The 56878-nt window shown below is 56.0% G+C and carries 53 protein-coding genes and 1 tRNA gene (2 of these 54 running past the window's edge); 28 read left to right on the top strand and 26 right to left on the bottom strand.

Features of this window, described 5'->3' with window-relative positions; translation table 11 throughout:
• Positions 1-26 carry the 5' portion of a lipopolysaccharide biosynthesis protein gene (locus BLU05_RS18825; RefSeq protein WP_091883374.1) on the bottom strand. It extends 1228 nt beyond the left edge of the window, so the window shows 26 of its 1254 coding nt (coding positions 1-26); the start codon lies at positions 24-26; its stop codon lies off the left edge, out of view.
• Positions 27-262: 236 nt separating this feature from the next.
• On the opposite strand from BLU05_RS18825, the gene BLU05_RS18830 reads away from it, so the two are divergent.
• A complete protein-coding gene (locus BLU05_RS18830) occupies positions 263-2446 on the top strand; it encodes a GumC family protein (RefSeq protein WP_091883376.1) in 2184 nt (727 codons plus the stop codon).
• Between the two features lie 2 nt (positions 2447-2448).
• On the opposite strand, the gene BLU05_RS18835 is transcribed toward BLU05_RS18830, so the two are convergent.
• On the bottom strand, positions 2449-3702 hold the full coding sequence (locus BLU05_RS18835; RefSeq protein WP_091883379.1) for a sarcosine oxidase subunit beta family protein: 1254 nt from the start codon (positions 3700-3702) through the stop codon (positions 2449-2451).
• A gap of 211 nt (positions 3703-3913) precedes the next feature.
• On the opposite strand from BLU05_RS18835, the gene folD reads away from it, so the two are divergent.
• Both folD and BLU05_RS18845 read left to right on the top strand, forming a co-directional pair.
• Positions 3914-4813 (top strand): bifunctional methylenetetrahydrofolate dehydrogenase/methenyltetrahydrofolate cyclohydrolase FolD, encoded by a 900-nt coding sequence (gene folD / locus BLU05_RS18840; RefSeq protein ID WP_091883381.1) that lies wholly within the window; start codon positions 3914-3916, stop codon positions 4811-4813.
• Between the two features lie 38 nt (positions 4814-4851).
• On the top strand, positions 4852-5814 hold the full coding sequence (locus tag BLU05_RS18845) for a GlxA family transcriptional regulator (protein WP_091883384.1): 963 nt from the start codon (positions 4852-4854) through the stop codon (positions 5812-5814).
• Here BLU05_RS18845 and edd read toward each other — a convergent pair whose 3' ends face one another.
• Genes edd through zwf form a run of 3 tightly spaced genes read right to left on the bottom strand, consistent with a single transcriptional unit; the run spans position 5815 to position 9814 of the window.
• Complete coding sequence (edd, locus tag BLU05_RS18850) at positions 5815-7632, bottom strand: phosphogluconate dehydratase (protein WP_091883387.1); 1818 nt, start codon at positions 7630-7632, stop codon at positions 5815-5817. It lies immediately after the preceding gene.
• Between the two features lie 11 nt (positions 7633-7643).
• Positions 7644-8342, bottom strand: a complete 699-nt coding sequence (pgl, locus tag BLU05_RS18855; protein ID WP_091883716.1) for a 6-phosphogluconolactonase — start codon at positions 8340-8342, stop codon at positions 7644-7646.
• A 2-nt stretch (positions 8343-8344) separates the two neighbouring features.
• Entirely contained in the window at positions 8345-9814 is a 1470-nt protein-coding gene (zwf, locus tag BLU05_RS18860; RefSeq protein ID WP_091883390.1) for a glucose-6-phosphate dehydrogenase, read from the bottom strand.
• Positions 9815-9972: 158 nt separating this feature from the next.
• Here zwf and BLU05_RS18865 point away from each other — a divergent pair, with 158 nt between their 5' ends.
• From BLU05_RS18865 to BLU05_RS18875, 3 genes are all read left to right on the top strand, one after another.
• Entirely contained in the window at positions 9973-11448 is a 1476-nt protein-coding gene (locus BLU05_RS18865; protein WP_091883392.1) for an aldehyde dehydrogenase family protein, read from the top strand.
• A 52-nt stretch (positions 11449-11500) separates the two neighbouring features.
• Positions 11501-12250, top strand: coding sequence for an SDR family oxidoreductase (locus BLU05_RS18870; RefSeq protein WP_091883395.1), 750 nt, complete (start codon positions 11501-11503; stop codon positions 12248-12250).
• Between the two features lie 380 nt (positions 12251-12630).
• Positions 12631-13473 carry an oxidoreductase gene (locus BLU05_RS18875; protein ID WP_091883397.1) on the top strand — a complete coding sequence of 281 codons (843 nt, stop codon included), beginning with the start codon at positions 12631-12633 and terminating at the stop codon, positions 13471-13473.
• A gap of 43 nt (positions 13474-13516) precedes the next feature.
• Here the strand turns inward: BLU05_RS18875 and BLU05_RS18880 are convergent, their stop codons facing one another.
• Entirely contained in the window at positions 13517-15121 is a 1605-nt protein-coding gene (locus tag BLU05_RS18880) for an inorganic phosphate transporter (RefSeq protein ID WP_091883400.1), read from the bottom strand.
• 139 nt (positions 15122-15260) lie between these two features.
• Here BLU05_RS18880 and BLU05_RS18885 point away from each other — a divergent pair, with 139 nt between their 5' ends.
• Positions 15261-16385: a beta-ketoacyl-ACP synthase III gene (locus BLU05_RS18885; protein WP_091883403.1), complete on the top strand. Its 1125-nt coding sequence runs from the start codon at positions 15261-15263 to the stop codon at positions 16383-16385.
• Position 16386: 1 nt separating this feature from the next.
• Complete coding sequence (locus BLU05_RS18890) at positions 16387-17166, top strand: YiiX/YebB-like N1pC/P60 family cysteine hydrolase (RefSeq protein ID WP_091883404.1); 780 nt, start codon at positions 16387-16389, stop codon at positions 17164-17166.
• 12 nt (positions 17167-17178) lie between these two features.
• On the opposite strand, the gene BLU05_RS18895 is transcribed toward BLU05_RS18890, so the two are convergent.
• The 5 genes from BLU05_RS18895 to aceA form a co-directional block, all read right to left on the bottom strand.
• Positions 17179-18465, bottom strand: coding sequence for an NAD(P)/FAD-dependent oxidoreductase (locus BLU05_RS18895; protein ID WP_091883407.1), 1287 nt, complete (start codon positions 18463-18465; stop codon positions 17179-17181).
• Positions 18466-18703: 238 nt separating this feature from the next.
• On the bottom strand, positions 18704-20137 hold the full coding sequence (locus BLU05_RS18900; protein ID WP_091883409.1) for a glutamine synthetase family protein: 1434 nt from the start codon (positions 20135-20137) through the stop codon (positions 18704-18706).
• Positions 20138-20325: 188 nt separating this feature from the next.
• The gene (locus BLU05_RS18905) at positions 20326-20529 is read right to left on the bottom strand and encodes a helix-turn-helix domain-containing transcriptional regulator (RefSeq protein ID WP_091883412.1); all 204 of its coding nucleotides are present in this window, start codon (positions 20527-20529) and stop codon (positions 20326-20328) included.
• 162 nt (positions 20530-20691) lie between these two features.
• Positions 20692-20925 (bottom strand): SMc00767 family acetate metabolism repressor, encoded by a 234-nt coding sequence (locus BLU05_RS18910; RefSeq protein WP_027230260.1) that lies wholly within the window; start codon positions 20923-20925, stop codon positions 20692-20694.
• Positions 20926-21052: 127 nt separating this feature from the next.
• Positions 21053-22342 carry an isocitrate lyase gene (aceA, locus tag BLU05_RS18915; RefSeq protein ID WP_091883415.1) on the bottom strand — a complete coding sequence of 430 codons (1290 nt, stop codon included), beginning with the start codon at positions 22340-22342 and terminating at the stop codon, positions 21053-21055.
• 250 nt (positions 22343-22592) lie between these two features.
• On the opposite strand from aceA, the gene BLU05_RS18920 reads away from it, so the two are divergent.
• The 6 genes from BLU05_RS18920 to BLU05_RS18945 all read left to right on the top strand — a co-directional run bounded on the left by BLU05_RS18920 (position 22593) and on the right by BLU05_RS18945 (position 29280).
• On the top strand, positions 22593-24014 hold the full coding sequence (locus tag BLU05_RS18920; RefSeq protein ID WP_091883418.1) for a helix-turn-helix domain-containing protein: 1422 nt from the start codon (positions 22593-22595) through the stop codon (positions 24012-24014).
• A 96-nt stretch (positions 24015-24110) separates the two neighbouring features.
• Positions 24111-25058, top strand: a complete 948-nt coding sequence (locus BLU05_RS18925; RefSeq protein ID WP_091883421.1) for a DMT family transporter — start codon at positions 24111-24113, stop codon at positions 25056-25058.
• 169 nt (positions 25059-25227) lie between these two features.
• Entirely contained in the window at positions 25228-26319 is a 1092-nt protein-coding gene (locus BLU05_RS18930) for a polyamine ABC transporter substrate-binding protein (RefSeq protein WP_091883718.1), read from the top strand.
• Between the two features lie 72 nt (positions 26320-26391).
• Entirely contained in the window at positions 26392-27537 is a 1146-nt protein-coding gene (locus BLU05_RS18935; RefSeq protein WP_091883423.1) for an ABC transporter ATP-binding protein, read from the top strand.
• Positions 27538-27548: 11 nt separating this feature from the next.
• Entirely contained in the window at positions 27549-28460 is a 912-nt protein-coding gene (locus BLU05_RS18940; RefSeq protein ID WP_091883426.1) for an ABC transporter permease subunit, read from the top strand.
• Between the two features lies 1 nt (position 28461).
• Positions 28462-29280, top strand: coding sequence for an ABC transporter permease (locus BLU05_RS18945; RefSeq protein ID WP_091883429.1), 819 nt, complete (start codon positions 28462-28464; stop codon positions 29278-29280).
• A gap of 10 nt (positions 29281-29290) precedes the next feature.
• On the opposite strand, the gene BLU05_RS18950 is transcribed toward BLU05_RS18945, so the two are convergent.
• From BLU05_RS18950 to BLU05_RS18960, 3 genes are all read right to left on the bottom strand, one after another.
• The gene (locus BLU05_RS18950; RefSeq protein WP_091883432.1) at positions 29291-31252 is read right to left on the bottom strand and encodes an AsmA family protein; all 1962 of its coding nucleotides are present in this window, start codon (positions 31250-31252) and stop codon (positions 29291-29293) included.
• 199 nt (positions 31253-31451) lie between these two features.
• A complete protein-coding gene (locus BLU05_RS18955; protein WP_175540667.1) occupies positions 31452-32012 on the bottom strand; it encodes an NAD(P)H-dependent oxidoreductase in 561 nt (186 codons plus the stop codon).
• A gap of 91 nt (positions 32013-32103) precedes the next feature.
• Positions 32104-35271: a PAS domain-containing sensor histidine kinase gene (locus tag BLU05_RS18960; RefSeq protein ID WP_091883435.1), complete on the bottom strand. Its 3168-nt coding sequence runs from the start codon at positions 35269-35271 to the stop codon at positions 32104-32106.
• A gap of 290 nt (positions 35272-35561) precedes the next feature.
• On the opposite strand from BLU05_RS18960, the gene BLU05_RS18965 reads away from it, so the two are divergent.
• From BLU05_RS18965 to BLU05_RS18995, 7 genes are all read left to right on the top strand, one after another.
• Complete coding sequence (locus tag BLU05_RS18965; protein WP_091883437.1) at positions 35562-36017, top strand: phasin; 456 nt, start codon at positions 35562-35564, stop codon at positions 36015-36017.
• Between the two features lie 223 nt (positions 36018-36240).
• Positions 36241-36317: transfer RNA gene (locus tag BLU05_RS18970), tRNA-His, on the top strand.
• 327 nt (positions 36318-36644) lie between these two features.
• Positions 36645-36827, top strand: a complete 183-nt coding sequence (locus BLU05_RS18975) for a type II toxin-antitoxin system HicA family toxin (RefSeq protein WP_091883721.1) — start codon at positions 36645-36647, stop codon at positions 36825-36827.
• Positions 36828-36867: 40 nt separating this feature from the next.
• On the top strand, positions 36868-37260 hold the full coding sequence (locus BLU05_RS18980; RefSeq protein ID WP_091883440.1) for a type II toxin-antitoxin system HicB family antitoxin: 393 nt from the start codon (positions 36868-36870) through the stop codon (positions 37258-37260).
• Positions 37261-37377: 117 nt separating this feature from the next.
• Entirely contained in the window at positions 37378-38058 is a 681-nt protein-coding gene (locus tag BLU05_RS18985; protein WP_091883441.1) for a response regulator transcription factor, read from the top strand.
• Complete coding sequence (locus tag BLU05_RS18990) at positions 38048-39433, top strand: sensor histidine kinase (RefSeq protein ID WP_175540668.1); 1386 nt, start codon at positions 38048-38050, stop codon at positions 39431-39433. Before BLU05_RS18985 ends, BLU05_RS18990 begins: the two co-directional genes overlap by 11 nt.
• Positions 39430-40527 carry an ABC transporter substrate-binding protein gene (locus BLU05_RS18995; RefSeq protein WP_244518426.1) on the top strand — a complete coding sequence of 366 codons (1098 nt, stop codon included), beginning with the start codon at positions 39430-39432 and terminating at the stop codon, positions 40525-40527. The genes BLU05_RS18990 and BLU05_RS18995 overlap by 4 nt, the downstream gene beginning before the upstream one ends.
• A gap of 17 nt (positions 40528-40544) precedes the next feature.
• Here BLU05_RS18995 and BLU05_RS19000 read toward each other — a convergent pair whose 3' ends face one another.
• Both BLU05_RS19000 and xseA read right to left on the bottom strand, forming a co-directional pair.
• The gene (locus tag BLU05_RS19000) at positions 40545-41633 is read right to left on the bottom strand and encodes an esterase-like activity of phytase family protein (protein WP_091883446.1); all 1089 of its coding nucleotides are present in this window, start codon (positions 41631-41633) and stop codon (positions 40545-40547) included.
• A 94-nt stretch (positions 41634-41727) separates the two neighbouring features.
• Positions 41728-43311 carry an exodeoxyribonuclease VII large subunit gene (gene xseA / locus BLU05_RS19005; protein ID WP_091883449.1) on the bottom strand — a complete coding sequence of 528 codons (1584 nt, stop codon included), beginning with the start codon at positions 43309-43311 and terminating at the stop codon, positions 41728-41730.
• 76 nt (positions 43312-43387) lie between these two features.
• Between xseA and BLU05_RS19010 the strand changes: the two genes are divergently transcribed.
• Positions 43388-43957: a DUF2585 domain-containing protein gene (locus tag BLU05_RS19010; RefSeq protein WP_091883725.1), complete on the top strand. Its 570-nt coding sequence runs from the start codon at positions 43388-43390 to the stop codon at positions 43955-43957.
• A gap of 3 nt (positions 43958-43960) precedes the next feature.
• Here the strand turns inward: BLU05_RS19010 and BLU05_RS19015 are convergent, their stop codons facing one another.
• Entirely contained in the window at positions 43961-44917 is a 957-nt protein-coding gene (locus BLU05_RS19015) for a LysR substrate-binding domain-containing protein (protein WP_091883451.1), read from the bottom strand.
• Positions 44918-45123: 206 nt separating this feature from the next.
• Here BLU05_RS19015 and BLU05_RS19020 point away from each other — a divergent pair, with 206 nt between their 5' ends.
• Positions 45124-45411 carry a DUF1127 domain-containing protein gene (locus BLU05_RS19020; RefSeq protein ID WP_091883454.1) on the top strand — a complete coding sequence of 96 codons (288 nt, stop codon included), beginning with the start codon at positions 45124-45126 and terminating at the stop codon, positions 45409-45411.
• A 115-nt stretch (positions 45412-45526) separates the two neighbouring features.
• Here BLU05_RS19020 and BLU05_RS19025 read toward each other — a convergent pair whose 3' ends face one another.
• The 6 genes from BLU05_RS19025 to BLU05_RS19050 all read right to left on the bottom strand — a co-directional run bounded on the left by BLU05_RS19025 (position 45527) and on the right by BLU05_RS19050 (position 51123).
• A complete protein-coding gene (locus tag BLU05_RS19025) occupies positions 45527-46519 on the bottom strand; it encodes a DUF937 domain-containing protein (protein ID WP_091883455.1) in 993 nt (330 codons plus the stop codon).
• Between the two features lie 134 nt (positions 46520-46653).
• On the bottom strand, positions 46654-47592 hold the full coding sequence (locus BLU05_RS19030; RefSeq protein WP_091883458.1) for a phosphoribosylaminoimidazolesuccinocarboxamide synthase: 939 nt from the start codon (positions 47590-47592) through the stop codon (positions 46654-46656).
• Between the two features lie 75 nt (positions 47593-47667).
• Positions 47668-48411, bottom strand: coding sequence for an SDR family oxidoreductase (locus BLU05_RS19035; RefSeq protein ID WP_091883460.1), 744 nt, complete (start codon positions 48409-48411; stop codon positions 47668-47670).
• Between the two features lie 12 nt (positions 48412-48423).
• A complete protein-coding gene (locus BLU05_RS19040) occupies positions 48424-49797 on the bottom strand; it encodes a glutamate--cysteine ligase (protein WP_091883463.1) in 1374 nt (457 codons plus the stop codon).
• Between the two features lie 107 nt (positions 49798-49904).
• Positions 49905-50639 (bottom strand): 16S rRNA (uracil(1498)-N(3))-methyltransferase, encoded by a 735-nt coding sequence (locus tag BLU05_RS19045; protein WP_091883465.1) that lies wholly within the window; start codon positions 50637-50639, stop codon positions 49905-49907.
• 46 nt (positions 50640-50685) lie between these two features.
• Positions 50686-51123 (bottom strand): Lrp/AsnC family transcriptional regulator, encoded by a 438-nt coding sequence (locus BLU05_RS19050; protein WP_091883468.1) that lies wholly within the window; start codon positions 51121-51123, stop codon positions 50686-50688.
• A gap of 133 nt (positions 51124-51256) precedes the next feature.
• Here BLU05_RS19050 and BLU05_RS19055 point away from each other — a divergent pair, with 133 nt between their 5' ends.
• Complete coding sequence (locus tag BLU05_RS19055; protein ID WP_091883470.1) at positions 51257-52159, top strand: DMT family transporter; 903 nt, start codon at positions 51257-51259, stop codon at positions 52157-52159.
• An 88-nt stretch (positions 52160-52247) separates the two neighbouring features.
• Positions 52248-52787, top strand: coding sequence for a GNAT family N-acetyltransferase (locus BLU05_RS19060; protein ID WP_091883473.1), 540 nt, complete (start codon positions 52248-52250; stop codon positions 52785-52787).
• Between the two features lie 4 nt (positions 52788-52791).
• On the opposite strand, the gene BLU05_RS19065 is transcribed toward BLU05_RS19060, so the two are convergent.
• Positions 52792-53394, bottom strand: coding sequence for a hypothetical protein (locus BLU05_RS19065; RefSeq protein ID WP_091883475.1), 603 nt, complete (start codon positions 53392-53394; stop codon positions 52792-52794).
• 72 nt (positions 53395-53466) lie between these two features.
• Here BLU05_RS19065 and BLU05_RS19070 point away from each other — a divergent pair, with 72 nt between their 5' ends.
• Both BLU05_RS19070 and BLU05_RS26285 read left to right on the top strand, forming a co-directional pair.
• Positions 53467-54165, top strand: a complete 699-nt coding sequence (locus BLU05_RS19070) for a type 1 glutamine amidotransferase (protein ID WP_091883478.1) — start codon at positions 53467-53469, stop codon at positions 54163-54165.
• A 173-nt stretch (positions 54166-54338) separates the two neighbouring features.
• A complete protein-coding gene (locus BLU05_RS26285; protein ID WP_175540669.1) occupies positions 54339-54479 on the top strand; it encodes a hypothetical protein in 141 nt (46 codons plus the stop codon).
• An 8-nt stretch (positions 54480-54487) separates the two neighbouring features.
• Here the strand turns inward: BLU05_RS26285 and BLU05_RS19075 are convergent, their stop codons facing one another.
• Together BLU05_RS19075 and BLU05_RS19080 are read right to left on the bottom strand one after the other, a co-directional pair.
• Positions 54488-55225: a metallophosphoesterase family protein gene (locus BLU05_RS19075; protein WP_091883481.1), complete on the bottom strand. Its 738-nt coding sequence runs from the start codon at positions 55223-55225 to the stop codon at positions 54488-54490.
• Positions 55222-56004, bottom strand: a complete 783-nt coding sequence (locus tag BLU05_RS19080) for an FCD domain-containing protein (protein ID WP_091883727.1) — start codon at positions 56002-56004, stop codon at positions 55222-55224. Before BLU05_RS19080 ends, BLU05_RS19075 begins: the two co-directional genes overlap by 4 nt.
• Before the next feature lie 189 nt (positions 56005-56193).
• On the opposite strand from BLU05_RS19080, the gene BLU05_RS19085 reads away from it, so the two are divergent.
• On the top strand, positions 56194-56878 hold the 5' portion of the coding sequence (locus BLU05_RS19085; protein ID WP_244518428.1) for a DUF3422 family protein. 623 nt of this gene lie beyond the right edge of the window; the window shows 685 of its 1308 coding nt (coding positions 1-685); the start codon lies at positions 56194-56196; its stop codon lies off the right edge, out of view.

Raw genomic sequence — 56878 nt, forward strand, 5'->3', positions numbered from 1 at the left:
TTGGCCTTCACATGACGCGCTATCAAATCTTTTCCCCTGCGGGATGTTAAACGTCCCGCACAATCATCAGCCGTTCTATACTGAAAAGCCTTAATGGCTCGTGTTGGAACGGGAAATCGTGGTCTGATTAAAATGGGTGATAGCAGAGTGTTTCATGGATGATTAACGATTTATTTTCCATAGAACTTTAGGTTGGGTTAACCGTGGGCCGTTCGCTCGGGGTTGAGCTGTATTGAACGGTTGTTTTGGAGTGCGGATAAACATGGGTGATCGGGACAACGAGACAGGAAAGCGGCCTCGACGCTCGCTTCTCTCGTTCGCCAGCCAGCCGGAGACGGCGGGTGAGGCCTCGCCGCGTGCCGATTTTATCGAGCCGGACCAGACACCAAGGCGGGTCGAGGATCTGGAGCACTATCAGCGCATGCGTGCCCTGCGATTGGCGGCAAGCAGTGAAATCACACAGCCACCTGCGATTGAACCTGAACACACGTTGAGAGATGAGGAAGCCGAACAGGACGCGGTAAACCGCATGCGTGCCGATATGGCTGCTATCAAGGCCGAACTCAATCGGCGCATTGACGACAACCCATCAACCGAGCCTGTTGCACCCGCTGCGCCAGCGGAAACAGCTATCTTGCGGAATGAGGCACCGGTAAAGCCTGCATCCACAGTCGTTTCCGTCGCAAAGCCTGTTCGCCGGGTTGAAAATGACAGCGACGAATGGAAACCGCTGGTTGATCCGCGTATTGTTCTTACTCGCATCGTCAACTCCAAAAAGCTGATCATTGCGACGACGCTTATCGGCGCGCTGCTGGGCGCCGGTTATGCCATGACCGTGCCAAAACTCTATTATTCCAATGTTGAATTGCTCGTTGATCCGCGCGATCTCAAATTGACGGACAAGGAAATCGCGCCGGGCCAATTGCCTATTGATGCGTCGCTCGCCATTGCCGAAAGCCAATTGCGGATTATTCAGTCGAGCAGCGTTCTTTCCAAGGTGATTGATCGTGCAGGTCTGGCCAAAGATCCTGAGTTTAATGGTGACCTCAAGGATAAGGGCATATTTGCCGCTCTCCGCGAGCTTTTCTCGACCGATAGCACGCCCGACGCTACAGCCCGCGAGACGCTGCTTCTACGCAATCTGAACGAACATATGGATGTTGCGCGGAGTTCAAAGAACTTCATTTTCAACATCACCGTCAATTCGCGTGATCCGGAAAAATCTGCATTCATCGCCAACACGGTTTCGGATGTTTTCAGGGAAGAGCAGGGCAATATCCAGTCCGACTCGGCCAGACAGGCGACGGATTCGCTGACTGCCCGGCTCAACGATATGCGCCTCGGTGTGGAATCGGCTGAAAACGCCGTTCAGAAGTACAAGGCGGAGAATGATCTTGTCGACGTACAGGGTCGTCTGATCAGTGATGATGAGGTTTCAAGAACCAGCGACGAACTGACGGCGGCGCGCAACCAGACCATAAAGCTCAATGCACAGGCGGCTTCCATTCGTGGCACATCGGTTGAAGGTGTTCTTGGCAACAATACGCTGCCCGAGGAATTCCGCTCCGGGGTCATCGTTGCGCTTCGCTCGCAATATGGCGCGTTGAAACAACAGGCCGACGGTCTGGCCACCAAGCTTGGCCCGCGCCATCCGCAATTGATTCAGGCGCAGACGCAGGTTGACGGTATCCGTAAGGAAATCCGCAACGAACTTGATCGCATTGCCTCCTCGGTGCAGGTCGAGCTCAAGCGTTCGGTGCAGCAGGAGCAGGACCTCGCGAGCAGGCTGGCACAGTTGAAGTCGCGCATGGCTGGTACGAATGAAGATATGATCAAACTGCGCGAGCTTGAGCGGGAAGTCACCGCCAAACGTGCAGTTTACGAGGCTTTCATGCTGCGCGCCAAGGAAACCGGCGAGCTTGAAGGGATCAACAGCACCAATATTCGCGTCATTTCGCCAGCGCGTCCGGCTCTCGAATCCACGGGTGGTTCGCGCAAGATCATCGTCATTGGCGGTATTCTGGCGGGGCTTCTTGCCGGACTTGGCATCGCAATGCTGCGCGGTATGATTGATAGTTTCCGTGGCAATGGGGAATTGAAGACAGCCCGCACCGAGAACGACGCGCCTTTCGATCCGGATTCGCCCTCAGGTGGAAAGCGACCATTGCGCAGTGAAGCCGATACGCCAGCACCCACATCGGAGTCGCGGCTGGGCGCTGCAATCAAGCAGGCGCAAACACGGAGTTACGCTTCGGATTTCGACGAGACATCAGATGGGGACGAAACAACGCCGGATGAAGATCAGGTGGCGGTTGCACAGTTCCTCTATGAATATGCCGATCTTCAGGTTGCCAAACGCCAGCATGCCAATTCCAATATTGAGGATATGCTCGCGGACATCGCTGAAATTCGCAATGTCCTGCGGCAACGCTCCGGCGGAGAATGATGCTAGTGCAGGCGGGGCGTCGGTCCCATGCCTTTGTCGTCGATGACATAGCCCCGATAAAACCGGTCGAGTGTAAACGGCGCTGATAGGGGATGCGGCTCGTCCTTGGCGATGGTCCATGCAAAGCATTTGCCCGAAATGGGTGTCGCCTTGAAGCCGCCATAACACCAACCGGTGTTCAGATACATGCCCGGCAGCGGTCCCGTCGTGATGATGGGCGAGCCATCCATCGACATATCCATAATCCCGCCCCATGAGCGCAGCAACTTGACGCGCGCCAGCGCTGGCATGAGCGCGACGAACTCACTCATCACATCTTCCACCACAGGCAGGTTGCCGCGCTGCGCATAGGAATTGTAGCCGTCAATATCGCCGCCAAAGACGAGGCCACCCTTATCCGATTGGCTAAAATAGAGGTGTCCGCCGCCGAAGGTCGCAACCGTATCAACCACCGGCTTAAGCGCTTCAGAAACAAAAGCCTGCAGGACATGGGATTCAAGCGGTAGCCGGTCAACACCCGCCCGGCGCATCAGTTCGCTGGTATGGCCAGCCACGGCGCAGGCGGTCTTCTTGGCATTGATCGGGCCACGCGTCGTCATGACGCCTGTAACCTTGTCGCCGTCTTTTATAAAGCCGGTGACTTCGCAATTCTCGATTATATCAACGCCGAGCTGGTCTGCCGCACGGGCATATGCCCAGACGACGGCATCATGCCGCGCTGTACCAGCACTGCGCTGCATCAAACCGCCAATGATGGGAAACCGCGCCGATCCGCTGATATCGAGGCCGGGAATAAGTTTTTCCAGTTGCTTGGGGTTCATCAACTCGCAATCAATGCCATTGAGCCGCATCTGGTTGCCGCGCCTGACATACACATCAAGCTGCGGCAGATTATGCGCAAGATTGACCACGCCGCGCTGCGAGAACATCACATTGTAGTTGAGGTCGTGGGACATTGTTTCCCACAGCTTCATCGACGCTTCATAAAAATGCTGGTTCTCGGTCAGCAGATAATTGGAGCGGACGGCTGTGGTGTTGCGCCCAATATTACCCGAGCCGAGCCAACCTTTTTCCACAACTGCAATATTGCGAATGCCGTGTTCCTTGGCGAGGTAATAGGCCGTTGCAAGCCCGTGTCCGCCGCCGATGATAACCACATCATAGGCTGGTTTCGGATCGGGTTTACGCCAAGCAGGCTTCCAGTCCTTGTTGCCGTTGAGGGCGTTCTTCAGAAGGGAGAAAGCGGAATAGCGCATCGACGAATCCAGTTTGCAGGCGGAATAGTGTGATCATGCGTGGATTTGGCACATTCGCAAGCCCCAGCGTGCTCCTTGGGTCACATCATCGCATTGCCCTTATCGGCTGCTTTCGTTATTGCGTCAGTGAACGCCGTTCTGGCGGTATTGTATTGCCAAAGAATCCTCAGAATGACGTCCATTCCCGAAGCGAGATGCCCAGGAGCAGCACATGGCAGTGACGATTGATGGCAAGCAGATTGCCGAGGACGTGGTTTCCAAGGTCAAACTATCAGCCGCCGAGCTGATTGAGGCCACCGGCGTTACGCCCGGTATTGCTGTAGTGATCGTGGGCGAAGACCCGGCCAGTCAGGTCTATGTCGCCAATAAGGGGCGCAAGGCGAGGGAATGCGGCTTCCATTCCGTCCAGCATACCTTGCCTGAACAGACAGGCGAGGAGGAACTGGTCAAGCTGGTGGAAACGTTGAATGCCGACCCGGCGATTCACGGCATTCTCGTTCAGCTGCCTTTGCCCAAGCACATCGATTCCGGCCGCATCATCCAGACCATCTCGCCTGACAAGGATGTCGATGGCTTTCACTTCATCAATGTCGGCAAACTCGGCACTGGCGAACTCGAAACCGCATTCGTTCCCTGCACGCCTGAGGGTTCGATGCTGCTGATCGACCGTATTCTTGGCCGTGACCTCTCGGGTCTGAATGCCGTGGTCGTTGGCCGCTCCAATATTGTCGGCAAGCCGATGTTCAATCTGCTGCTGGCGCACAATGCGACTGTTACTATCGCCCATAGCAAGACAAAGGACCTTCCCGGCCTTTGCCGTAATGCCGATATTCTGGTGGCCGCCGTTGGCCGCCCGCAGATGATCAAGGCCGATTGGGTGAAGCCCGGTGCGACGGTTATCGACGTGGGCATCAACCGCATTCCTGCCCCCGAGCGCGGTGAAGGCAAGACGCGCCTCGTTGGCGATGTTGATTTTGCCGATGTGGCTTCAGTGGCGGGTGCATTGACCCCGGTTCCCGGTGGTGTTGGACCCATGACAATTGCCATGCTGATGGCCAATACGCTGGTCGCCGCCCATCGCAGTGTCGGTAAAACACCGCCGCGCTTCTAATTCATTGGTTTATAAACGGATTGTCGTTAGAACAGCATATGCCCGAAGCCCTCAAGGTCAGTAGAACCTTCGCTTTTCTGCTTGTCGACAAATTTCCGATGTTCAGCCTTGCCGCTGCCATCGACACGATGCGCACGGCCAATCGCATGGCGGAAGAGCCATTCTATGCCTGGACAACCGTGTCTGCCACGGGCGCGGCGGTTACCGCGTCGAATGGCTTGCAGATCAATGTGCAATATTCACTGGCAGAGCTTCCCGCTGCCGACATTTTCTTCATCTGCGCCGGATTGACCACGGAGTTTGAGGAGAAGCCCAAGGTCATTGCGACATTGCGCAATCTCGGACGCCGCGGCGCGGCTCTGGGTGGCTTGAATATTGGCAGTTACATCCTTGCCGAGGCAGGGCAGCTGGAAGGCCATCGCTGTACGATCCACTGGGAAAACCGCGCTGGTTTTCAGGAGCGTTTCCCGCATATTGAATGCACCGGCAATGTCTTCGAGATTGATCGCAAGCGTTACACTTGTGCCGGCGGAACCACGTCTATCGATCTGATGCTGGAGATTATCCGGCAGGATTTTGACCCAAGCCTTGCCAATGAAGTTGCCAACCAGTTCCACCACGAACGCATCCGCTCGCAAACCGATCGTCAGCGTATCGGGCCGGAACGGGATCTGACTGGAAAATCCGAAAAACTGCGCAAGATCGTCGAGTTGATGGCCGATAATCTCGAGCAGCCGAAATCAGCGGTGCGGCTCGCAAAGGCCGTTGGTCTGTCGGTGCGGCAGGTGGAGCGGCTGTTTCTGCGCCATCTCAATATGACGCCGGGCCGCTATTACATGAGCCTGCGGCTCGAACGGGCGCGGGAACTCCTGCGGCAGACCCATTCGCCCATTCTCGATGTGGCGCTGGCAACGGGCTTCACATCCCATTCCTATTTCGCCCAAAGCTACCGGGCGCAGTTCGGGCGCTCACCTTCCGATGAGCGCCGTACCACCTATTAATCAGCTGAAAACCGACGCGCCTTCATCGGCACGGCCAACGACATTGCGGAACGCTGCAAACAATTCGCGGCCCATGCCGTAGCTGTTATGGCTGAGGTCGACGACCGGATCGGGGCGAGCCGCGAGAACGTCAGGATCTTCGAGCACGTCAAGCGTTCCGATTTCCGCATCGAGCCGCACGATATCACCATCGCGGATCTTGGCGATGATACCGCCGCTGAGTGCTTCCGGGGTCACATGGATTGCCGCAGGCACTTTTCCCGATGCGCCGGACATGCGCCCGTCCGTTACCAGCGCAACCATGTGGCCGCGATCCTGCAAAACACCAAGCGGTGGTGTCAGCTTGTGCAACTCAGGCATACCATTGGCCTTGGGACCCTGAAAGCGGACGACGGCCACGAAATCGCGATCCAGTTTTCCTGCTTTGAAGGCATCCTGCAGAGCGGCCTGACTGTCAAAGACAATGGCGGGTGCTTCGATGATCCGCCGTTCCGGCTTGACCGCCGATGTCTTGATCACGGCGGTGCCGAGATTACCCTTGAGCATCTTCAGGCCGCCGGTAGTCTGAAACGGCTCTTTGACTGTCGAAAGAACTTTCTTGTCGGCGCTTTCCGCCGGGATAGGATCGCGCTGCACGGCGCCGTTTTCGCCGAGCTTGACCTCGATTGTATAGGCGCGCAGGCCTTGGCCCCAGACAGTCTTTACGTCCTCATGCAACATGCCGGCATCCAGCAATTCGCGGATGATATAGCCCATGCCGCCAGCCGCATGGAAATGGTTCACATCGGCAAGACCGTTTGGATAAACGCGGGCAAGCAGCGGCACCACATCGGAAAGATCAGAAATATCCTGCCATGTGAGCTTGATGCCCGCAGCCGCAGCCATGGCAACGAGATGCATCGTGTGGTTGGTGGATCCACCCGTTGCGTGCAGACCGATGACACCGTTGACGATTGTCTTCTCGTCGATCATCTCGCCAACCGGCGTGTATTCATTGCCAAGCGCCGTAATCGCCAGCGCGCGTTTCGCGGCTTCGCGCGTCAATGCTTCGCGCAGCGGCGTGCCCGGATTGATGAAGGATGAGCCCGGCGTATGCAGCCCCATGATTTCCATCAGCATCTGGTTGGAATTGGCGGTGCCGTAAAACGTGCAGGTTCCCGGTCCATGATAGGATTTGGATTCCGACTCCAGCAGCTTGTCGCGGCCAACCTTGCCTTCCGCGTAAAGCTGGCGCGTCTTTGCTTTCTCGTCATTGGGAAGGCCTGTGGTCATCGGTCCCGCCGGAATGAAGACCGCGGGGAGATGGCCGAATGTCAGCGCGCCAATCACGAGGCCGGGCACGATCTTGTCACAGACACCAAGATAGACAGCCGCGTCGAACATATCATGTGAAAGACCAACAGCGGTGGCCATCGCGATCACATCGCGGGAGAACAGCGACAGGTCCATGCCCGGCTGTCCCTGTGTAACGCCATCGCACATGGCGGGAACGCCGCCAGCAACCTGCGCCACGCCGCCCGCTTCCTGTATCGCTGCCTTGATTAGTTGCGGATAGTTTTCAAAGGGCTGGTGTGCCGAAAGCATGTCATTGTAGGAGGTAATGATGCCGATATTGGCCAGCACATCGCCAGCCAGCGCCGCTTTGTCGGAGGGTCCGCAGGCGGCAAATCCATGGGCAAGATTGGCACAGGCAAGGGCAGTGCGTTTTGGCTTGTGGGAAGCAGCCTCGCGCAGACGGTCGAGATACACATCGCGGGTCGGGATGGACCTCTCACGGATGCGGTTGGTAATGCTTTTGACCCTTTGCAGGACGGTCATTGGTTTTCTCCTTATGGAGCCCAGAAAATCTCAAGATTGATCGGCGTGTGGCGCAGGATTGCGCGAATAGGCATGTCTTCGGTTGCCCCACCACCAAGCGCCTTATCCAGAACGGCTTTTTTGCCGTCGCCTTCAATATGCAGCACGACGAAGCGGGATTTGACGATAACCGGCAAGGTCAGGGTCAGGCGCGGCTCACCGGCACCATCAGCCTGCATTGGTAAAACAAGCGCTGACTGCTCTGGCGAAATTGCCTCGGCAAGGTTGTCACCACCCGGGAAGAACGAGGCCGTATGGCCATCGCCGCCCATGCCGAGAATTGTCACATCGAAAGGCTGGCCCAATGCGGCAACGGCTGCGGTTGCTGCCTTCACCGCTTCATCCGTATTGGCAGCGGGGTGATAGAGGCCGACGAAATTGGCTTTTGCAGCCGCGTTCTGCAGGAGTAGTTCTGTCACGAGCTTCTGGTTGGAACGGTCGTTGGATGGCGGCACGAAGCGTTCATCCACCAAGGTAACAGTGATCTTGTCCCAAGGCAGGTCCTTGCCCGACAAAACCTTGAAAAAGCGGGCAGGGGTTGTTCCGCCCGATACCGCCAGAACTGCCTTGCCGCGTGCATTACAGGCGGCTTGCAGATGCGCCGCAACGCTTGTTGCCAAGGCTTCGGCAAGAGCATCTCCATTGGCAAAGCTGTTCAATGTCTGTTGCATGATCATGTCTCGTGCCATGTGCGTCCGTCGCGCTCAATCAGGGCGATAGCGGCGGATGGCCCCCATGTTCCGGCTGTGTATCCAGCGGCAGGCTGGTCATTATCCGTCCATGCCTTGAGGATCGGATCGACCCAGCGCCATGCTGCCACCACTTCATCGCGCCGCATGAACAGGGTCTGATTGCCGCGCACCACGTCCATCAGCAAGCGCTCGTAAGCATCGGGGCTGCGCACCTGAAATGATTCTGCAAAGCTCATATCAAGCGGAACGTGACGCAGGCGCATGCCGCCCGGACCCGGGTCTTTAATCATCATCCACTGCTTGACGCCTTCGTCAGGCTGCAAGCGGATAACCAGCTGATTGGCAACCACGCGGCCCGCGCTTTCACCAAAAATCGAGTGTGGAATGGGCTTGAATGAAACCACGATTTCCGATGCGCGCGTTGCCAGCCGCTTGCCAGTTCGCAGATAGAAGGGAACACCAGCCCAGCGCCAATTGGCGATTTCGGCTTTGATGGCAACAAAGGTTTCCGTGTTGCTCGCGGAGCCCAATTCTTCCTGATAGCCCTTGACGGGGCCGCCCGCCGAAGCACCGGCGCGGTACTGGCCACGGACGGTTAGCTCCTCGGCGTTCTTGGCATCAATGGGGGCAAGTGAGCGCAGCACTTTCAGTTTTTCATCGCGCACCGCATCCGCATCCATGGATGCGGGCGGCTCCATCGCAACGAGGCAGAGTAGCTGCAACATATGGTTCTGTACCATGTCGCGCAGCGCACCCGCCGTTTCATAATAACCGGCGCGGCCTTCAAGGCCGACCGCTTCCGCCACGGTGATCTGGACGTGATCGATATGAGCCGAATTCCACAGCGGCTCGTAAAGCGCATTGGCAAAGCGCAGCGCCATCAGATTTTGCACCGTCTCCTTGCCGAGATAGTGATCGATACGGAAAATCTGCTGTTCGTTGAAAACGCTACCAATTGTGTCATTGAGCGCGATAGCGGATTTAAGGTCACGGCCAATCGGCTTCTCAACAATGATGCGGGTTTGATCGGTGATGAGATCGTATTTCTTCAAACGGCTGGCAATGTCGCCGAAGAGGTTCGGGCTGACGGCGAGATAAAAGGCCCGGATGTTCTTGTTTGCATCGCCGATTGCGACTTTCAGATCATCCCAACCATTGTCCGATGTCGCATCAACCGCGACATAGGCGAGGCGGGCGAGGAATTGTTCGACCTGCTTCTTGTCGATCTCTTCGGGCTTCACATGTTCCTTGATCGCGGCTTCCGCAAATTTGCGGTAGTCTTCGTTGGACATGGCGGAACGCGATGCACCGATAATGCGGGTAGGCTCGGACAACTGACCATCCCGTTGGCGCTGATAGAGCGCCGGGATCAGTTTGCGCTCGGCAAGATCGCCGCTGCCGCCAAATACGATGCAGTCGAAAGGGTCAACCGGGATAATCTGACTTGTCATAAGAATGAGTCTCGCTATGCCAAAATTACGCGTCTTCGGATGCAGGTCTATATAATCTAATCGATTTAAAAAGGCCAGTACCGATCCGACTTCTGCGTCAAAATGCATTCCCAAGCGGGCGCAATTCCAATACGATTGCTGCGAAGCAGGAAGCAGTCATGGATCAGAATCTCTCCAGAATCGTCGCTCAGGACAAGAATTTCCTGAATGTCATTAACGGTCGGCGTGTCGCCGCAGTCTCGCAAGAAACGATCACTGTTTTGTGTCCGTCCGATGGTTTGCCCTTCGCAACCATTCCAGCCGGTAATGCCGATGACGTGGATCGGGCCGTGCGTGCGGCTCGGCAAGCATTTGAACAAGGCCCGTGGAGCAGAATGCCACCCTTTGAACGTGGGCGGTTGCTGACACGGCTTGGCCAGCTTGTTGAAGAACATGGCGATGAACTTGCCGCGCTTGAATCGCGTGATACCGGAAAACCGGTGCGGCAGGGTAAGGCGGACGTTGCTGCCACCATGCGCTATTACGAATTTTATGGCGGTGCCGCCGACAAGATTCACGGCGATACGATCCCGTTCCTTGACGGCTTCACCGCACTCACCCTGCGCGAGCCGCACGGCGTGGTTGCTGGGATCATCCCATGGAACTATCCGATGCAGATCATGGCGCGCGTGGTTGGCGCAGCGCTGGCTATGGGCAATACGCTGGTTATCAAACCGGCTGAGGATGCTTCACTCTCAGCCATCCGCATTGGCGAGCTGGCGATTGAAGCGGGCTTTCCCGATGGTGTTCTCAATGTCATCACCGGTTATGGCCGGGATGCAGGGGCGGCGCTCTCGTCGCATCCCGGCATTGATTACGTTACCTTCACCGGCTCGCCTGTAACCGGCACGGCGATTCAGCAGGCCGCCGCCACCAACAATCGCGGCGTGACCATGGAACTCGGCGGCAAGTCACCGCAAATCCTGTTTGCCGATGCGGATGTGGAAAAGGCTTTGCCGGTTCTGGTCAATGCCATCATCCAGAACGGTGGCCAGACCTGTTCGGCGGGCAGCCGTATCCTGATCGAACGCCCGATTTACAACGACGTCGCCGCAGCACTTGGCGAGCGTTTCAGCAAACTGGTCGCCGGGCCGCACGACATGGACCTTGATCTCGGGCCCATGGTCAATCCGGCGCAGAAGAACAAGGTCGAGAATTTTATCACTGCCGCCGCAGCGACAGGTATTGAAGTGGTTGCCCGTGGCTCCATTCATGTCGATGCGCCTCTGGAAGGCTATTACGTCGCGCCGGTGCTTTTCGGTGCGGTTGATCCCGCTTCTGTTCTGGCGCAGGAAGAGGTGTTCGGGCCGGTTCTGTCACTCTTCGCATTTGATGATGAAGCCGATGCTGTCAGGCTTGCCAATAGCACGGAATATGGCCTTGTCGCCGGTATCTGGACCAAAGATGGTGCGCGCCAGCATCGCGTTGCCAAAAAAGTTCGCGCCGGTCAGGTTTTTGTCAATGCCTATGGCGCTGGCGGCGGTGTGGAACTTCCCTTCGGTGGTTTCAAGAAATCCGGCCATGGACGCGAAAAAGGCTTTGAAGCGCTCTTCGATATGTCCGCAACCAAAACGATCGTGTTCCGGCACGATTGATTGGACCCGCTCCCCGATAATCAATCCAAGATCACAAGCATGAGGAAATGACATGGCCCGTTTGGCAGGCAAGACAGCAATTATTACTGGTGGAGCATCCGGGTTTGGTGAAGGCATGGCGAAGCGCTTTGCCGAGGAAGGGGCAAATGTCGTTGTTGCCGATCTCAACCACAAGGGCGCTGAAACTGTTGCCACCGCCATTGGCAAATCAGCGATTGCCGTTCAGGCTGATGTGTCACGCAAGGAAGATGTGGACGCCATGGTCGCCGCTGCAATGGATACGTTCGGCCGCGTCGATATCATGGTCAACAATGCGGGGTTCACCCATCGCAATGGCTCCATGCTTGATGTGGATGAAAGTACGTTCGATCTCATTTCAGCAGTCAATATGAAGGCGATTTATTATGCGACGCTTGCTGTCGTGCCGATCATGGAAATGCAGGGCGGCGGTTCCATCATCACCACAGCTTCCACTGCTGGGCTGCGCCCGCGTCCGGGATTGACCTGGTACAACGCATCCAAGGGCTGGGCGATTACCGCAACCAAATCCATGGCGGTTGAACTTGCGCCCAAGAATATCCGTGTCAATTGCCTCTGCCCGGTCGCGGGAGAAACAGGGATGCTCAGCCTGTTCATGGGCGAAGATACGCCGGAAAAGCGTGCGCAGTTCAAAGCTTCGATCCCGCTCGGTCGCCTCTCCACACCGCTTGATATTGCCAACGCCGCGTTGTGGTTGGTGTCCGATGAAGCCGGGTTCATCACTGGTGTAGCGCTTGAGGTGGATGGTGGGCGCTGTATTTAGACTTGGGCAACACCGTTGTGCAGCGGTTCGCCCGTCGACAAGCTCAGAAAGCTCACCATGAGGAAATAACTCTCCCCGTCATCCTCGGGTCAAGCCCGAGGATGACGGAAATGGGTGGATGCAGGGAGTCAAGTTCTGCAATGCTGGCGATTAGCGTTGCATCCTCACTCTCCCTCATGGTGAGCTTGTCGAACCACGAACCACGCACCACACCACAGCAATCTGCTTAAGGGTATATACTCAGCGTTAAATCACACGCTTTTGTCTTGAAACGGGGCCATATTGGCCTACATCAAAAATGTCGTCCAATTCACGCAATGGCTGTCTTTGGTTGATCGCGTGCCGATCAACGGGGCAACCCATCTTTCAAGGACACTGTCATGACATCGAAACCCGTCTGGTTCATCACTGGCTGTTCAACCGGTTTTGGTCGCGAGCTTGCGCGCCATACGCTTGAACTCGGCTATCCCACCATTATCACTGCACGCAACACGGCGCAGATTGAAGATCTGGCCAAGGGCAATGAGGAGAATGCCCTTGTTCTCAAGCTTGATGTGACCAAGACCGAGGATATTGCGGCTGCGGTCAAGGCGGCAGAAGCCCGGTTTGGTCGCATAGACGTGCTCGTCAACAATGCGGGTATCGGCTATTTCGGTTCGCTTGAAGAAAGTGACATCGATGAAGTCCGCAAAATGTTCGAAATCAATGTCTGGGGTCTGGTCAATATGACCCGTGCTGTTCTGCCCGTCATGCGCAAGCAACGTTCCGGTATGGTTGTCAACATTTCGTCGATCGGCGGTCTTGTGGCCAACCCTGCCGTCAGTTTCTACAACGCAACCAAATTCAGTGTCGAAGCGATTTCGGAATCCCTGTCGAAGGAAGCAGCCCACCTCGGCATCAAGGTTTTGATCGTTGAACCCAGTGGCTTCCGTACGGATTGGGCTGGACGGTCGGCCAATGAAGCACCGAGAACCATCGAAGATTACCGAGAGACATCGGATCAGCGGGCAGAGCAGATCAGAAATTCCAGCGGCAATCAGCCGGGCGATCCAGTGCGCGCGGTAAAAGCGATCATTCAGGCGGTCGAAGCGAAGAAGCCGCCGTTGCGGCTGTTGCTCGGCAAGGCGGCGCTGGCTGGAGCGCGTAATAAGATTGTCGAACTCCAGCGCGATTTTGTTGCCTGGGCTGACGTTACGGAAGGCGCCGACGCGCCAAAGGAATAAAACAAAATGGCCGGCAAATGCCGGCCATTTTTATTTCGTGCGCCTAGATAATATGGCGCAGGATCAGAAACAACGTGAATGACAGCGCAATGGAGACGGGGAGCGTCAGTACCCAGGCCATCAGCAGGTTACGGACTGTTGACATCTGCAAGCCCGAACCATTGGCAACCATCGATCCGGCAACACCCGATGAGAGGATGTGGGTGGTGCTAACGGGCAGACCCAGCGTATCGGCAGTGAAGATGGTTCCCATGGCAACCAGTTCAGCGGACGCGCCTTGCCCGTAGGTGAGGTGCGTCTTGCCGATCTTTTCGCCGACGGTCACGACGATACGCCGCCAGCCGACCATTGTACCAAGGCCAAGGGCCAGAGCCACGGCAACCTTTACCCATGTCGGAATGAACTTGGTCGCGTTGTCGATGGCCTGATGATAGGTCTTGATGGTGGCAATGTCGGCAGGCTGCATTGGCAACAGCTTGGCCTTGTCGATCAGTTTCAGCGCTTCACCGGTCAGATACATGTCGTTACGTGTATTGCTGACCATGCCAACTGGAACTGACGATGCGGAACCGTAAGGCGAAATGCTTGTATTGGTCTTTTCGATGAACTGGCGCAGCGCAACCGTAGTTTCATCGCTCCATGTCTTGCTGCGCACCGCATTGCTGACCACTGCATTGGCATCAGTCACGGCGATGCCGGGTTTTTCATAGGTGCGCAGTGTGGTTGCTGCAGCGGTTGCGGCAGATTTGTAGGCTTCGAGATAGTTGATGTCAGGGGTGCGGTTCAGCGCAAAGGAAGTGGGGACAACACCGATCAGGATCAGCATGATCAGACCCATGCCCTTCTGACCGTCATTGGAGCCATGGGCAAAACTAACACCGGTGCAGGTGAAAATCAGCAGGCCGCGAATCCACAAAGGTGGAGGCGTCTGGCCCTTCGGCGCTTCATAAAGCGCTTTGTTCTTCACAAGAACCTTCATCACGATCAGCAGCAGCGCGGCCATGCCAAAGCCGACAAGCGGCGAAATCAACAGGGACATGCCGACTTCCGTCGCCTTGGACCAGTCAACGCCGCTGGTGGCAGTGCCGGAAGGTGCCATAAACTGATTGGCAAGACCAACACCAACGATCGAACCGATCAGCGTGTGTGAGCTTGAGGCTGGAAGGCCGAGATACCAGGTGCCCAGATTCCACAGGATGGCTGCCGTGAGCAGCGAAAACACCATGGCAAGGCCCGCACTAGAACCAACCTGCATGATCAGTTCCACTGGCAGAAGGGAGATGATGCCGAAGGCGACAGCACCACTTGCGGTCATGACCCCGAGGAAATTGAAAATGCCAGACCAGATAACGGCGATCTCGGCGGGCAGGGAATTGGTATAGATCACCGTTGCGACGGCATTGGCCGTGTCGTGGAAACCATTGACGAATTCGAAGCCGAGTGCGGTGACGAGTGCAAGACCGAGAAGAATCCACGGTACGGCAACCGAGCTGGTCAGATCCTGGGTGAGAGAATATCCTACATAAAAAAGGCCGCCGATCAGAATGGCAACCACAGCATAATTCGGCCAGTTCCCTAAATTGTTTGGTTTGTCGAGCGGGTGTTCGTCTTTCACCAGACGTGCATCAGTCGCATTGCTTACCGTCATTAGAAAATCCCCAGTATTGAATTCAAACACCGGGGAAAGCTAAGACTCGCCCGTGAACTCTTGATGACAGCGCAAGATAGCTTGCGCGGGAACAATTGAGCGTCTAACGCTTGAGACAGATAAAAACTATGGAAACGCCATGCATAAGGTCGTCATAAGCGGTACCGGTGTGTTTACGCCGGAACTCTCCATCAGCAATGCTGAGCTCGTCGAAGCATTCAATACCTATGCCACCAGGCAGAATGAAATACATGCCGATGAGATTGCGGCGGGCACGCGGGCGCCGCTGACCATGTCCGCTGAAGATTTCATTTTCCGCGCATCGGGTATCGAACGCCGCTATGTGCTCAACAAGTCAGGTATTCTCGATCCTGAGGTCATGCACCCTGTTTTGCCTGAGCGGAGCGACGACGAAATATCTGTCATGGCCGAAATGGCTGTTAAAGCTGCAACCGATGCCTTGGCCAAGGCAGGCCGTACTGCCGCCGATGTGGATGCAGTGATATGCGCCGCTTCCAATCATGAGCGTGCTTATCCCGCCATCGCCATCGAAGTGCAGGAAGCCTTGGGAATTCAAGGTTTTGGCTTTGACATGAATGTTGCCTGTTCATCGGCGACATTCGGCATTCAGGCGGCTGCCGATATGATCCGTTCGGGTTCGGCCCGGGCAATCCTGATGGTCAATCCGGAGATTTGTTCAGCCCATCTGGAATGGCGAGACCGCGACTGCCATTTCATCTTCGGTGATGTTTGCACCGCCGTGCTTCTGGAACGTGACGATCTTGCAACGGCATCTGATCGTTTTGAGATCATCTCGACCCGCTGCCTCACCCAGTTTTCCAACAATATCCGTAACAATAACGGTTTCCTGCGCCGCACCCGCGAAGGCCACATGACCGACCGCCGCGATATGCTGTTCCGTCAGGAAGGCCGCAAGGTTTTCAAGCAGGTCGTGCCGATCGTGTCTGACCTTATTCTCACCCATCTTGCCGATGAGAACATTGCACCCGCCCATGTTTCAAGGCTGTGGCTGCATCAGGCCAACAAGGGCATGAACGATCTGATCGGATCAAAGGTATTGGGCCGTGAGCCCGACGCTGGTGAACAGCCGAACATTCTGCAGGACTATGCCAATACGTCCTCAGCGGGTTCCATCATCGCTTTCTCAAAATATTCCGACGATCTCGCACCAGGCAGTCTTGGTGTCATCTGCTCCTTTGGAGCGGGCTATTCCGTTGGCAGTGTGATTGTGAAAAAGGTTTAGTTTGCCCGATTTGCAAACGCTCCCCGCAGAGATATTGCGACCTGATCCGCTCACTTTTGAGCCGGGCGATTTCATATGGCCAAAGAAGCCGGGAGTTCTGGTTCCATATTCAACTTCGTACGCCACCGAAATGAAACTGGTTCCCACTGATTTTTATGACGAACCAACGTGGGAAGCGGAAAAGAAACTGTATCTGGAGCGACAGGCTAGGGACACAGCTTCACACCTTTCTGAAACCGACAGAACACGGTTGTCTGAACTCAGTTTCGCAGAGTTCGCTGTAGAATATGCCGGGATTGAAAACGTCGACAGTGAAGACCTTGGAACTGACACGAGAATTGAAGAGTTCGCAGTAGGAACCATCGTCTATGTCGGCCACGTCGGCATCATCGAGATTGAAGGCGGAAAACCGCTTGTTGTTGAAGCCATTTCCGGCAAAGGCGTCATCAGACACTCCTATGCGGATTGGCTTTCCTCTCGCCCCGGAGAAGAGGTGTGGCACGGTCGGATAAAGAATCTGTCTAGTGAGCAGCGCGCAAAAGTGGCAATTGAAGCTAAACAATACCTTGGTCGCCCCTACGAGTTTTTCAATTTTGATCTTGATGATGATTCCGGCTTTTACTGTTCAAAGCTAGTTTGGCTCGCGGCATTTCGTAGCTTGAACATTGCGATTGACGGAAATTCAGACAGCAAAAGACATTTCTGGTTTTCTCCCAAGCAGTTGATGAATTCGGAGAAAGTCCACGTTCTTTTCAGCCCGGGAAGTTACACAAATCATTGAGCGGGACAGCCCTTAGATCCGATCCATCAAGGCATACCAGCTCAATGCCAGAAACAGCAGCGGCGCGCGGAATGTACGTCCGCCGGGGAATGAGGGTATTTTCAGCTCTTCCAGCAATTTCAGGCGGTCGCGATTGCCCGCAACCGTTTCCGCATAGAGCTTGCCGACATAGTTCGACAGCATCACGCCATGACCGGAATAACCACCTGCCGAGATGACATTGGGCATGACCTCGCGCACAAAGGGTTGGCGAGGCAGGGTGATGCCGACAGAGCCACCCCAGGCTTGCGTGATTTCCACGTCCGCGAGTGCCGGATAAATCTCGGCGATCTGCCTGCGAATATGCGTGCTGATATCGAGCGGGTTGTCGGCCGTGTAGGCTTCGCGTCCGCCAAACAGCAGGCGGCCATCCTTCGAACGGCGGAAATAGCGCACGACGAAGCGGGAGTCGTCAACGCTCTCGCCACCGGGCAGAACAGGACTGTCACTGCCTAACGGCACCGTTGCCCCGATAAAGGACCGGATCGGCATCACGTGGGAGGCGCTGACCGGTTCAAGATTGCCGCCATAGGCATTAACGGCAATCAGGCATTTGGCGGCTGTCACGCTGCCTTTGGCGGTTGTAACAGTGACGCGGCCATTTTCAGAGCTGATGCCTGTCACCTTGGTGTTTTCGTAAAGATGTGCCCCGGCCTTGGCCGCAGCCTTTGCGGTGCCGACAACAAGCTTCATGGGCTGAATATGACCGGTGCCGGCATCATAAACGCCACCGAGATAGCGGGTGGAACCAAGCCTGTCAGCCGTTTCCGTGGCATCCATGTAGTGAATGTGCGGATAGCCGAAACGCGTCGTCATAAGCTCCGCATGGGCCTGATAATCTTTCAGATAACGTTTTTTGTGCACCACGGACATTTGTCCGGGCACAAATTCGATATCAATCTTGTGCGTCTCGGCAAATTGCAGAAGGTGCGCCTTGGCTTCCTCGGCAAGGTCAAACAGTGCCTTGGCGCGGGTGAAACCATATTGGCCTTCCAGTTCCTCCGCCCAGGCGCGTTGACCCGTGCCAAGCTGACCGCCATTGCGGCCGGAAGCGCCGTCGCCAAAGCGATAGGCCTCCAGCAAAACCACATCAACACCCGCCGAGGCGAGGTGGACAGCCGCCGAAAGCCCGGTAAAACCACCACCGACGATGACGACATCAGCGGTTCGCGAGCCATCCAATGCCGGATATTCGGTGCGATCATCAATGGTTGATTCATACCAGGAGATGCCGGGGGAGATGGGGGATTGATATGCCATATTATCTTGCAATCTCATTTACCAATCTGCTGCAGCGTCTCATGTGGTGTGAGTTGACGGTTCGTGGTTCGCCCTTCGACAAGCTCAGGAAGCTCACCATGAGGCCCTTCGACAAGCTCAGGATGAGAGGGGTGCTAAATTCTGCATCCTTTGCGCTGCAATCTCTGCGATTAGCGGTTGCACCATCAATCTCCCTCATGGTGAGCTTGTCGAAGGGCGAACCACGAACCACAGCGAATTACACATTAAGCAGCAGATATTCACGCTCCCACGGGCTGATAACTTCCATGAACGTCTCGAACTCAGCACGTTTGATGGCCGCATAGGTAATCGCGAAGGATTGCCCCAGCATGGCAGTCAGGTCCTTGTCGTGCTCGAACAATATGGTCGCCTCGATCAACCCGCGCGGCAATTCAATGAGATTGTCATTGACTGTCGTGGAAGCCGGAGCATCAGGCTCGATCTTGTTGTTCATGCCGAGCAGCCCGCAGGCAAGTGATGCCGCCAAAGCCAGATAGGGATTGGCATCTGATGAAGGAATACGGTTTTCCACGCGCCGCGCCGCCGGGTCTGAACGTGGCACACGGAACGCCGTTGTGCGGTTATCGTAACCCCATTTGACGTTAACGGGGGCCGAAGCCGCCGGTGTCAAGCGCCGGTAGGAGTTCACATAAGGCGCGAACATCACCAGCGAGGCTGGGACGTGCTTCTGCATACCGCCGATGAAATGCCTGAATGCTTCGCTCTCCGTACCATCAGGGTTGGAAAACACATTGCGGCCGGTCTTCTTGTCAACGATCGACTGATGAATATGCATCGCCGATCCCGGCTGACCCTGAATGGGCTTGGCCATGAAGGTGGCATACATATCGTGTTTCAGTGCCGCTTCACGGATCGTGCGCTTGAACAGGAAAACCTGATCGGCAAGTTCCACCGGATCGCCATGACGCAAATTGATTTCGAGCTGCGCAGCACCTTCTTCGTGGATCAGCGTATCGATCTCAAGGCCCTGACCTTCGGAGAAGTGGTAGATATCATCGATCAGCTCGTCGAATTCATTGACGCCCGCGATGGAATAGCCCTGACCGCCGCCAATGGCACGGCCCGACCGGCCAACAGGCGGTGTCAGCGGATAATCAGGGTCAGGATTCTTCTTGACCAGATAGAATTCGATTTCAGGCGCGACAACAGGCTTCAGGCCCTTCTTGCTATAGGCGGCCACGACGCGCTTCAGAACATTGCGCGGCGTAAACTCGACGGCTTCCCCATCCTTGTTCACGAGATCGCAAATGACCTGTGCGGTCGGATCGCTCTCCCAAGGCACAACGGACAGGGTGGAAAGGTCTGGCATCAGTTTAAGATCGCCATCATCTTCCGGATAGGAGAAGCCATGACCATCTTCAGGATAGTCACCGGATATCGTTGCCATGAACACGGCGGAAGGCAGCGCGAGCGATGTGTTGGAGGTGAATTTCTTCGACGGCATCATCTTGCCGCGCGCAACACCGGCCTGATCGGGTGTGATGCATTCAATGTCTTCGATATCCCGCCAGGCCAGCCATTCGGAAGCTTCTCGCCAGTTTTTCACGCCCCGCGTGGCTTTGACATAGGCAGGCGTGCGCCGCCGCGTTGAAGTCCGTGCGGGTTTCTTTTCAGGAGTTTCAGAAGGCATCAATCACCAGAATTTATTGCACTTTTAGGATGATAGATGAAAATTGCACGCTATGGGAGGGTGGGCAAAAGAAAATTGTGAGTGAGAGGTTTGGGTGTTGCGCGGCCAAAATCTTCCCCTCCGTCATCAGAGCCCCCAACTCTCCGTCATCCTCGGGCTTGACCCGAGGATGACGGAGAGTTGGTGGCTCAGGATTTTGTGGAAAGCGTTGCGAGTGTACGGGTTTTTCTTGCGCTTTGGGCCATATCTCCAGCCCTAGCAACTACACCGCGAGCGTCCGCTATATAGTTCGCGTCACCCGTTTCAAACGCATCTTTCAATAGTTCAGCTTGTGACGCCAGACTGTCGAGATAGCGTGCCGGATCGAAAGCAGTTGTTTTGAGCGGCATCATTGTTTCTCGAACTCCAGTGCAGAGTTGCAGATCACCAAGTATCAATCAATCCAGACTTTCGTCTAACCCGCTTACAAAAACCAAAACCGTCCGCAATTGCTTGCGGACGGTTCAGCGCGCCGTGCTGGTTCCAGACCGAAACCAGAGAAGGCCACGGTGAGCTTATTGCCGGGTCACAACAACCGGGATCAAAAGGTCGCCCCAGTTGCCGTCGCCACCATGGTGGCGGGCAGAGCGAACCAGCTCCACAGACACGCCGGCATCCACTGCCTTCATGACGGATTGGTTGAGGCGATGCAGATCATTCGCGACCATGCGAATGACAGCCTGCTGGTCTGCATTCATGGCCGATGATTGCTCCTCGGCCCGTTCCTTCACGCGTGTCTGCGGTGCCATGATCATGCTCCTTGTTTCTGGCGTTGCAGTGAGACAGTCAGTTTGACTATCCCGGGCAATCGAAATGATTGTCCTGACTGGACCGGCGGCATGTAAGGGCCTCGCCGACGGTCCGGATTGAGTGCCGTTATTCGGCTGCCGGGCGGAACTGTGCCGTCTCGGTCGATTCACCCATGGCTGTTGTCGAAGACTGTCCGCCGGTGATTGCCAGCGAAACCGCATCGAAATAGCCCGTGCCAACTTCGCGCTGGTGCTTGGTCGCGGTGTAGCCGTTTACCTCGGCTGCAAATTCCGCTTCCTGCAATTCGGAATAGGCGGACATCTGACGGTCCTTATAGCCGCGTGCCAGCTCGAACATGCCAAAGTTAAGCTGATGGAACCCGGCCAGCGTGATGAACTGGAACTTGTAGCCCATCGCCCCCAGTTCGCGCTGGAACTTGGCAATCGTTGCTTCGTCCAGATGCTTCTTCCAGTTGAACGAAGGCGAGCAATTATAGGCAAGCAGCTTGTTCGGATGTTCCTTGCGCACGCCTTCTGCAAAGCGCTTGGCCTGTTCCAGATCAGGCTTTGATGTTTCGCACCAGATCATGTCCGCATGCGGCGCATAGGCGATCGCCCGGGCGATGCAGGATTCGAGACCGTTCTTGACCTGATAGAAGCCTTCCGTGGTGCGTCCGGCATCATAGTCAACGAAGGGCCGGTCGCGCTCGTCAATATCCGAGGTCAGAAGTTTTGCGGCTTCCGCGTCCGTACGGGCGATAACCAGAGTTGGCGTTCCCATGACGTCGGCAGCAAGACGCGCCGCGTTCAGGTTACGAATATGCGCAGCAGTCGGGATCAGAACCTTGCCACCGAGATGGCCGCACTTCTTTTCCGATGCCAGCTGATCTTCATAATGCACACCGGCAGCACCAGCCTCGATAAAGGCTTTCATGATCTCGAAAGCGTTGAGCGGGCCACCAAAGCCAGCTTCCGCATCCGCAACGATGGGTGCGAACCATGTGTCAACCGACAGGCCTTTGCCTTCTGCTGTTTCAATCTGGTCAGCACGCTGCAACGTCTTGTTTATGCGCTTTGCCAGCTCTGGAGCAGCGTTTGCAGGGTACAGCGACTGGTCAGGATACATGGAGGATGCGGTGTTTGCATCCGCGGCAACCTGCCAGCCGGAGAGGTAAATCGCCTTAAGGCCCGCGCGCACCATCTGCATCGCCTGATTGCCCGAGAGCGCGCCAAGGGCGTTGACGAAATCGTCTTCATGGATGAGCTGCCAGAGGCGGTTGGCTCCGTTTTCAGCAAGAGTATATTTGATCTGAACGGAACCGCGCAGCTTTTTGACATCGTCAGGCGTATAGGGACGTTCAATACCATCGAAACGACCTCCAGGGGCATTTGGTACGAGGTTGTAAAAATCAGTCATTATCTTTCTCCAAGCTCTGTTGAGGCGATCGCAGACAGTTCAATTGGGAGTTTCGATGGCTGCGTTCATGTGACTGAATTTACATTGCAGCGCAGTAATTCCAATAAATATCGCCATATCAGGCGGATTTATCGAGTTAGCATGTCGTGGCTTTGACAAATATGGTTTGTAAATTTGTAAATTTTGTAATAGTGATTGCTACCGTAGGGTTGTGTAAATCTTGTCAATATTGCTGACATAAGGGGCTGATATGGCCGAGGGAAAGATATTTGCCGGTCCACGCATCAGGCGCATTCGCAACGAACAGGGGCTGACGCAGACGGCCATGGCCGAGGCGCTGGGCATTTCGCCGTCCTACCTCAATCTGATCGAGCGCAACCAGCGCCCGCTGACTGTCCAGCTGCTGTTGAAACTGTCATCCACCTACAAGATTGAGCTTGATACACTGCAGGTTGAAACCGGCTCGTCCATGGCTGCGCTGAAAGAGGTCTTCTCTGATCCTCTACTCAATGGCGAATTGCCCGGTGATCAGGAACTGATCGAGATTGGTGATGCCGCACCCAATGCGGCGGCAGGTATCGTCAAGCTTTATCGCGCCTATCGGGAATCGCTGGAGCGCCTGTCTGACCTTTCAGGCATGTTGGCAAAGGAGGGGCATGCGCCGTCCTTGTCAGCCACTCGTTTGCCGCTCAACGAGGTTCGCGAAGTGCTTGAGCGCAAACCCAACCATTTTGCCCGGATTGAAGGCGAGGTGGACAGCTTTATTCATCTTATCAAACCGGGCGACGATCTGGCTGGTGCCTTGAAAGCATGGCTGAAGAGCGAGCATGGGATCACCGTCCGCGTTTTACCCGTCGCGACCATGCCCAATTGGCGGCGGCGTTATGACCGGCATTCGCAGCGCCTGTTTATCTCGGAGCGCTTGTCGCCATTCGATCAATTGCGCGAATTGGCCATCGAGGCCGTACTCATTCGCATGCAGGTGGTGATCGCAGCGGAAATACAGGAACTGAAACTGTCTTCCGATGAAGCGCGCCGTATCGCGCGGTTCGAACTTGCGCGTTATGCGGCGCAAGCCTTGATGATGCCCTATCAGGCGTTCCAAACAGCGGCCCTGCGTGCCCGCTATGATGTCGACGTGCTGCGCTCGCGCTTTAATGTTTCCTTTGAACAGGCGGCCAATCGGCTGACAACGCTACAAAGACAGGGCGCAGCCGGTATTCCGTTTTTCATGCTCGAGGTTGACCATGCGGGCAATCGTTTTCGCCGGGCAGGGGCACAGAGCTATCCGCAATCGCGCTTTGGTGGGGAGTGCCCGAAGCTGGCGGTGCATGCCGCCTTTGCCCAGCCGGGGCAGATTCTGGTAGAAGCCATCGAAATGCCCGGCGGTGCCGAATTCATGACCATCGCCCGCACGCTGGAAGGTCCGCAGGGTGGCTTCAATGAGCGTCCGCGCCGCACGGCGATCCTGCTTGGCTGCGATATCGGCTTTGCCGATGAAACGGTCTATGGGGCGGCCCTTGGAGCGAAGGGGATCAGCGCAACGCCGGTCGGCCCTGCCTGCCGTCTGTGTGAACGCTCCGCCTGTCTATCGCGCGCCGAGCCGCCGGTTACCCGCCCGCTCGGGCTGGATGAAATGGTGACGGGTCTCAGCGCCTTTGATTTCCAGTGATGCCACTGGATTTGGCAACGGAAACAATGCAAAAAGCGACAATCTCCAGTCGTTTCCCAAGCTCAATAAAAGCTTGAAATTTGGCATTGTGCGCTCATGAGTGTTTCGTCCATACCGCTGCCGCCTGTCGCTGCACCTGATCCCGCCAAAAGCGCGTCGGATACAGCGCTCGGCTGTCTGCTGGTGGCGGGTTCTGCGATTGCGTGGAGCACGGGCGGCGCTCTCACGCGGTTTCTGGAAACCACTGACAATTGGACCGTGGTGTTTTGGCGTTCGGTCTTTGCCGCGCTTTTCCTGCTTTGTTTCATGCTTGTCCGCGATGGGCCAGTTGGAACGCTACGGCTTTTCCGGAATATGGGGCTGGCGGGAATAGGCGTCGGCATTTGTTTTGCCATCGCCTCGTCTTGCTTCATCGTTGCCCTGTCTTATACGACGGTTGCCAATGTCCTGTTGCTTCAAGCGGCAGTGCCGCTGCTGGCCGCATTGATTTCATGGGTGCTGTTTCGCGAGAGGGTAAGCCTTGCCACTTGGGGTGCGATTGCAGTTGTGATCGCCGGTGTCGCCATCATGGTTTCCGATTCGCTTGATGGTGAGGTTTCACCCATTGGTGATCTTCTCGCACTGCTGATTGCCATATCCTTCGCCTCTGCCACCGTTATCACACGGCGCAAAGCCCATTTGCGCATGACGCCAGCTGTTTTTCTCGGGACCGTCATGGCGGCCTGCGCGGCATCCCTCATGGCGGGGTCATTTTCGGTAAGTATGGGTGATTTTGGCTTCCTGATTGCCCTCGGTGCGATCAATCTCGGTCTTGGCCTCGCGCTGTTTGTCAGCGGAGCACGCCTCATTCCCTCGGCGCTGGCTGCACTGATTGGCACACTCGAACCCGTGCTTGGGCCCGTCTGGGTCTGGCTTTTGCATAATGAAGTGCCCGCCCAGCGCACCATCATTGGCGGCGGGATCATTCTTTGTGCGTTGCTTTTCCATCTCGGCTGGGAATACCGGCGTCAACGTTCGGGTTTGGCGAGAAATCGGGCTGCCTGACGGCCCCGTGCGCCAAAATGCTGCATTCAAAATTTCGTTCATCTGCAACTTTCAGCAAAGGAGTTGCTGCAACCCAGTTGACGAAGTGATCGCAATCTAAAAAGGTAGGGTAAACTTGGGAACCCCTGACACGGCTGAAAGATCAGGTGTCAGTAGCATGGAGGCATTTATGGGTATCAAATCCATTCTTTTAACGGCCACTTTTGCCCTTGGGCTTGCCACGGCGGCAGGCGCACAGGAACGCGTCGTCAACGTGTATAACTGGTCCGATTATATTGATGACACCATCTTGGCTGATTTCACCAAGGAAACCGGCATCAAGGTTGTCTATGATACCTTCGACTCCAATGAAATCCTCGAAACCAAGCTGTTGGCTGGCGGCACGGGGTATGACGTTGTTGTTCCAACGGCATCCTTCCTCCAGCGCCAGATTGCTGCCGGTGTTTTCCAGAAACTCGACAAGTCGAAGCTGCCGAATTTGAAAAACACATGGGACCTGATCAATCAGCGCATCGAGAAATACGATCCGGGCAATCAGTACGCCGTCGACTACATGTGGGGAACCACTGGCCTTGGCTATAATGTCGACAAGATGAAGCAGATTCTCGGCACGGACGAACGTCCGAACTGGGACATCCTGTTCAAGCCGGAAATGGCCGCCAAGTTCAAGGATTGCGGTATTCATGTTCTTGATTCCGCATCGGACGTGTTGCCATCAACGCTCGCTTATCTTGGTCTTGATCCGGATAGCAAGAATCCTGATGAACTCGCCAAGGGCGCGGACCTGTTGACGGCGGTTCGCCCGTCTATCCGCAAGTTCCATTCGTCCGAATATATCAATGCGCTGGCCGCCGGTGATATCTGCCTCGCGCTCGGCTATTCCGGTGACATTCTGCAGGCCAAGGATCGCGCAGAAAAAGCCAATGCCGGTGTAAAGGTCGATTATGCGATCCCCTCGCAGGGCGCGCAGATGTGGTTTGACGTGATGGCGATCCCTGCCGATGCGCCGCATGTGGCTGAGGCACACGAATTCATCAATTACATCCTGCGCCCGGAAGTGGCTGCCAAAGCTTCAAATGTCGTTTCCTATGCCAACGGAAACAAGGCTTCGCAGGAGTTCATCGACAAGTCCATTCTGGAAAACCCAGCGGTTTATCCGGATGAAGCCACGCTGAAGAAGCTCTTCACGGTGACGCCTTACGATACAAAAACGCAGCGGACAGTAACGCGGCTCTGGACCAAAGTCGTAACAGGCCAGTAAATTTCGAGAAAACCCCGGCAGAAAATGCCGGGGTTTTTAACATCAAGACCAAAGAAACTGCCGGGGCAAATCATGAAATCACTGGGAAGCTTTCGCCGTAAATTCGCACCTTGGAACGATCCTGAAGCAAAACCCTATATTTCCTTCGAAAATGTAACCAAGAAGTTCGGCGACTTCACCGCTGTCGATGATTTATCCCTGACGATTTATAACAGGGAATTCTTTGCCCTTTTAGGCGCTTCGGGCTGTGGCAAGTCCACGCTGTTGCGTATGCTTGCCGGGTTTGAAGAGCCGACCTCCGGTCGCATCCTGCTCGATGGCCAGGATTTGCGCGGTATTCCGCCCTATAAGCGGCCCGTTAACATGATGTTCCAGTCCTATGCCCTGTTCCCGCATATGACGGTGGAAGGCAATATCGCTTTTGGTCTCAGGCAGGACGGCATGCCGAAGAACGAGATCGAGGCGCGTGTCGCCGAAATGCTGAAGCTGGTGAAACTGGAGCAATTCGCCAAGCGCAAACCGCATCAGCTTTCCGGCGGTCAGCGTCAACGTGTGGCGCTTGCCCGCTGTGTTGCCAAACGGCCGAAAGTTCTGCTGCTGGATGAGCCTCTCGGCGCGCTCGACAAGAAGCTGCGCGAAGAAACGCAGTTCGAGTTGATGGACCTGCAGATGAAGCTTGGCCTCACCTTCGTGGTCGTGACACACGATCAGGAAGAAGCCATGACCATGGCCGACCGTATTGCCGTCATGGACAAAGGCAAGGTCAAGCAGGTGGCGACACCTGCCGAAGTCTATGAAGCACCAAATTCGAAATTTGTTGCCGACTTCATCGGCAATGTGAACATGTTTGAAGGCACAGTTTCGACTGTGGTTCCCGGCAAAGTCGATATCAACGTTCCTGCCGACAAGATCACCATCCGCACCGACGCAACACGCGATTGCTCGGCTGGCCAGCCGGTCGGCTTCGCTATCCGCCCGGAAAAAATCCGCCTCAGCCGCAAAGAGCCCGCTGATACCAGCATCAATGCTGCCCATGGCGAACTCTATGATATTGCCTATTTCGGCGACATGACCGTTTTCCATGTGCGGCTTGAAAGCGGACGCATCATCAAGGCGGCCAGCCTCAATGCGGTGCGCACGGTCGACAATCCACTTGGTTATGACGATATGGTTTGGGTCAATTTCGATACCGATGCCGGTATCCTGCTGACAGCATAGGGGGCGATGTCATGCAAAAATTGATAGCATCGGTCGTCAGCAGGCTGGTTATCAGCGTTCCCTATCTGTGGATGCTGATCTTCTTTCTCATCCCCTTCATCATCGTCTTCAAGATTTCACTCTCGCAGGTGACGATGGCAATCCCGCCCTATACGCCAACGATTGATATTTGGGCTGGCTGGCAAGGTTTCATCAACAGCATCTCGCAGTTCTCGTGGGACAATTATGTGTTCCTCGGAAGCGATCCGCTTTATGTCAAAGCCTATATCTCAAGCGTGATCATCGCTGGTATTTCGACGTTTCTGACGCTGCTCGTCGGTTATCCCATCGCTTACGGTATGGCGCGGGCCCCTGCCACTGTCCGCTCGACCCTGTTGATGTTGGTCATCCTGCCGTTCTGGACAAGTTTCCTTATCCGCGTCTATGCGTGGATCGGTATTCTGAAGCCCGAGGGCCTGCTCAACCAGTTTCTGATCTGGGCCAACGTCATCGATACGCCGTTGAATATTCTGAACACGAATACTGCTGTGCTGATCGGCATCGTCTATTCCTATCTGCCGTTTCTCGTGTTGCCGATTTATTCGACGCTGGAAAAGATGGATTATTCGCTCGTCGAAGCGGCTGAAGATCTCGGTTGCCCGCCGATCACTGCTTTCTGGAAAATCACATTTCCACTCTCACTGCCCGGCGTCGTCGCCGGGTGTTTCCTTGTCTTCATTCCGGCAGTGGGCGAGTTCGTTATCCCCGATCTGCTCGGTGGTTCTGAAACGCTGATGATCGGCAAGACGCTGTGGAACGAGTTCTCCGCCAATCGTGACTGGCCGCTATCTTCTGCGGTCGCAGTCGTTCTGCTGGCGCTGCTTGTGGTGCCGATTGTGCTGTTCCAGCGCTCGGAAGCCAAAGCCCAGGAAAGCGAGAAGTGACATGAACACAACCTGGTCCCGCTTTAATATTGTCTCATTGGTCATCGGCTTTGCATTTCTGTATCTGCCGATTGTCCTGCTGGTTGTGTTCTCCTTCAACGAGTCGCGCCTCGTCACTGTCTGGGCGGGGTTCTCGACCAAATGGTATGTATCCCTGTTCAACAATAAGAGCTTCATTGATGCGGCATGGGTGACCATCCGCGTCGGCCTGATCTCGGCAACAGTTGCGACAATTCTGGGAACACTCGGCGCACTGGCGCTGACGCGCTACACCCGCTTTCGCGGCCGGATGCTGTTTTCAGCGATGATCTATGCGCCGCTGGTCATGCCTGAAGTGATTACCGGCCTGTCGCTGCTTTTGCTGTTTGTGGCTATCGGTTTTGACCGGGGCATCTGGACGGTTACGCTCGCCCATATCACCTTCACCATGTGTTTCGTGGCCGTGGTGGTGCAGTCTCGTCTGGTGACGTTCGACCGCTCGCTTGAGGAAGCGGCGATGGATCTGGGTGCAACGCCTGTTACGACCTTCTTCAAGGTGACGCTGCCGGTGATCCTGCCAGCCGTTGTTTCAGGCTGGATGCTGGCCTTTACCCTGTCGCTTGATGATCTGGTGATTTCAAGCTTCACATCCGGGCCGGGTGCGACCACCTTGCCGATGCGCATCTACTCGCAGGTTCGCTTGGGAGTAACGCCGGAGATCAACGCTGCCTGTACCATCCTGATTGCCATTGTTGCGGTGGGCGTGGTCATCGCGTCGGTAGCCAATAAACGCCGCGAGGTGCAGAAGGCGCGTGACGAACAGGCAGCGGCCCGTCACTGAAAACCGGGGTTCAATTCGCCGGTGTGATAATCGGCGAAATGAACGGGTTGTCCCATGAACCGCCGATAAAGAAACGCGTGTGGTTGAAGGTCTGCACGGGCTTCTGGTCCGCGGGCGCTGCAGGTTGGGGGGTAGCCTCCGCCGGGGCTGGCGTTGTTGCGGGGGCAGGGGTTGTCGTCGCCGGTGCGGGCGCTGGTGTTGGGGCTGGAGCAGGCGTGGCGACCGGCATTGCGTAGTCTCCGGTCAGAGCCAGACTCTTGCCGATCAGCGTGACAATACCGGCAAAGTTCAAAACGCCTGATTTCATCTGGACCTGCGCCGTATCGAGCGCGGCTACACCATCCATGATATTGGCCTTGATCTCCATCCGGTCAAATGCCAGCCAGGCATCCGTTTTTTCGTTCAAGCTGAAAAACCGGTCTGTTTTGGCCTTGTTGAGCAGGTTGTTGAAATCGAGGCTTTTGATCTGCCCGGTGCCAAAACGCATGCTCAGCGTCCCCTTGGCGTTTTCCATTGCGGATGACCACCGGGTGATCGGGCCTTTAAGGACTACGGAGATTGTGCCTTTACCAAGCTCAAAACGGTTGCCCAGACCCAGCAATGGGGCAATGGATGCGCTGTTCACGTCGGTTCCGTTGAGGCGTAATTCGCCTGTGGCACCGCCATCGCCTTCTTCAGCCAGCTGAAAACTCGCCGCGACCGAACCGTTGAACGCCGATGCCTCGCCAATATCAAAAATAGCCCGACCGTTGCGCACCTGCGCCGTTGCCGCAACATTGGTGAGATTGATCGAACCTGCTGTCGCCTTCTGGGTGGAAACGCGTAAATCGACATTGGCCTGTTTAAGAAAACGGGTGTCGATAACCGCGTTCGAATTGGCTGAACCGTCCGGTAGCGGCATGAAGCCTGACAGAACAGAGCGAAGATCAAGTGTTTCGAAAGCCAGCGTTCCGGTAATGCTCGGCGTCCCATCATTCAGAACGATCTCAATGCCACCCTTGGCCGGATTGTCGTTGAGTGTTGCGGTCAGCCCGTCCATTTTCATGCGGTTGGCTGAGCCTGAAACGGTCGCATCAAGCGCAAAGCTGCCGATGGGCGCGCCGGGAATTGACGGTGTTTTCGACCATTCCAAGGTTCGGCGCAGGGAAGGCGAGGTCAGGGACAGGGTACCCTGAAAAAACTGGTTCTTCGAGATATTAGCTGAACCGTTAAAGGCGAGGGTCAAAGGCGTCGATGTGAGGTTGACCTGAAGCGGGCTCGTGCCGCCTGCCAGAAGCAGCAGGGCCTTGCTTGCCGAACTGTCGATCTCGGTTTCTTCACCATGCCAGATGGCATTGCCGCGAAAACTCGCAACACCCGATGTTTGCGGCCATTCGAAAACACCGCTGATGCTGGAAATCTGCTCTTCTGCACCATTGAGCGGGCGTTTGAACGTCACTACTGCGTCTTCAAGCCGTATGCGGCCGAAAGGCTGTGACGATACATTGCTCATATCCGGTTTTGCCGGATTGGCTTCGATAGCGGCCCGGGCTTCACGCATGACATCGCCAACGCGGCCATCGGTTTTGGCCAGCGATTCGCCGATTTGCGAAAGGCTCTTGATCGGTTCATCGATGACAAAGCGCGGGCGGATAAGCTTGGTCTCGGTGAATTCGGTGCGTCCCATCAGCGCCGAGATCAGCGACAGGTCAACCTCAATGCGTTCAGCTTTCATGAAGGGCGTGCCTCCACTCTGCCATGGGTTTCGTATTGTCACGTCGCCAAGCGACGCGGAAAAGACCGGAAAGAAAGAAATCTGCGGCGTTTGGCGGGATTCAACGCTGTAGCCCGTCCAGTTGCTGAGTTCCTGAATTAGCCGGGCGCGAATAACATCCGTGCTGACGAGGTAAGGTATGGCGGCAAGGAGACCCGCGGCAACGAGAGCCAATAGAATGATCGTTGCGAGAATGTTCCTCGGCCTGTACCAGGACATGAATATTTCCGATGTCTACACTGCTTCCGGGTGCGCGCCGGAAAGGTTTCACGCTTCACCTTCTACGGTTTAGCGATCATCCGTTGCAATTCAAGGCCTCCACGCCTTTAGCGGCCAATTTGTTGCAGAGCGTTTGCCATCACATTGAGGGTTGAATGAGGCAATCGGCGATTGCCTCAGGCTTTGTCAGGCACCGGAGCTAAGCATGTTCGAGAACATTCGCATGGGGTGCCGGTGCGCGTGACAGCCATGACGCATAGGATGTCCCGGCTTTTCGCAGCGTTTCGTCATCCGCTTTCATGGTCTCATACACGACAAAGGGTTCGGCCAAGGGAAGGCCGCAACGGTTGGCCATGGACCGCAAGGGGTTGAGCAATGCACTGACAGGCATCAGGTTGACGCCCTGCGGCGTGTAGGCTGCTGGTGTGTTGCCCACCGTGGTCGCGATGAACAGGGGCGTTCCCTCAAGTAACCGGCCCTCATTCTCGTAATTGATGTAATACATGCGGGTCAGTACGGCGTTTTGCCATGCCTGCAGGATTGGCGGTGCAGCATACCACTGGATCGGAAACTGATAGACAATGCGGTCAGCCGAAAGCAGGCGCTCGACTTCTGCGTCACTGTCGATGTTCCCGTCCGGATAGGCTGCCTGAACGTCAAACACTTCCGTGCCGGGGATTTGCATTGCTGCGTTGGCCAAAGCGCGGTTGGCGCGTGACTGTTTGAAATCAGGGTGGAATATGAGGATCAATGTTTTCATGATTGGCTTTCTCCTTTGTCTGGAGAATGCCAATCAGGGTTAAATCAATCCAACAGATGATTTGTATATCAGATTATTTGGCTGGTCGATTTTAGTCGGCGAGAACGCGGGTCGACGGGAAGCTGATTTCGACCATGGTTCCGCGTCCGGGCGTTGAGTCGATGGAGAAGCTCGCCCTATTTGCCTCGGCCATGGCTTTGGTCAGCGGCAGGCCAAGACCAGTCCCATCCGTGCGCGCATGCTTTGGCGTGGTGATCTGCTTGTAGGGCCGCAATGCCTGTTCGACTTCCTGCCGCGTCATGCCGATGCCCGTGTCCCGCACGCGCAGAAGTACATCGCCGCTGGGCTCGTAGCTGGTCGAGATGATTACCTGTCCGCCGGGTCCGGTAAAGCGGATGGCATTGGACAGGAGATTGAGGGCAATCTGCGTGATCGAGCGCTGATCCGCGACGATATCTGGCAGACGCGATGTCAGGCTGGAGCGGATGATTACCCGCTCGCGATTGGCCTGTGGCTGCATAATCGCCACGGCTTCGGTCAGGGCTTCATTCAGCGATACGGCCTGGAAGTCGAACTCAACGGCACCCGCTTCGATCTTCGAAATATCGAGCAGATCATTGACGAGCGACAGCACATGATTGCCGGAGCGGCTGATATCATTGAGATAGTCACGATAGCGCTCATTGCCGATAGGGCCGAATTTCTCGTCCGCCATCAACTCCGAGAAGCCGATGATTGCATTGAGCGGTGTGCGGATTTCGTGGCTGATCCGAGCCAGAAATTCGCTCTTCTGGCTGGAGGTGCGCTCCGCCTCGCGTTTGGCGCTGACCAGTTCTTCTTCGGCCTGCTTCCAATGCGTGATGTCGCGCAACACGACACAAAAGCCCTTTGACGCGTCAAGTTTGCCAATGGTCATAAACAGGGGAATGAACCGTCCCTTGCTCTCGCGGCCGATAACTTCGCGGCCATCATTGAGAACACTGGCAACGCCATTGTCGGAAAGGCTGCTGACGTAGTCCATCGCGGCCCGCTGGCTCTCAATGGCAAAAAGCAGGGAAAATGCCTTGCCTTCCACTTCTTGCGGGTCATAGCCAAACAGCGCCGCAGCCGAGTGGTTGATCGAGCGGATTGCACCGGCGGAATCAAGCAGGATAACCCCATCCGTTGCCGTATCAAGAATGGCGTTAAGCTCATCGATCCGCGTTTGCAGAAGCTGCCGCTCGCTGTCGTCAAAACGCTGTTCCTGCGTCTGGACAAGCGGGGCCTGTGCTTCCGGCGAAAGGGCGAGCATCAAGGCACGTTCGCCGTCTTCGTCCCAGCGCACCGCCTGCAAATGAGCCTGCACGCGCTTGGTTGTGTCATTGCTGAGGCGCAGGTTCACACCATCAGCTTCCTCACCGTCGGTCTGGTCAGGGGTCTCGGCAAAAAGCGCATTCAGCCCCCCGGCGGCATTAATGGCGTCATGCGATTCATAAAGCGTAGCGTCGAGCAGCGTCTTGTTGGCATAAAGAAGAATGCCGTGGCGATGGATCAGAACGGGAAGGGGCAGCGCCGCCAGAATGGCGGTATCCACGCCCTGCCGCGCCTTTGTCCGGATGTTTTCGGCAAAATCTTTTTCCGGCGTGATTGCAGTTGCAGCCTTACCAGCCGATGCGTCGTAACCCGGACCAACAACTTCCGCAGCAGGAACCGGCGGCGCAACTGGCTCCGATTTCGTCGATCCGGTGGCGGGTTGCCCGGATGTCACTTTAACATCCACGACAACGGGTGCAGGAATAGGGTCCAATTCCTTTGGGTTGTCAGCAAGAACTTCGCGGCGAAGGCGCTCTGCGATTTCCCTGAAAGCATTGCGCTCCGCATCATTCAGCCGGCCATCATCGCGTGGAAGACGATTGGTCTTCAGGGGAATAACATTTCCCTCGATCGGTTCGGGTCTGGTTTCGTCGCGTGGTGTTTCGACCTGTGCTTCAGGTGTAACGGCAATGGCAGGTTTTTCGCCATTGAATGCATCCACTGGCATGGCTGGTTCGGGAGCCAGTACCTTGCCGATGGCCTCAGGGTCGGTTGTAACATCGCCCATCCGGGCAACGCCAAAACCACGAAAGCCCATGAAAACCCGCTCGCGCGAGTAGATCGGCAGGGCCGCCAGTTCGATGGGAACGCGCAAATCGGTGCCCTCGATGGGCCATTGGACTGTCCGGCCTGACCACGTATCACGCCGTTCCAGCAGATCGGCTATCTCGCCGCCGCTATCCAGCCCATAAACCTTGGCGACATCGCGGAAGGACTTTCCGATCACATCAGCCGAATTGGGTCCGACAGCGCCAACAAACTCCGGCGATACTTCATTGAATTTGGCATCCGCATCCACTTTCCAGACAAACCGGGCAGGGGTGTCCGATGGCCTGTATTGAAAAGCACTGCTTTCGGACGCCGTATCAGCCTTTTGCTCGGCTACCGGTTCAGGGACAGTTTCAGCGATTGGTTCAACGGCATTATTTTGCGGTGCGCCGGTATCCTGTGCGATCACCATTTGCGGTGGGAGAACAGGCTCCGGCAGCTTTTCATCAACCGTTGCTGATTGCCCGGTATTTCGGTTGATGTCCTCAATGGCGAACAGCAGGTGCAGGGCAGGGCTGTCGGTCAGCCGCGCGATCCCTGTTGGCACGAAACCGCCCGATGCCTGTACTGGTCGCTTGACGAGCCTGTTGCGTTCCAGACGCACTTCGCGCACCAGATCGCCCAAAATCTTGTCGCTGAACCCGATGGCGCGAAACTGGTCCGATGCCGCCAGCACCTTGCCTGTGGCATCAATCATCGCCGCATGGGTCGTGCTGTCACCGAAACCCTTGATCGCGAGGGTTGCAATTTCCGCTTCCGATGTCATCCGCGATGTATTGGCGATGGAGAGCAGGATTGCCGGTTCGCCGCGCGGCAGGGTCAGATCGCTTGCCTGAAATGTCAGGATGCGGCTGGCCAGTCCAAACGCCACGCGCAGGGAAACTGTACGGCCATGACCGATCGCGGGAAAGCCATCGAGTGCCATAAGCTGGCGCCGCGCCTGAACGTTGAGCACTGATCCGGCGTCCAGAATGTCATCAATGGTCGGGTAGCCAAGAGCGGCTGCGCCCTGACCATTGGCCCATATGACGCTCTCGAGGTCCGGCGAAATAACCACAAGCGCATCGCCATTGGCAAAATGCTCGCGAATTTCATCCAGAACGGCAATATCGATGAATGGGTAGGTTCCAGACGTCATCGGTTGACCGGTGTACTCCACAATGAAAGACCCGCTGTCTGCGGACTGTCTTAATACTCTGTTAATAAAGCTAAGGCGGTCAATCGTCCACTCATACGCATCTACCTCACACGTCTTTCTCTTGGTTTAGTTAACTTCAAAGACGCTCCACAAAAATATTTCGATGGAAAATCAGGCTCTTGATTGTGCGCTGCAAAAGAAATGTTGCAATGCACAATAAATGCAGCTATATACAATCCATGAATTCACAAGCAGTCGCATAAACAGGCTGCAACCGGAAGGAACATATTATGAGCAAGACAACAAAACAGACTGCTGATGCGTTCTCGATCCCTACATTTGATGCGACCGCTGTAACCGATCAGGTTCGCGAATTCACCGAGAAGGGCGTTGCCCAGTCCAAGGAAGCTTATGCCAAGATCAAGGATCAGGCTGAAGCTGCACAGAAGACACTCGAAAGCACTTTCGAAACTGCACAGTCGAACACTGCTGCTCTTTCGCTCAAGGCATTGGCTGCGCTGCGCGCCAACACCGAAGCAAGCTTTGCTCATATCGAAGCTCTGATCGGCGTTAAGTCTTTCGGCGAAGTTATCGAACTGCAGAGCGCATTCGTTCGCAAGCAGGCTGAAGCCCTTACAGACCAGGCCAAGGAATTCCAGACAGTTGCTACGAAGGCTGTTGAAGAAATCTCCGCTCCAGTCAAGTCGGCTGTTGAGAAGGCAATCAAGGACGTCAAGGTCGCCTAATCAGGCGCTTTTGATCAAAAAATACTCCGGCGGCACTCCTCCTCCCAGCCGCTGGACAAGCAAGACCCAATAGTTCCTCCCGTACGGGTCTTGCATTAATGGAAAAGGCCGGATCCTCCCCCGGCCTTTTCTTTTTTGTTTGTTTTTACCTTTCTGTTGCATCGGGTGCTTGCCAAAAGCATCAATCTTACGTATGTGACCCCTGTCGAAAAGAAGACGGTGCGCGGTCGTAGCTCAGTTGGTTAGAGCGCAGGATTGTGGCTCCTGAGGTCGGTGGTTCGAATCCACCCGTCCGTACCACTTCTAAATCTCGTAAATATTGATTTATTTAAATGTTTTTACAGTTCGGTGAAGCGCGCAGTATTGGCGCTCTCGGTTTTGCACTGCCTGCCTGATGCTGACAGCCATCCAAAATTTATAGAATAGAATGGCGGACGCCAGCGCATCCCTACGTTCGGTCTTAAGCCGGATACGACAATATAATCCGCGTATTCTTGCGACATCGACTGCTTTGGCTCCTGCCTTTCACCGCATGACATGGATAATCCAATGCGCATAATAATGCGCATTCTCGTTGCCTTATAGCAGAGGCGTGTGTATATATTGACGCATTCAACAAAGGTTGAAATGGAGCGAGACAGCCGCAAGATCATCAAAAGATTAAAAGCTGAGGGTTTTGAACTCGTCTCTGTGAGTGGGTCGCACCACAAGTTCCGCAAAGGCAGTCTCACGCTGATCGTGCCTCATCCAAAGCGGGATCTGCCCATCGGGACGGCTCGCTCAATAGCGAAGGATGCGGGCTGGCTCTAACCACATCCTCATACATTGGATGATCCGGGAAGGATATAAGATGCGTCATTATTTTGCATTGGTTCATAAGGATGAAGACAGCGCGTTTGGTATTCAGTTTCCCGATATCAAAGGGGTTTATTCGGCTGCGGACAACGCTGATGATATTGTCCACAACGCCGTCGAGGCACTGCGTCTATACGCCGAGGATGCAGAGCTTCCAGCCCCATCCAGCCACGGGGACATTTTGGCACGGCAAGATATCAAGGATGAGCTCGCGGCCGGAGCCTATCTGGTTTTTGTGCCGCTGATTGACAATGACACCGCGGTTGTCAGAGCCAACGTCACATTCGAGCGCGGCCTGTTGCGCGCTATTGATGATACCGTCAAGGCGCGCGGTACAACGCGCTCTGCCTTTCTGGCCAGTGCCGCCAAGCGCGAGATCGAGGCTTAGAGCATCAAAACAAGAAAGCCCCGGTAGCAAGCGCGGATTCGATACCGTCCCATTTCCAATTTGCCAAGTCTGCGTCATCTTCATTGATCCCGAAGGGTGTTCATGCCAATGAAAACCATGCGCATATTGCTGGTTGAGGATACGCATGATGTGGGGGAGGCTATCGCCAAGCGGTTCGAGGCGATCGGCCATGCTGTGGATTGGGAAACCAATGGCCGCGATGCCGCCGAGATCATCGATTTCACCGAATATGCGCTGATCATCCTCGATGTCATGCTGCCTGATATGGATGGTTTTGAGATTCTCAAGCGCCTGCGCAAATCCGGTAATACTGTTCCTGTTCTCGTGCTGACGGCGCGGTCAGAGATTGAAGATCGTGTCGGCGCGCTCGATCTTGGCGCCGATGATTATCTTGTCAAACCTTTCGATTTTCGTGAGCTTGAAGCGCGCGCCCGCGTGCTGATCCGGCGTCGCACCGGCGGGGAGGCGACCAATCTGATCAAGTGCGGCGACATTGCTATCGACCGGGGTGCGCGCTCTGTCCATGTGGGTAAGCGCGAAGTCCAGCTGAAGCGGCGTGAGTTGACATTGCTTGAAGTCATGGCTGCACGCCCCGGCCGGGTTTTCAGCAAGGATGAATTGCTCGACCAGATTTTCGGCTTCGATGAGGCCGCTGCCAACGCCAATGCGATCGAGCTTTACGTGGGCCGTTTGCGCAAGAAACTGGAAGGCGCGCAGGCACGCATCGTGACCGTGCGCGGGCTTGGTTATCAACTGGTGGCCGGCGATGCAGCATGAACCGTCACTTTTCGCGCGGCTGGCCCGGCGTATTTCGCTGGTGCTCGGCATCGGCGCGGCATTGCTGGTCAGCGCCGCCTGGTATTACGCGGAAACGGCTGCCGACAAAGCCTATGACCGGCTTCTGGTTGGTGCTGCCCTGCAAATGGCCGAAAGCCTTTCTGTCGAAAATGGCGCTCTCAGTGTTCGGTTGCCCACATCGGCGTTCGAATTGCTCGGCCTTGCCGAGCGCGACCGGATTTTTTATCGCGTTATCGATACGAAGGGCAAAACCGTTACCGGCTATGATGATCTGCAAAGCCCCGAACCTCCTGATGGCAGCCGGGATGCGCTTGATATCAGCGAAGGCACCTATAAGGGCGAGGCGGTGCGCATCGCCCGCGCCACGCGTGTGCTGGCGGACCCGTCTGTTTCAGGACGTGCCTATGTCATCGTGGCGCAAACCAATGAGGCACGCTCTGCCTTGACCCGCGAGCTTACCCTGCGGGCCACAATCCTTGTTCTGATCATGAGCCTTCTCGCCTTTGCCGGTGCAATGCTCGCCATTCGCTATGCATTGCAGCCGGTCGAGCGGCTTGGCGCGGCGGTGCGCCGCCGCGATCCGCATGACCTGACGCCCGTCACGGTGGATGTTCCACGCGAGCTTGATCCGTTTGTCAGCTCCATCAATCATTTCATGGGGCGTCTCGATGAGCGCGTGGATTTGCTGCAACGGTTTATCGCCGATGCGGCCCACCAGATAAGAACCCCGCTGACGGCCCTGTCGGCTCAGATCGATCTTCTTGGCCATGACAAACTCGACAAAGCCGGACGTCAGCATTTTGAACGTGTGCAACAGCGCACCGGCGAGTTGGCGCGCTTGACCAACCAGTTGCTCAGCCATGCCATGGTCATCCATCGCGCCGACTCGATCCAGCTGGAGCCGATCAGCCTTGTGGACGTAGCGCGCCGCGCCTATCGCGCTGCCATTCCGATCACTGTTGACCCGGATATTGTTATCTCGTTCGAAGCACCCGACGACCGGCCCTTTGTGCTTGGCGATGCTGTCAGCCTGCGCGAAGCCATCGTCAATGTCATCGACAATGCTTTGCGCCACGGCACTGACCAGCGGCTTGAGGTGCGGGTGCGTTCCGATGCGATTGATGCCTATGTGGAAGTTGAGGATGATGGGCCCGGCATTCCACCGGAAGGTTGGGAAAAAGCCACCCAGCGCTTTGCGACGTCAAAATCCCATGAGGGCAGTTCCGGCCTCGGCTTTGCCATTGCGCAGGAGGTGGTCAATGCCCACGGCGGCACGCTTGGCTTTCGTGCGCGCGATGAGAAAAGTTTTACGGTGGTTCTGACATTGCCGTTATACAAAGGGGCAGTGAAATGATGAGAGTTTTCACGACAGTCCTTGCTATCATCGTCATGGTGTTTCCGGCTTTTGCCGCAGAGGACAATCGCACGCAGTTTCCGGCGCTCCAGACCGAAACCGGCAGGCTGACAATCTATTCAACCACCGATCTGGCGGCGATGAAGCCGCTCATTGATGATTTTCAGCAGTCCGCGCCCGGCATAACCATCGATTACATCGAGTACCTGACCAATGAGCTGCATGCATTGGCCAGTGAGGCCTGCCGTAAAAACCAGCCTCTCGGTGATCTCCTGTTGTCCTCATCCGTTGATCAGCTGTTGAAACTGGCCAATGATGGTTGCGCGGCCTCCCATACATCGCCGGAGACGGCTCGGGTCGCCGATTGGGCCAACTGGCGTGACGAGGTTTTCGGTTTCACCTATGAACCTGCCGTTTTCGTCTACAATACCCGCAAGGTGCCACCAGCCGAGGTTCCCCGAACCCATGTTGAGCTTGCCGACCTGTTGCGTGAAAAGCTTGATTATTATCGCGGCCGTGTTGGCACCTACGACATCCGCCTCTCCGGCATCGGCTATCTGCTCGCTTTCAATGATGCGCGGCAGACGAACACCGTCTTTGGCCGTCTGCTGGAAAGCATGGCGCGCGCTTCTGCAGTGGCACGCTGCTGCACCGGCGAAATTCTTGAGGAAGTAGCCAGCGGCCGCCTTTACATCGGCTACAACATGCTCGGCTCCTACGCCTATGATGCAGCGCGAAAGCATCCTGACCTCCGGGTCGTGGTGCCGCGGGATTACACATTGGTGCTGAGCCGTGGTGCGCTGATACCCGAATCCGCCAAGCGTGGCGATCTGGGTGCGCAGTTTCTCGATTACCTCCTGTCGGAACGTGGCCAATTGGTTGCCCGGAACAATGCTTTCTACTTTTCCGAGACAGGCAGCCTGCCGCCCGATGTCGACGGCCCGCAAAACCTGAAGGAGTCAGGTATTGCCCAGCCCATTCGCATTGGCCCGGCACTGCTCGCCGTGCAGGATTGGGCGCAGAGACAACGCTTCATCGAAGATTGGTCGCGCTCGCTGATCGAACTCAACAGCCCGGAATGGACACGGGAATAGGGAGAAGCTGATCCGATCTAGTTTGTAGGCGGTGCAATCTGAAAGACGACGAACTGCGTAAACTGTGCCGGATTGAAATTGTTATCGGAGGCAACCACAAGCGTTTTACGTCCGTTGATTTCAGGGCCCCAGGTGATGGACTCGATATTGTCGATGTCGAGACCAAAATCACCTTCACCCAGTTTCAATAGGAGCACCTTCTTGAGGGGCGAAACTTGCTTGTCCTTGAGCGATGCCTCTCCATTGACGTTGGTCGCCCCGTTGAAGCTTGCACGGTAGATGTTGATCTGATTGCCGACACCCATCGCAAACGCGCGTTCAACGGTCAGAAGATCGTCGCCAGCGGCAACGAATTCTGACATGCCATTGTCGTTCCAGTAGGGCGCCTGTGTTGCCTTGGCAAAAATCGGGCCGGTGTCATAGGCATATTCGGCAGTTGCGTTTCCCGATGCAATATCGAAGGCGAGAATACGTGAGCGGCTGCCAGCATCAAGCGTGGCTGCCTCGCCGTCCTGAACGAGTGCATTTTCTGTCCCCACCAGCAGGTTTTTGCCATCAGGCGAGATGGTCATACTTTCAAAAGAGAGATTGTTTCGCACGCCGCGCGTCTTGAAAAAATTGGGCAGATAGGCATCTGGTAACGCGAACTCACGGATAAGCGTGCCATCGGTGCGGGATTCGCGCACGGCTGGCTTGCCATTCAGATCACCCTCGCTTGTCCAATAGAGGGTGCCGGTTGCCGGATTGAAGCGGATGGATTCTGGATCGACATCTTTGATGGCAAATGGCTTGCCCCCGGCATCAAGCAAAGTTCGGGTCGAGATGATGTCGAGACCATTGATACCTTTTTCATTCATCGCGATCTTGAGCGTGTAAAAGCGCGCGGGAGCCTTCTCCGAACGGTCATCTGAAATGGCATAGTAGATGTCGTTGGCCGCATCATAGTCGAGCCCGGAAATGCCGCCAAACTCGACACCCGCGATTTTGAGGCCGGTGGGCAGAACGACCTCGCCCAGAAGTGAAAGTTTTCCGAAGTCCTGCGCAGAGGCAGCGGGCGCTATTGCAGCCCAAAGCAGGGCTGCGGCGCAAATGGAGACTGTCTTCATCGTCGGCACCTGAGGTTAGGGTTGATGCAGTCGTCCTAACAGCCGGATTTGACGGCTGGATGAATGTTTCGACCCAACTGACTCATACTTTAGGCTAGAAAAGCGAACCCTGATCAGTGCCCGGCACCGGCGGTTTCTTGGCTGGCGCGGGGCGCTCCGGCTTGGGCCGAACAGGATTGGCATCGCCTTCACTGGCAACAGCCTGCACATCCCCATCCTGAAAGCGCAGGGTCAGATTATCGCCACTGGCAACCGCCGCTGCGCGCTTCACCGGCGCACCTGATGTGTCGAGCACAATGGCAAAGCCGCGTTCGAGCACGCTTTCATGCGAGAGTGTTTTCATCAGCCGTTCGAGTTCGCCGCCACGCCGCCTGGCCCGATCAAGGGTGAGGCCGATTGCCTGATCCTGACGGCGCTCCAACTGGGTGAGGCTCTGGCGGCCTCGCACCGCAAGACGTGTAATGGGTTCCGGTGACAGGCGATGTGCGTAGCGGACGAAAACCGCACGGCGATCCCGCAGGAAAACGGCGAGGCTGCGTGGCAGGCGATCGCCGAACACTGTCACTTCCCGCTGCTTTTCACGGAAGCGCTGCTGCAGGACGCGCGGGGACAATTGCCGGGCGCGTCCGTCAAAATGGCCACGTTTTTTCTGGGTGTTTGCCTGCAAGGCGCGGCCAAGCCGGGCGGCGGTTTCGTCAAAATGCCGTCGCGGCAATGCCAGTAACTGGTCAGCCGAGGGCAGCGCCCGTGCAAGAGCCCGCTGCGCCTGACGGCGATTATCGAGATAGCGCGACATGCCAGCCGCGAGCCGAGCGCCACAAGCAGCAATATTGGCCTGCAGGTCTGCCCGCACAGGCACGGCCATTTCTGCAGCACCCGTTGGTGTTGGGGCACGGACATCGGCAGCAAGATCGATCAGCGTCCAATCCGTCTCGTGACCAACCGCTGAAATGACAGGGATGTGAGAGGCCGCGACCGCACGCACCACGATCTCATCGTTAAAACCCCAGAGATCCTCAAGACTGCCGCCGCCGCGCGCGACGATGAGCACATCAGGCTGGGGCAATGCACCGCCGGGCTGCAAGGCATTGAAGCCATTGATGGCTGCGGCCACTTCCGCGCCTGATGTTTCGCCCTGCACGCGCACCGGCCAGACAAGCACATGCAGCGGAAAGCGGTCGGTAATGCGGTGGATGATATCGCGGATAACCGCGCCTGTTGGTGAGGTGACCACACCGATAACGCGCGGCATGAATGGCAGCAACTGCTTGGAAGCCGGATCAAACAGGCCTTCAGCACCGAGCTTGCGCTTGCGCTCTTCCAGAAGCGCCATCAGGGCGCCTGCGCCGGCAGGTTCCATCTGCTCAATGACAATCTGGTATTTGGATGAACCGGGATAGGTGGTCAGCTTGCCCGTGGCGATGACTTCCATACCCTCTTCAGGCTGGAATTTCAGGCGGCTCATGCTACCGCGCCAGACGACAGCCTCGATGCGGGCCTTGTCATCCTTGAGCGAAAAATAGGCGTGGCCTGATGAATGCGGGCCACGATAACCGGATATTTCGCCGCGCACGCGCACATGCCCGAACGTATCCTCAACAGTACGCTTTAGCGCTCCGGAGATTTCGGATACGGAATATTCAGCGACATTGGACGTCGATTCGGACTTTTCGGTCATTTCCTATTCCTACCGGGGTGGTGGATGGCGTCAAGTCTGGGAGGCGGATGTTGCGGGGATGAAAAGGGGAATGCCTATGACCGGACGTCTTAGCCTGCGCCACTATCTTATGATCGGCGCTGCGATGATCGCGCTTACTGCCACTATCCTGCTGTTGATGGGGCGTAATCCCATGTGCACGTGCGGTACGGTCAAGCTCTGGGTCGGCGAAGTCAATTCGTCTGATAATTCCCAGCATATATCCGACTGGTATTCCCTGTCGCACATCATCCACGGTTTTCTGTTCTATGGCATTCTCTGGCTTGCCGCCCGCAGCAAGCCGGTAGGTTTCCGGCTGCTCTTCGCCATAGCTGTTGAGGCGGCATGGGAGATTTTCGAGAACACCGATATGGTGATCAATCGTTATCGCGAAGCGACCATTGCGCTTGGCTATACCGGCGACAGCGTGCTGAACTCGGTCTGTGATATCCTGTTCATGGTAATAGGCTTTTTCTTCGCGTCCCGTGCGCCGCTGTGGCTGACGATCATCATCGCGATCTTCTTCGAATTGCTGGCAGGATATGTCATTCGCGACAATCTCACCCTCAACATCGTGATGCTGGTTTATCCGCTTGATGCCATCAAGGCGTGGCAGGGCGGCCTCTAAGGATTACCAGCCGGGCACGAGTTCCGTCGAGCGCACCTGCCGCAGGCGCTGGTTGACGAGGTTCGGGGCAGCCGTTGTCGCCATGCTAACGGGTGTCGGCATGGACAGGTTATCGAGGCTTTCCACGATATGCTGGGCGAGGGCGTCGACAATGGCCGACGGCTTGGTGTGACCGCGCATGATGCCGATGCCGAACTCCGGCAGACGGCCAAAACCATCCGCTTCACCAAGCACACGCATGCCGGGGCGCAGGGCGCATTCCGGCAGGATCGATACCGCAAGACCTGCGAGCACCGCCGCCGCGAGAACCGTGGCCGACCAGCTGGTGAACAGGATGCGGTAGTCGTGATGCATCGTGTCGAGCACATCGATAGCTGCTGCACGCCAGATACAGGTCGGGCGGCCAACGGCAAGCGGCAAAACCTTCTCTTCATGCACTGTATGATGTGCTGAAGTCACCCAAAGCAACTGCTCGCTTCGCACCACTTCCGAGCGACGCATGTCATCGCATTGGGTGACAAGTGCGAGATCAAGCTGGCCCTTACGGATCATCTCGTCGAGATTAACAGTAGGCTCGCAAACAACCGATAGTTCGACACGGGGATTGGAGCGGGAAAACCGCGCCATGATCTCCGGCAGGAAGCGATCGGCGTAATCATCCGGCGTGCCGATGCGGATATGGCCCTGCAATTGCGTATCGTCAAAAGCCGCGATGGTTTCGCCATTGAGCTGCATCATGCGCCGCGCATAAGCAAGCAAACGCTCGCCATCTTCTGTCAGCTTGTTGGTGCGACCGTCGCGTTCAAACAGCGCCTTGGAAACGCGTTCTTCCAGTCGGCGCATCTGCATGGATACCGCAGATTGTGTTTTGTTGACTGCATCGGCGGCTCTGGTGAAGCTGCCGCTATCGGCAATGGCAATAAATGTCTGCAATTGGTCAAGATCAAGTGGTGCGCTCATGGCGTTGCTCCCGACACGGTTCGATCCATCATTATTATTGAAGCTTTACATGAAAAACATTCGTTTGAATAATCAATTTTTGTGGACCATTCTACAGATGTTCAGGAAACGCTGGTGTTGAAACGATACCAAGCGTGATGCGTAGAAAATAGTTTCTGCGTGATTCAACCCTTCTGATCAGCGCCATTTACAAAAGGAGTAGGGCGATGACGACGACAACGAGAACGACTGAAGTAAATGGATTTGTGCCCGCGATCACTTTCGCGCTGGTTCAGGCCGCAGGCTTTGTCACCCGAATGATCGTCGCCCGCCGCAATCGCAAAACGATTTTGAGCCTCGGTGAGTGGAACGATCAAATGCTGCATGACATTGGTGTCACGCGCGGTGATCTGCATTCTGCCCTTGGCACGTCGCTGCTTGAAGATCCGAGCGAGAGACTGGGCGCATTGGCCGATGTCAGGGCCCGTGTGCGTGCAGCGCGCTCGATCAGCTAAGCACCGATTTTGACTGTTTAGCAGGCGTCCCATTCACACCGGAATCCCCTCCCGGTGCCCCGCCTGCCCACTGCCCGGCCTTCTGGCCGGGCTTTTTCTTTATGGGGACTTAGGATTATTTGTTGCGGTCCATCCCGCGCAGATACTGGTCGAAAATGGTTTCCATGCCCTTTTGATATTGTTCGCTGGTCTTGCGCCCGGTTTCGAACATCTGGCCGAAAATATCCTTGTAGGGATTGTCAGGTGAGGATGGGGGTGCAGCCGGTTCATCCGGCTGTTTTGGCGCCGCTTGTGGTGCCGACTGCCGCTGTGCGCCGCCGCCGAGCATTTCCTCGAAGATTTTGCCGAACGGATTGTCACCGAACGGGTTCTGCGCCTGCGCATTTCCTGTGGGTTGCTGCTGACCCTGCGGCGTGGCACCGGGAAACCCGCCGCGCGTCATTTGTTCCAGAATCTGGCCAAGCGGATTGTTGTTGCCCCATGGATTACCCTGACCCTGCGGCTGTTGCGGAGCGGCAGCACCGCCACCCAGCATACTTTCCAGAATTTGCCCCCAGGGATTGGATGCGCCCGACTGGTTCGGAACAGTCTGCCCGCCGATCCCCCCGCCCATACCACCGCCCTGGCGCATCATCTGTTCGATGAGATCGCCAATGACATTGCCGCCGCCAAGACCCGCCGCTGCAAACTGGCCTGTCGACTGTTTGTAAAGCCCACCCATCGTCATGGATGCCAGCACAGGCAGCATCTGCTGCAAGGTGCTGACGGCAATGCCAGTCATCCGCGCGGCATGATCGGCAACCGCCCGTGACAGATCTTTGGAGCCGAAAAGATTATTGAGAATGGCATTCCCATCGGCAATACCGGCTGGGTTGAAGGCCGCCTGCGGGTTATCAAAATAATTGACGTGTTGGCCGGATGAAAGCGCCTGAATGAACGCGCCAACGCCCATGGGATCGGCCGTGTTGCGCTGCAAGCCCTGCGAAAAGGCTGGCATCAACGCCTCGATGGCTGCGATTGTCTGTTGTTGCGAAAGCTGAAACTGGCGCGACAGCGCCTCAACAGCCTGCCCACCCTGTCCCTTCAGGAACATGTCTACGAGATTCATGGCGCCGATCCTCCTTCGGGCTAATGCACGAAGAAAGAGTAGCCTTGCTGGTATTCAAAGTTCAATCTTTTTATCGGGTTAGGGTGTTGAGGACGTTGATGAGGTGAAACCTCGCCAAGCGGCACAATCACCAATTAAAAATACTGCGCCAGATTCCTGCGAATACGCTCCAGTGGATCAACAGCCGCATCACCGGGCGTAAATTTCTCGCCGGTAATCGTTTCATAGGCCTGAATATAGACCTTGGTGGTGGCGTCGATCATATCCTGTGGAATTTCAGGAATATCGTCCTTGTATGGATCACAGCGCTCGACCACCCATGTGCGGATGAAATCCTTGTCGAAACTAACCGGACGCTTGCCCGGCGCATAGCTGTCGGCAAACCAGTAGCGGCTGGAATCCGATGTGTGGATTTCATCAGCCAGAACGATATTGCCATCCGTATCGGTGCCGAACTCATATTTCGTATCGGCAAGGATAAGTCCGCGGCTTGCGGCAATTTCCTGTCCGCGTGCAAAAAGCTTGAACGCATAGGCGGAAACCGTATCCCACTGCTCCTGTGTCAGCAGTTTCTGATCCAGTATTTCCTGTACGGTCAATGGTTCATCATGGCCGCCATCAAAGGCTTTGGATGTTGGCGTGATAATCGGAGCGGGCAGCTTTTCATTGTCCTGCATGCCATCCGGAAAAGTCGTGCCATACATGGCGCGTTTGCCCGCTTTGTACTGCGTCAGGATTGATGTGCTTGTGGTTCCGGCGAGATAGCCGCGCACAATGATTTCAACCGGCAAAATATCCAGCCTGCGGGCAACCACAACATTCGGGTCAGGATAATCAAGCACATGGTTGGGGCAGATATCCTTGGTCTGTTCAAACTGATAACGCGCCATCTGCGTCAGCACTTCGCCTTTCAGCGGAATGCAGGCGAGAATCCGGTCAAAAGCACTGATCCGATCAGTGGCAATGATGATGCGCCGCCCGTCAGGCAGATCATAGTTCTCGCGAACCTTGCCGCGATAATAGTTCGGCAATTCGGGAATGAAAGCTTCGGTAAGCGCTTGGTGTTTTGGCATGGGCTCTGGAATCCGCGTCAGACAATCTGGCTTTCGCATAACACATAAGTCTGCGAACGGGAGTCAAATTCTGGCCTAGCGCCCGCCTGTTACATCAAGAAGTGCGCCGGTGACATAGGATGCGGCATCGCTGAGCAGCCAGACGATGGATTCGCCGACTTCCTCAGCCGTGCCGGGCCGTCCGAGTGGTGCGGACACGCCGAGGCGCTGGGCGCGATCAGGCTGACCGCCGCTGGCATGAATATCGGTTTCGATCAGACCGGGGCGAATGGCATTGACGCGAATGCCCTCTGGTCCAACTTCCTTGGAAAGACCAATGGTGAGCGTATCCATCGCGCCCTTTGATCCGGCATAATCGACATATTCCGATGGACCGCCAAGCCGTGCAGCGGCTGACGACAGAATGACGATTGATCCACCCCGGCCACCGCGTGAACGGGCCATCCGGCGCACGCCCTCGCGAGCGCAGAGGTAGGCACCGAGAATATTGACATCGAACATGCGTTGCAGACGCTCAACGTCGATATCCATTAGCTTCGAGACGGGCGCGACAATACCGGCATTGACCACAAGCCCATCCAGCGGACCAAGTTCTTCGCTCTGCTTGAACATCGAGATAACATCGGCCTCGCTGGCAACGTCACCCTGAATTGCTTTTGCCTTGCCACCGGCAGCGATGATCGCGGCAACCACTTCATCGGCGGCAGCCTTATTGCCCACATAGTTGACGCCGACGGACCATCCCTTTTTACCCGCAAGAATTGCGGCCGCCCGGCCGATACCACGGCTTGCACCTGTGATCAGAATGGTCTTGGTCATTACGGTGTCTCCTTAGTAGGCGTACTCCAGAAAGGCGGGTTCCACCGAACTGCCCCAGACGGTGTTATATTGGCTCAGCATCTGTTCGGCAGATGTCGTGCCGCGCGCGACAACTTCCTCCAGCGAGGCGAGATAATGGGTCTCGTCAAAGCCTTCACTGTTGAGCAGGGCGCGGTTTTTCAGGCCTAGCCGCGAAATCGCCAGCACCTCGCGTGCGATTTCATGCACCGAGCGGTTGCGCAGTGTGGCGCGTAGACCCTTTGCCGGTACGTCATCGCGCAGTGCCTGCACCTCTGGATAAGTCCAGTCGCGGGTGAGCGTTTCGGCTGCATCCAGCGCCTCGGCATCATAGAGAATGCCGACCCAGAACGCCGGGAGAGCGCAGATGCGCCGCCATGGTCCGCCATCGGCACCGCGCATTTCAAGGAAGCGCTTCAGGCGCACTTCCGGGAACAGTGTTGAAAGATGGTTGGTCCAGTCGCCCATATTGGGCGTACCGTCAGGAATGGAATCCTTCAGCGCGCCATTCATGAACTGGCGGAAGGTCACATGGGTGCAATCATGGTAACGGCCATGACGCAGGACGAAATACATCGGTACATCGAGCGCCCATTCAACGTAATCAGCAAAGCCGAAATTCTCGTTGAAGATGAAGGGCAGCACGCCCGAGCGGTTATTGTCCGTGTCACGCCAGATATCGGAGCGCCACGAAAGCAGGCCATTGGGCTTGCCTTCAGTAAAGGGCGACATGGCAAAAAGCGCCGTGGCAATGGATTGCAGTTTCACCGAAACCTGCATCTTGCGGCGCATATCGGTTTCCGATGCAAAGTCGAGATTCACCTGAATGGTACAGGTGCGATACATCATGTTCAGCCCGTCCTTGCCGACTTTCGGCATGTAGTTGGACATGATGTTGTAACGGGATTTCGGCATGCGCGGCGTTTCAGCCAGCGTCCATTTCGGGCTGCCACCGAGGCCAAGAAAACGAATACCCAGCGGTTCGGCAATTTCACGCACCTGTGCCAGATGCGCATTGGTTTCGCGGCAGGTCTGGTGAATGGTCGAAAGCGGCGCGCCTGATAGTTCGAACTGGCCACCCGGCTCAAGCGAGATTGCGCCTTGGCCGGTGGGTTCCACGAGGCCGATAATATTGCCCTCGTCGATAATAGGTTCCCAGCCAAGTTTCGACTGCATGCCTTCAAGGATCGCCCGGATACCGCGCGGGCCATCATAGGGAACCGGGCTGTTATCTTCGGTGTAGAACGGGAATTTCTCGTGCTCGGTGCCGATGCGCCACGCGGATTGCGGCTTGGAACCCTGAGCTAGATAGGTCGCCAGTTCTTCCGCGCCGGAAAGGGGCGTCTCGTCTGTTGTGTCGCGCGCCATGGATGGTGCTTCCCCACTAGAATGTTCTTAACTGAGGCGTGATTGGCTGTTTTCGGAAACGAGCGCAAGCAAATTTCTCTGATGCACTCATCAAGAGAATTTGTATCTCACCAATCACCGATCGTCGCCTGAATAAGAGCGAGTGCGGCAACCGCAGCAGTATCGGCGCGCAGAATGCGCTGACCAAGCGGAATGGCAGTCACAAATGGCAGTTTGCGCAGGGTCTCGCGCTCTGCATCGGAGAAGCCGCCTTCCGGTCCAATGAGCACGCCAAGCGGCCCACGCGGCAGGCTTTGTAAGAGCGGCAGCGGGTTATGGGTATGATGGCCTTCATCGCAGAAAATCAAACGCCGCTCGGGGTCCCAGCTATCCAACAACTTGTCGAGTTTAACCGGTTCGCGCGTTTGCGGGATTGCCAGAACGCCGCATTGTTCCGCCGCCTCGATCGCATTGGCCTCGATCCGATCCGTGCCGATTCTGGTGACCTGGGTGTGCTGGGTGATGACAGGCTGTAAAACACCAGCTCCCATTTCGACAGCTTTTTGCACGAGGTAATCGAGCCGCCCCTGCTTGAGCGGCGCAAAGCAATAGAGGAGATCAGGCGAAACAGGCTGCTCCCGCGTCAGTTCAAGGGGTTCAAGCGCCAGTTTCTTTTTGCTTTCAAAGCGCAGGGCGGCGCGCCATTCGCCGTCACGGCCATTGAAAACGAGGATTTCATCGCTCTCTTTCATCCGCAGCACATTGGCGAGATAGTTAACGGCTTCAGTGGGTACTTCAGCCCGCCTTCCGGCACCAAGATCCGCCGTAATGTAGAGCCGTTGCATTTTGTAATTTGCGCGCATGAATGATGGATGCCAGAGAGGAGACAGGGTGGTCAAGCCGGGCGTGTCAGCTTAAGGGTGGCAGGCGTCGTTTCACCGGCGATGTTTTGACGATGGATGTATTGGTTTCCGCCTTTTCCGCCAGCCTGTCGAGCAATGTGTCCAACTGCTCCATCGTGCGGAAATGGATTTTGCCGATAAAGCAGTCATCGCCCGTCACCTTGTCGCATTCGGTGATTTCAGGGGTTTCCTGTATCAGCCGTTCGACAATGTGCAGCATACCGGGCAGGGGTCTGACGCGGACAATAGCGGTCAGGTTATAGCCAAGTGCTGCCGGGTCGATATCGACAGTAAAGGCGCGGATGACTTTCTTTTCTTCAAGCCGCCGCAATCGTTCGGAAACGCTGGGTGAAGAAAGTCCAACCTTCTGGCTGAGTTCCTTCAGCGAGATTCGCGCATCTTCGATAAGAATACCGAGGATTGTTTTGTCCATTTCATCAAGCATATCCGCCTCATAAGGTGGTTCATAGAATCTGCCTTTATTAAATAGGCAAAGCGCACACTACGCCTTTCTCTATGTATATCAAATTCCCCTTCCTCCGAATAGTCTTGCCGCACGAGACAACAGGGTGGATTGCATGGAACGGGATATTGTAAGAGGCAGCGTCGAAATGACCGCTGCGATGATGATTTCAGGAACCATTGGCTGGTTTGTGCTGATGTCGGGTCAGCCTGTGCTGTCGGTTGTGTTCTGGCGCTGCGCCATTGGCGCTCTCACATTGCTTGGCGTCTGTGCTGCAATGGGTTTGCTGCGCCCCAATGTGATTTCATGGAAGCTGTTTGGGCTCGCTGTACTCGGCGGCATTGCTATCGTTCTCAACTGGGTCCTGCTGTTTGCCGCCTATTCCCGCGCCTCCATCGCCATCGCGACAACAGTCTATAATGTGCAACCATTCATGCTGGTTGGGCTTGGCGCCCTGATTTTCAAGGAAAAGCTGACGTTCACAAAGCTGTTCTGGCTCGCCGTCGCGTTTGCCGGAATGATTCTCATTGTTCAGGCCAAGCCGGGTGGGACCAGCTACACCGGCACTGACTACATGGCGGGTATTGGCCTGTCGCTGGGCGCTGCCTTCCTTTATGCCATCGCTGCCATCGTGGCGAAGCGTCTCAAGGGCACACCGCCACATCTGATTGCGCTCATTCAGGTCTGTGTGGGCATCGTGCTCATGGCCCCCTTGGCTGACTTCAGCGTCATGCCAAATGGCGCGGTCCAATGGGGGAGCATCGTCACGATAGGCATCATTCATACGGGTTTGATGTACATTCTGCTCTATAGCGCGATTCAGAAACTGCCGACGCATCTGACAGGTTCGCTCTCCTTCATTTATCCAATTGCCGCCATTCTGGTTGACTATTTTGCCTTCGGGCATCAGTTGCAGCCAATTCAGTTTGTCGGGTCGGCGGCCATCCTGATTGCTGCCGCTGGCACCAGTCTTGGTTGGAAGCTGGGCAGGTCGGTGCCCTCAAGCGTTAAAGTGTAAGGTATTTCGCCCTGTTATTTGCCAGATTTTGTTTTGCTCTATATGTGATGAAAGAGCATGAACAATTCGGCAAATACAGAGCAGAAACATGGAAATACGCGCACTTACCCGCGAACAGATCGAGCAGATCTGGACTATCGACCGTAGCGAAATCATCGAGAATATCTATCGGTTGCAGGATGGTAAGCTGGTCCTGCATCCGGACTTTTGTGACGCGCCCGGATGGGAAGAGGGCGAGGCGGAAAAATATACGCCTTTGCTCCAGCAAAGTTTTGATCGCGGCGGCAAGTTCTTTGGCGTTTTTGATGATGAAAAACTAGCCGGGGCCGCTGTTATTGACAGTGTCTGGCTCGGTTCCAAGCGCGACTTGCTGCAACTCAGCTTCCTGCATGTCAGTAACGCCTATCGCGGTCAGCGCCTCGGCGTGCGATTGTTCGAGCGCTGCAAGGAAGCAGCGAAATCGCTGGGCGCAAAAGGCCTTTATGTCTCCGCTACTCCTTCCGAGCATACGGTGAATTTTTACCAACATCTCGGCTGTGTAGTGACCAGCACGCCTGATCCTCAGCTCTTTGCCACAGAGCCTGATGACATTCATATGGAATGCTTTTTCAAAGGCAATAATACATAGAAGTCTAGAAGGCAGGCTTATATCCTGCGCGCAGTGCATGCACAGTCGATGGCGGTGTGAGAAGACCAACGTTCTGGGTAGGCGGCGTGTGGATCACATAACCTTCCCATGACCAAAGAGAGGTCTGGCCGCCGCGTATGAGATAAGCATTATCCCCGGAGGCGATCATACTTCCGTCGGGTAAGTCCTCGATGGAACTGGTGAGCGGGTGACGCCTCTTGCCACCCGTGGTGTCAAGGCGCTCCTCGTGCAGGACCGTATCCATATCAGGTGCTGATTGCTTGGAGACACCGTTACCATCCGCCCATGCCGCCTGAAATGCCTTTGCCCTTTGCCGCTGGCAATAAAAGCAGGGCCTATGACCGGCACTCAAAGCCGTTGCTTCATCAAGGAAAAACAGTTCGGTCCAGCTCTGCCGCGCCATGACATCACGTCTGACATTCTTGAACTGACAGACGCAGATGATCCACGCCCTCGTCGTCCAACGCCGTTTCAGGAGCGTGCGCGTGGATGGATCGTGAATGATACCGCGATTACCCATGAATGTTCCGCGCTGGGGAACGGACACGATTTCGCCAAAGGGTGTGACACGGTTTTGCAGGGGCATTTGGTGGCTTCCGGCTGTGGGAGGTCCATGCTATCGCAAGATCATCTTTAATGCGATCAGCGGGCAGGCAGAATGCGGGTTCTTGTCATCCAGAATTATAAGCATACCGGGCTCGGGCTGGTTGGCCGGGCTCTGGCGGAAGCCGGTGCGCAGATTGATCTTGTGCAGGCATATCTTGGCGAAGCGCTGCCCTCCGATGATACCGGTTATGATGCGCTGATTTCGCTTGGCGGCGATCAGAATGCGCTGGCGGATGAACAGTTTCCTTATCTTCCCTTGCTTGCCCGCCTGATCAGGCGTTTTGGCGATGCTGATAAGGCCGTGCTTGGCATTTGTCTCGGCAGTCAGCTGGTTGCCCGGGGCTATGGAGCTGAAAACATTCTGGGACGCCAGCTGGAATTTGGCTGGCATGAGGTTACGCAAACAGCCGAAGCAGCTTCCGACCCTGTTCTGTCCTCGGTTCCTCAACATTTCCCGATTTTCCACTGGCACAGCGATACATTCACTTTGCCCGAAGGTGCCGTTCACCTTGCTTCAAGCGGCATAACCCGGAATCAGGCATTTCGCATCGGACGGGCCGTTTACGGCATCCAGTTTCACTTCGAGGCTGATACAACGCTTGTTGAAGAATGGCGTCATGTCTTTGCGGACGAGATCATACGGGACAATGCCGACTGGCTGGAAAACTATCCGGCGCTGGTTGCTGAGAATGGCGCTCCAGCCGATGCCGCAGGTCTCGCTTTGGCACGCGCCTGGGTTGCGCTGATCTGAGTCAGGCATTTCAGTTGCAACTCTGCAACAGCCAAGATTTGAATCAAATTGCACTGTTCGTATTCATGTGGAGCGTGGCTTTGATTCACTTGCTGGAAAGGATTGTGGGCTGTAGTTGCCGGGCCGGTTAGCTGGCATGAAGCCAGGCCGAAGAGACTGATGGAAACGCCCGAATGACTATGAAGAGTGCCGCCCTTTTGACCGTTATGATGCTTGCATCAATCCTTTTCATGGGCGCCGAACTGGTATCTGTTGATGCTGGCGGCCGCACCGTATCAAGCGATGGCTACGGAATCAGCTCCGCTTCGCGTTAACACTTGCTCTAAACAGTCGCTTCCAGAAAAGACTTGCCTTCAGCGTCGATCATAATGGCGCTGAGGCGTCCGCTGGCATAGGCCCCGGTATCAAGATTGACCCGGTTTGGCCGTACTTCCACATCGCTGGCTGGTGTATGGCCATGGATGATCACCTTGGAGTGCAGGTGTGGGTCATCCAGAAATTCCCAGCGAATCCAGATAAGATCTTCAGGGTTTTGTCGTTCGAGATCAACGCCGGGCCGAATGCCTGCGTGGCAGAAGAAGAAATCCCCCATAACGGTTGAGCGGCGCAATCCGCTCAGGAATTCCACATGCTCCGGCGGCATGGCCCGCAGCAGGGCAGAGCGCCCGGCCGATACCGAAGCAGAGTCATCGAAATCGATGGTCACGCCATAGGATTGCGCTGTCTGCCTGCCGCCATGCCGGGCAAAAACACCATGCCCGTCGCCTTTGTCGAGGAATTGCAGAAACCCGACATCGTGATTGCCCGCAAGGGTCAGCATGCGATGGGTTTTCTTCTGTGCATTGACGAGATAGTCGAGCACGCCCCGAGAATCCGGTCCACGATCAACATAGTCACCTAGATGTACCACCACCCAGTCGAAAGGTGGCGACTTCTCGTTTTCCTCAAGAATGCGCCGGTGCATGGCCTGCAATAGATCGAGGCGTCCATGGACATCGCCGATAGCGTAGACACGCATTCTGTCCGGGCCGCGCGCCCGCTTGAAGTCGATCGTTTTCATGGGCGATCCAATTCCCTCTGGCTGCGGCGCAATCGCGATGTTGCCTGCCAGGCGCTGCTGCGTTCCGCGTCCTGCTGGGCCTGTTCTATGAAGTCGATATGTGCGCGCACAGCAGCCCGGGCTTCATCAGGATCGGATGCCATGATGGCATGCGCGATGGCTTTGTGCTGTTGCAGCAGCTTGTCCCGCGCGCCGGGAAAACCGTAGATCACTGTGCGATTGTAGAACACATCATCGGCCAGAAGCCGGTAGCAGGAGCGCAGCGTGTGCAGCAGGATGATGTTGTGCGCGCACTCACCGATGGTGCTGTGCAATTCGACATCCAGTTCAGCCTCTTTCTTGGAGTCATTGGTCTCGTAAGCCAATTGCATGGCCTCGACGATCCGGGAGAGCAATAGGCGGTCATCTTCTGTCGCCCGGCGGGCCGCATAATCGGCCGCAATACTTTCAATTTCCCGGCGATATTCGAGGTAGTCGGCGGCTGCCTTCTTATGACTGGAGATGAGGTCCATCACCGGCTTCGAAAACACCTCGCCGATGACATCGGCAACAAAGGTTCCACCACCGTGTCGGGCAACAAGCAGTCCCTTGGCTTCCAGCGTCTTGAAGGCATCGCGCAGGATCGGCCGCGAGACATCGAATTGTACGGAAAGGTCCCGTTCGCCGGGCAACCGGGCCCCTACGCGCAGAATGCCTTCAAGGATCAGCGTTTCGATCTGGCTGACAATATCGTCGGCGGTGCGCGACGGCTGGATGCGGGCAAAGATCGGGCTGCTCATGGTGAAATCGTCCGCGGAAGTGATTTGCAATTGCAACGTATCGGCAAACCACAAAACTGGTCAATTCTTTTGTCCAGTTGCGCTTCGGTCGGTAAGCGTCGCATAGCCGCAGCGGATTGGCGTAAAGTAGCATTGAAAGGACGGGGCATTGCGTTCACCATCTTGTGAACAGGCGATCAAGGGGCCGATATGAAGGGGAAAAGACTGAAGACCGCGGCGGCGTTTGCGAGCGCTGCTTCAAGTTCTGGCGTCATGGGCTTTCCGGGGCATGCAGAGCGTTCGGTTGCCTTGGGTGAAGTCCATGCGCGTCCCTATCCGCTGGTGGATACACCGCGCCTCCTCATCCAGCTCGCTTTCATGACTGAGGCGGGCTCAACCGTCGATCATGCGGTGCTTGCGGAACTGAGCCGAAGCATTGGTATTACGCCCCCCGCCCGCGATGCCCGCCACCATATTATGCCGTGGGGCAACGGTACCTTGCGCTGGGAACGGCATACGGAATTCTCGACTTACCTGTGGGAAGGTCCCGTGCCGCGTACGGGGCAGACCGCACAACATCCTTTCGGCCATGGTTTCAATCCTCCCGGTACGGTCATTGACGGTGTGCGGCTTGAGATTATCCGGAAAGACAATACAGCCGACGCTGTTATCGAGGAATTTGACCCGACCAGCCTTTGCTACAGCGATGTCGAAAATGGGCTCGCCTCGATCATAACGGATTTCCGGCAGGATAAGGACGGGATGACCCGTATCCTTATCCTCGACAATGGTCTGTCGCCCGCCCGTGCCGGTGCCTTGTCGCAGCGGGTAATCGAAATCGAGACCTACCGAACGCTTGCCATGCTCGGGCTGCCGCTGGCGCATTCCCTGTCGC

Origin of the sequence: Phyllobacterium sp. OV277, from assembly GCF_900104355.1 — a bacterium.
Classification (GTDB): domain Bacteria; phylum Pseudomonadota; class Alphaproteobacteria; order Rhizobiales; family Rhizobiaceae; genus Phyllobacterium.

Excerpts from the sequence above, each read along its gene's own strand:
- folD (WP_091883381.1), top strand. The coding sequence starts at position 3,914 with ATGGCAGTGACGATTGATGGCAAGCAGATTGCCGAGGACGTGGTTTCC.
- BLU05_RS19070 (WP_091883478.1), top strand. The coding sequence starts at position 53,467 with ATGCGGGTTCTTGTCATCCAGAATTATAAGCATACCGGGCTCGGGCTG.
- BLU05_RS18910 (WP_027230260.1), bottom strand. The coding sequence starts at position 20,925 with ATGGCACCGCAGACACGCGTGAAGGAACGGGCCGAGGAGCAATCATCG.
- pgl (WP_091883716.1), bottom strand. The coding sequence starts at position 8,342 with ATGCAACAGACATTGAACAGCTTTGCCAATGGAGATGCTCTTGCCGAA.
- BLU05_RS18925 (WP_091883421.1), top strand. The coding sequence starts at position 24,111 with ATGAGTGTTTCGTCCATACCGCTGCCGCCTGTCGCTGCACCTGATCCC.
- BLU05_RS19075 (WP_091883481.1), bottom strand. The coding sequence starts at position 55,225 with ATGAAAACGATCGACTTCAAGCGGGCGCGCGGCCCGGACAGAATGCGT.
- BLU05_RS18950 (WP_091883432.1), bottom strand. The coding sequence starts at position 31,252 with ATGTCCTGGTACAGGCCGAGGAACATTCTCGCAACGATCATTCTATTG.
- zwf (WP_091883390.1), bottom strand. The coding sequence starts at position 9,814 with ATGACAAGTCAGATTATCCCGGTTGACCCTTTCGACTGCATCGTATTT.
- BLU05_RS19040 (WP_091883463.1), bottom strand. The coding sequence starts at position 49,797 with ATGGCGCGCGACACAACAGACGAGACGCCCCTTTCCGGCGCGGAAGAA.
- BLU05_RS18875 (WP_091883397.1), top strand. The coding sequence starts at position 12,631 with ATGACATCGAAACCCGTCTGGTTCATCACTGGCTGTTCAACCGGTTTT.
- BLU05_RS18985 (WP_091883441.1), top strand. The coding sequence starts at position 37,378 with ATGCGCATATTGCTGGTTGAGGATACGCATGATGTGGGGGAGGCTATC.
- BLU05_RS18965 (WP_091883437.1), top strand. The coding sequence starts at position 35,562 with ATGAGCAAGACAACAAAACAGACTGCTGATGCGTTCTCGATCCCTACA.
- BLU05_RS18975 (WP_091883721.1), top strand. The coding sequence starts at position 36,645 with ATGGAGCGAGACAGCCGCAAGATCATCAAAAGATTAAAAGCTGAGGGT.
- BLU05_RS18930 (WP_091883718.1), top strand. The coding sequence starts at position 25,228 with ATGGGTATCAAATCCATTCTTTTAACGGCCACTTTTGCCCTTGGGCTT.
- BLU05_RS18845 (WP_091883384.1), top strand. The coding sequence starts at position 4,852 with ATGCCCGAAGCCCTCAAGGTCAGTAGAACCTTCGCTTTTCTGCTTGTC.
- BLU05_RS18920 (WP_091883418.1), top strand. The coding sequence starts at position 22,593 with ATGGCCGAGGGAAAGATATTTGCCGGTCCACGCATCAGGCGCATTCGC.
- BLU05_RS18870 (WP_091883395.1), top strand. The coding sequence starts at position 11,501 with ATGGCCCGTTTGGCAGGCAAGACAGCAATTATTACTGGTGGAGCATCC.
- BLU05_RS18945 (WP_091883429.1), top strand. The coding sequence starts at position 28,462 with ATGAACACAACCTGGTCCCGCTTTAATATTGTCTCATTGGTCATCGGC.
- BLU05_RS18835 (WP_091883379.1), bottom strand. The coding sequence starts at position 3,702 with ATGCGCTATTCCGCTTTCTCCCTTCTGAAGAACGCCCTCAACGGCAAC.
- BLU05_RS19010 (WP_091883725.1), top strand. The coding sequence starts at position 43,388 with ATGACCGGACGTCTTAGCCTGCGCCACTATCTTATGATCGGCGCTGCG.
- BLU05_RS18905 (WP_091883412.1), bottom strand. The coding sequence starts at position 20,529 with ATGATGCCGCTCAAAACAACTGCTTTCGATCCGGCACGCTATCTCGAC.
- BLU05_RS18995 (WP_244518426.1), top strand. The coding sequence starts at position 39,430 with ATGATGAGAGTTTTCACGACAGTCCTTGCTATCATCGTCATGGTGTTT.
- BLU05_RS18960 (WP_091883435.1), bottom strand. The coding sequence starts at position 35,271 with ATGACGTCTGGAACCTACCCATTCATCGATATTGCCGTTCTGGATGAA.
- BLU05_RS19030 (WP_091883458.1), bottom strand. The coding sequence starts at position 47,592 with ATGCCAAAACACCAAGCGCTTACCGAAGCTTTCATTCCCGAATTGCCG.
- BLU05_RS19060 (WP_091883473.1), top strand. The coding sequence starts at position 52,248 with ATGGAAATACGCGCACTTACCCGCGAACAGATCGAGCAGATCTGGACT.
- BLU05_RS19050 (WP_091883468.1), bottom strand. The coding sequence starts at position 51,123 with ATGCTTGATGAAATGGACAAAACAATCCTCGGTATTCTTATCGAAGAT.
- BLU05_RS26285 (WP_175540669.1), top strand. The coding sequence starts at position 54,339 with ATGACTATGAAGAGTGCCGCCCTTTTGACCGTTATGATGCTTGCATCA.
- aceA (WP_091883415.1), bottom strand. The coding sequence starts at position 22,342 with ATGACTGATTTTTACAACCTCGTACCAAATGCCCCTGGAGGTCGTTTC.
- BLU05_RS18900 (WP_091883409.1), bottom strand. The coding sequence starts at position 20,137 with ATGCCTTCTGAAACTCCTGAAAAGAAACCCGCACGGACTTCAACGCGG.
- BLU05_RS19000 (WP_091883446.1), bottom strand. The coding sequence starts at position 41,633 with ATGAAGACAGTCTCCATTTGCGCCGCAGCCCTGCTTTGGGCTGCAATA.
- BLU05_RS18990 (WP_175540668.1), top strand. The coding sequence starts at position 38,048 with ATGCAGCATGAACCGTCACTTTTCGCGCGGCTGGCCCGGCGTATTTCG.
- BLU05_RS19080 (WP_091883727.1), bottom strand. The coding sequence starts at position 56,004 with ATGAGCAGCCCGATCTTTGCCCGCATCCAGCCGTCGCGCACCGCCGAC.
- BLU05_RS18895 (WP_091883407.1), bottom strand. The coding sequence starts at position 18,465 with ATGGCATATCAATCCCCCATCTCCCCCGGCATCTCCTGGTATGAATCA.
- edd (WP_091883387.1), bottom strand. The coding sequence starts at position 7,632 with ATGACCGTCCTGCAAAGGGTCAAAAGCATTACCAACCGCATCCGTGAG.
- BLU05_RS18980 (WP_091883440.1), top strand. The coding sequence starts at position 36,868 with ATGCGTCATTATTTTGCATTGGTTCATAAGGATGAAGACAGCGCGTTT.
- BLU05_RS18885 (WP_091883403.1), top strand. The coding sequence starts at position 15,261 with ATGCATAAGGTCGTCATAAGCGGTACCGGTGTGTTTACGCCGGAACTC.
- BLU05_RS19025 (WP_091883455.1), bottom strand. The coding sequence starts at position 46,519 with ATGAATCTCGTAGACATGTTCCTGAAGGGACAGGGTGGGCAGGCTGTT.
- BLU05_RS19065 (WP_091883475.1), bottom strand. The coding sequence starts at position 53,394 with ATGCCCCTGCAAAACCGTGTCACACCCTTTGGCGAAATCGTGTCCGTT.
- BLU05_RS18880 (WP_091883400.1), bottom strand. The coding sequence starts at position 15,121 with ATGACGGTAAGCAATGCGACTGATGCACGTCTGGTGAAAGACGAACAC.
- BLU05_RS18865 (WP_091883392.1), top strand. The coding sequence starts at position 9,973 with ATGGATCAGAATCTCTCCAGAATCGTCGCTCAGGACAAGAATTTCCTG.
- BLU05_RS19045 (WP_091883465.1), bottom strand. The coding sequence starts at position 50,639 with ATGCGCGCAAATTACAAAATGCAACGGCTCTACATTACGGCGGATCTT.
- BLU05_RS18935 (WP_091883423.1), top strand. The coding sequence starts at position 26,392 with ATGAAATCACTGGGAAGCTTTCGCCGTAAATTCGCACCTTGGAACGAT.
- BLU05_RS19015 (WP_091883451.1), bottom strand. The coding sequence starts at position 44,917 with ATGAGCGCACCACTTGATCTTGACCAATTGCAGACATTTATTGCCATT.
- BLU05_RS18830 (WP_091883376.1), top strand. The coding sequence starts at position 263 with ATGGGTGATCGGGACAACGAGACAGGAAAGCGGCCTCGACGCTCGCTT.
- BLU05_RS19055 (WP_091883470.1), top strand. The coding sequence starts at position 51,257 with ATGGAACGGGATATTGTAAGAGGCAGCGTCGAAATGACCGCTGCGATG.
- xseA (WP_091883449.1), bottom strand. The coding sequence starts at position 43,311 with ATGACCGAAAAGTCCGAATCGACGTCCAATGTCGCTGAATATTCCGTA.
- BLU05_RS18940 (WP_091883426.1), top strand. The coding sequence starts at position 27,549 with ATGCAAAAATTGATAGCATCGGTCGTCAGCAGGCTGGTTATCAGCGTT.
- BLU05_RS19020 (WP_091883454.1), top strand. The coding sequence starts at position 45,124 with ATGACGACGACAACGAGAACGACTGAAGTAAATGGATTTGTGCCCGCG.
- BLU05_RS19035 (WP_091883460.1), bottom strand. The coding sequence starts at position 48,411 with ATGACCAAGACCATTCTGATCACAGGTGCAAGCCGTGGTATCGGCCGG.
- BLU05_RS18955 (WP_175540667.1), bottom strand. The coding sequence starts at position 32,012 with ATGAAAACATTGATCCTCATATTCCACCCTGATTTCAAACAGTCACGC.